Raw genomic sequence first — 43514 nt, forward strand, 5'->3', positions numbered from 1 at the left:
TCGGCTTCTTCTTCCCCATGCTCTCCATGATGGACATCATCCTTCCGGGGCCGAAGCCCCTGATCAGGAGTGTCCGTCAAAGCGGATCAAGCCCAAGCTGACGCTCATTGAGAGGAGTCCAGCGGTGCATACCGCCGTGGTACCGCCTCGCTTCCGTCCAGCACAAGCCAATTGATCAAACCCGCGGAGAAGAAGACCGCTCGGCGTCCGCGCTGCGGCTTGGGCTCAGCGGATCACCTGTGCTGTGTGGTGACGGCTGGACAACTGGTGGATGATGCACCGATCTGACAGGTGTAGCAGCCAATGCTTCGACTCCCTACTACCATCTGCCTGGGGTGCCTTGGGACGGGGGCGAGAGCGAGCGGCGCCGATGCTCCGTGCGCGCAGTCCCCGCAGCCTTCGCTCGTCCGGTTCCCCCGGATGGGCGCGCACCGAAGCGGTAGTCAGAACGGGAAGCGAGACCAGAACCGAGCATGATGTACGACATCGCCGCCCCCGAACCTGCGGGCATGGTCGCTTCCCTCAGCTCGCTCGGGTACTCGTTGCCGGCCGCCATCGCAGATCTCGTGGACAACAGCATCTCCGTCGGGGCATCCACAATCGACGTCGAGTTCACCTGGGCTGGACGGGACTCGTGGATCGCCGTGGTCGACGACGGCACCGGGATGACCGCAGACGGGCTCGTGACCGCCATGACCGTGGCAGCCCGGGGACCCGGGACACCCCGCAGTACGACGGACCTGGGACGCTTCGGTGTCGGTCTCAAGTCGGCCTCCTTCTCGCAGGCCCGCCAACTCACCGTCGCCACCGCGACCTCCGGTGTGTGGCACGTGCGGACGTGGGACCTCGACGTCGTCGAGGAGACCGGAGAGTGGCGGTTGCTGCACGGTGCGGATGAGGAGACCACTGAGCTACTCGAAACGATCCGGGGTACGGCAGAGCACGGCACCGTCGTGCTCTGGCGGCGTCTCAACGGCTACCACACCGACGCGGTGGCGGTGGAGGACGAGCGGACCCAGAAGCAGTTCTACGCGGAGGCCGCCCGAACGGAGTCGCATCTGGGCATGGTCTTCGCCCGCTTCCTCACCGGAGGTCGACGCCGCAACCTGCGAGTCTCCGGCAGCCTCGTCGAGCCCTGGGATCCGTTCCTGTCCCGCCATCCGTCCGTACAGCCGCTTCCCGTCGAGCGTCTGCCGCTGGGAACAGGTTCCGTGCGGGTGGAGGCGTTCGTCCTCCCCAGCGCACAGAGGCTCAGTCAGGACGAGTACGAGAAGGCTGGCGGCCCACGTGGCTGGCTCGACCAGCAGGGGTTCTACGTGTATCGCCGGGACCGTCTGATCCTGGCCGGCGACTGGCTTGGGCAGCGCGGGTTGCGTCGCGAGGAGAAGTACAACCTGGCGCGGATCGCTGTCGACATCCCTGTCGAGACGGATGTCGAGTGGGGGGTCGATGTCCGGAAGTCCAGCGTCGTCCCACCTGTCGCCCTGCGTTCTCATCTCCGCCGCATTGCCCTTCAGGCCAGGAGAAGGGCCGCTGACGTCCTTCGCCACCGTGGGCAGATCGCAGCTCGAACGCATGGGGACCCGTTGCTGTACGCGTGGAACGTCCGTCGTGCCGACGACCGGGTCACCTGCAGGATCAACCGCGGGCATCCGCTGGTGAAGGCGGCTCTGCGTCCTGGCAGTGCCAGCTCGGCCGACGTGCGTGCACTGATCCGTCTGCTCGAGGAGACCGTGCCGGTCACCGCCCTACGGGTGATGCACGAGACGGACACGAGCGACGACCCCGAACCCTTCGGTGGTCCCGGAGTCGCCGATGCAGAGGCAGCAGAGGTCGCACAGCGGATCTACGAGGCGCTGGTCTCCGACGGCCGCTCGCCGGCCGCCGCTCGCGAGCGTCTTCGGACGATGCCCCCCTTCGACCAGCTGGAGGGCTTCTGGACCGGGTGAACCAGATGATGTGTCAGTAGCAGCCGACCCTAGCCTGCCCCCAGCCGTTTCCGCCCAGTCGGAGGTCCACCGTGAGTTCCACCCCCGAGGACTCCCTTGAGTCCCTTGCCAAGGCCCGTCGCCTGGTTCTCGCACTTCTGTCCCAGGACCGTCAGCCGACACCAGCCGAGGTGCAGAACGCGGTCACCGTCATCTTCGGGATGCTGGCCGGTCAAGGCGAGGTGCTCGACCGTGACCAGCTGGCCAAGGAGATCGAGGTCCTGACCGCGGTGTTCCAGGAGGGTTCCTCCGGACTGGAGAGCAGCAGCGGACACGAGCCCTGGCTACCGGAGGCCAAGAACGACCGGTCCTGGGACTTCTGGGAGCGCTACCGCCGGTACCTGGAGGACGTCAGCAACCTTCCTCCGCTCGTCGTCCGTAGGTTGGACCAGAGCACGGACGACGTCCTGAGTCAGCTTGAGGACCCGCGCCGGGTCGGCTCCTGGCGCCGGACCGGCCTCGTGATCGGCCAGGTGCAGTCGGGCAAGACCGGGCAGTACATCGGACTCGCCGCGAAGGCCGTGGACGCGGGATACCAGTTCGTGGTGATCCTCGCCGGTATTCACAACGACCTCCGGAGCCAGACCCAGCTGCGCGTCGACGAGGGACTTCTCGGCTTCGACACCCAGCACCAGCAGCGGTCCAACCAGAACGGCAAGTCCCGCCTCATGGGCGCCGGCCGTATGCCAGGTGCCAAGAAGCTCGACATCGCGTCCCCCACCAACAGCTCGGAGAAGGGTGACTTCGGCCGACAGGCGGCAAACGCCGTCAACTTCCCGCTCGGTCGGTTCCCCGTGGTTCTCGTCGTCAAGAAGCACTGGAAGATCCTCGAGTACCTGCGTACGTGGGTGACCGAGGTCCAGGGAACGGAGGACGAGACGGGGAACAAGGTCGTACGCGACATCCCGCTGTTCGTCATCGACGACGAGGCGGACAACGCCTCCATCAACACCGAGCGCGATCCTGACGCGGATCCCACCAGGACCAACGGTGCGATCCGCGAACTCATGAGGAGCTTCGAGAAGTCGGCGTACGTCGGGTACACCGCCACCCCCTTCGCCAACATCTACATCGACCCTGACGTCGACCACGCCGAACTCGGTGCCGACCTCTTTCCCGACAGCTTCATCCGCACCCTGCCGTCGCCGACGAACTACCTCGGCCCAGAGCGGGTGTTCGGGCTCCAAGTCGACGCCGACGACGAGGAGGACGTGCCGCCACTTCCGCTCGTACGCCCCGTGGAAGACGCGGAGAGCTGGGTTCCCAGTAAGCACAAGTCCTCCCACACCCCCTCCGACGACCTTCCTCCGTCTCTCCGCGAAGCGATTGCCTCCTTCGTCCTCGCCAGTGCGGCTCGACGGGCACGGGGGCAGGTGAAGGTCCACAACTCGATGCTGGTGCACGTCACCCGCTTCACCGCGGTCCAGGGGATCGTCAAGGACCAGGTGGACGACCACCTGCGTCTCCTCGTGGACTCCCTTCGCGACCGGTACGGACAGGCTCCGCAGCGCATGGCAGAGCTTCAGGCCCTGTGGGAGCGGGACTTCGTCCCGACCACGGGTCATTTCACGGCGGACGAGGCTCAGCGCCTCACCTGGGCGGAGGTGTCCAGCCAGCTCCTTCCCGCACTACGCAAGATCGTGGTCAAGACGGTGAACGGCACCTCACGAGACGCGCTCGACTACTACGAGCACCGGAGGGCCGGCCTCTCCGTCATCGCGGTCGGCGGCCAGAAGCTCTCCCGAGGACTCACCCTGGATGGCCTCACCGTCAGCTACTACCTTCGTGCGTCCAGCACGTACGACGGCCTGCTACAGATGGGCCGCTGGTTCGGGTACCGGCCTGGGCACGAGGATCTCTGCCGCCTCTACACCACTCCCGACCTGCAGGCCAAGTACATCGAGGTGACCGCTGCGACGGACGAACTGCGGCGTGAGGTGGAGGAGATGGCTGCAGTGGGCCTCACCCCACGACTCTTCGGCCTGAAGGTACGTGCCTCCTCACTGGGCCTCGCGGTCACGGCGGCCAACAAGATGCGCCAAGGCACGAAGGTGATGCTCAGCTACTCCGGTGAAGGGCCGGAGACCGTGATCTTCAATGTGGCCGACGGAGTTGTAGAGAACAACCTCAAGGTCCTCGGAGACTTCGTACAGAGGCTCGACGGTCTCACGACCGCCGACCAGGAGGCACCGGGCGCCAGCGTGGTGTGGGGACGGGTGCCCTCCGACCCCATCGTCGAGTTCCTCTCCGGCTATGAGACCGATCGAATGGCACAGCGAGTCCGCCCCCGGTTCATCGCCAAGTACATCGAACAGTGCATGGCTGTGGGCGAGCTTCCGCAGTGGACAGTTCGCCTGGTTGGCAAGAGGACCACGAAGGACTGGCAGAACGTCGCTGGTTACAACGTGGGGCCCGTGGAGCGTACAGCCCTCAACGACGTCAAGGCCGAGGGCCGATACACGATTCGCCGTCTGCTCAGTCCGCCCGACGAATACCGTGATCTGGACGACCCGCAGGTGGAGGCCGCGAAGGAGAGGACACGGGAGGCTGCAGCGCGCAAGAAGCGCGAGAAGGTCCCCCAGTCCCCTTCGGGCGAGCAGATCCGCTGGCAGCGCCGACCCGACCAGGCACTGCTGCTCGTCTACCTGATCGAGCGGCCGGCGACCGAGGACGGTCCGGCCCAGTCACCGCTGGTGGGCTTCCAGTTGAGTTTCCCGGAGTCTGAGCACCAGTCCGACACCGAGTACGTCGTCAACAGCATCTGGCAGAAGGAGGGCCTTGATGCCCTCGACGACGACGAGGAGGACGGGGAGTGACAATCACCGAGGCCGAGTGGCACGACCTGGAGGCGCCCCAGGACGCTCCCGGTCGGTCCAGGATTCGCCTGCATCCTGACGCCCCGTTGGACGTCTTTCTCTCCGTCTCCCACCCTGCACGGCAGCGCATGCTCATTCTCAGGGCCGATGCCCGCTCAGCGGAGCACATCGTGCGATCCGTGGGCAGGCTACCCCGTGCGGCCGGTCTCGAGATGAGCCTGAGCGCTGTGTCGCGTCTCGAGTACGAGCTCCAGGTGGTCCTCACCGCCAACGAGCTGCGGGAGGTGTTCAACCCGCTCGTCACCGACGTCGCCGACACGGTCAGAGAGGCCCCGGGGGCCGCAGCAGCTCTGACGGCAGCGGTGGAGAGGTTCGAGCGGTGGCAGGACCTCCTGCGTGCTGTCGGCAGGGACGGTCTCGGTCCCGAGGCCCGCCGAGGGCTCTTCGGCGAGCTTCTGGTGCTGCACGACCGCATCCTGCCCGTCGTCGCCGCGGCTGCGGCCGTCGAGGCATGGACAGGGCCGAGTGGGGCCAACCAGGACTTCCAGCTGCCTGGGGTCACGGTGGAGGCGAAGGCAAGCACCGCCAGGCAACCCCGGAGCATCCGGATCGCCAGCGAGCGCCAGCTGGACGACACCGGAACGCCGTCGCTCCTGCTGTCGTTGGCCATGCTCGACGAACGCCGGGGCGGTTCGGGGGAGAGCCTCAACCGCCTGGTGGATCGGATTCGGGAGCGCCTCGCCAGCCCTGCCGTGCGTGCAGCCTTCGACGGCCGACTCGTGCAGGCCGGCTACCTCCCCGGACAACGCGACCTGTACGAAGAGCCTCGCTACACCATCCGTGACCTGCGCTTCTGGCACGTACGGGAGAACTTTCCGAGAATCGTGGAGGCGGATCTTCCCGATGGTGTCGGAGACTGCACCTACCACGTGAGCACCTCGGGGCTGGATCAGCACCGCGCCAGCACCGACGAGGTGACCGCACTGATCGGGGGAACCGATGTCTGAGCTCGACCTGTCCCAGTACGCCCGCGCCGTCGTCGCGGACGTCCAAGCGACCGCTGACGCCGAGGGGACCATGACCTCCGAGACGTTCACGCGGCGAGTGTTCGAGGACTTGGAGCAGGCTGGTATCGCGTCCAACACGTTCACCGCGTATCACGGTGCACATGGGCACCTGGTTCACGGATACGGAATTGGTGATTCCGGGGAGTGTCTCGACCTCTTCGTCACGGACTTCGAGCTGGACCCCCTCCGGTCGAAGCTGACGAAGGGGCAGACCGAGACCGCGTTCAAACGGCTCCTCACGTTCGTCCGGCGATGCCAGGATGGACTGCGCCAGCACATCGACGAGTCCTTCGACGTCTACGACATGTGTGCGGCGGTGGAGAAGGCACTCACCGAGGTGCAGCGGATACGGCTCTTCCTCCTCAGCAACCGTGTCGGCACAGGCACTGTGGTCCCGCCCACCGACTTCGACGGGCTCCCCGTGACCCACGAGGTCTGGGACTTGGCGCGACTGCACCGGCACGCGACGTCCGGCAGCATCAGCGAGCCCATCGTGGTCTCGTTCGACCCCCCTCTGTCCTGCGTCTCGGCGCCCAGCAGCGAGCCGGACCACTCGGTGACCCTGGCGGTTATCCCGGGTCAGAGGCTGGCCGCTCTGTACGGGGAGTACGGCACGAGGCTTCTCGAACTGAACGTCCGTTCCTTCCTGCAGGCCCGTGGGTCGGTCAACCGCGGTATCCGGGAGACTCTGCTGAACTCTCCAGGCAGGTTCCTGGCGTATAACAACGGCATCACTGCGACCGCCTCGCAGGTCGAGTTCGCCTGCGGTCCGGACGGCAGGCCGACGGGCATCTCCCGGGTGCACGGGCTCCAGGTGGTGAACGGTGGTCAGACGACGGCCTCGCTTCATTACGCGTCCAGCCGCGACAAGGCTGACCTGTCACACGTGATGGTGCAGATGAAGCTGACCGAGGTCTCTCCGGAGCGGCTCTCGGAGATCGTCCCGATGATCTCCGAGTACTCCAACACGCAGAACCGCGTGTCGCTGGTCGACTTCAGTTCGAACCACGAGTACCACGTGGCCCTTCAGCGGATCACCAGGTCCCTGTGGGCGCCAGCCGCGGACGGCAGTGGCCAGGAGACCCACTGGTTCTACGAGCGGGCACGCGGCCAGTACACCGACGAGGTGGCCAAGGCCCGGACGCCTGCGAAGCAGCGCACGTTCAAGAAGCTCAACCCGACGAAGCAGAAGTTCACCAAGGCGGACCTCGCGAAGTACGTGAACTCCTGGAACCACCTTCCGTTCCAGGTCAGCCGTGGTGCGCAGAAGAACTTCGCCGTGTTCATGGACCAGATCGGTGAGGCGCCACCTCGCGTCGACGTCCAGTACTGCCAGCGCGTGATCGCCATGGCCGTCCTCTTCAAGGCAGTCGACCGCATCGCCGCGAACCACGAGGCCGGCAGCTACAAGAGCATGATCACGACGTACACCGTGGCCCGCCTGTCGCTCGCGACGGAGCAACGCATCGACCTCGACAGGATCTGGCGGGAGCAGCGGATCTCCCCGGCCCTCGAGGCAGCGATCGACGATCTCTGCCCCAGGGTCATGAGGGCGGTGACCAGGCCGCGTGAGGGTAACCACGTTGGCGAGTGGGCCAAGAAGGCCGTCTGCTGGGACGCCGTCTCCCGTGTGGCCTGGTCCGTGCCTCGCGACCTGGAGGCGGAGCTGCGTGACCGTCCTCTGGACGAGCAGGCACTCGCGGGAGGCGCGGAGGGCACCACGGGAGCGAGCGACGAGTTGGCTTCGATCCCCGCGGACGAGTGGTTCGCCATCGAACACTGGGCGAAGGAGACGCACAACCTCGACCCCTCGCAGCGCCAGCTCGCCCAGTACGTCGGCAGGCGGCTCGAACTGGACCAGGCGATCCCCGAGGCACAGGCGGTACAGGCGCTGCACGCTCGGAACGAGGCACTGTCCCTCGGCTTCGTGCCAGGCCCGTAGGCCCGACTCCTTGTCGACCCTCAGAGCTCCCCGTGTTCGAGCAGATCCCTCATGGCGTCCTCGGCGCGGCGGAGCACGATCCGCCCATCTCCGTCGCTGAAGGCAAGGAGGTCCGCCCCCGGGGCGATACCCGCCTCCGCGAGCAGACCGATGGGAAGCTCGACCAGACCCTGGTCGTCGACACGGAGTTCTGCAGGTTCCCGAAGCATGGGACGAGTGTGGCACCCTCGCACTCGTAGGGCTGACGAATGGCTGGCCGGAGGCATGGCACCACGTGAGGACACGACCAAGGCGGAGTGGGTCAGCACCGAGCTGAGCAACCACCTGCGCGGCCGACGCACGAGCAACACCGCGCCGGAGGTGGCTCTCCGGCGGGCTGTCCACCGGCTCGGGCTCAGGTTCCGTCTACAGCGCAAGGTGGCTGCCCGTTGCACCGCGGACTTCGTCCTACCCAGGTACAGCGTGGCGGTGTTCGTCGACGGATGCTTCTGGCACGGTTGTCCTGTCCATGGCCCGAAGTCGTTCCGCGGCCCCAACGCCTCCCTGTGGGCATCGAAGATCGAGACCAACAAGGAGAGGGATCGCCGCAACACCGAGGCTGCCGAAGCGGCTGGCTGGACCGTCGTACGTGTCTGGGAGTGCGAGATCCGGAAGAGCGCGGAGCACGCTGCGCTCAGCGTGGCTCAGCAGTGCAACCGGCCTCACGAGCCTGAGCCAGCATGATCTCCCGACCGTGAGTCCCGCTCATCGCGTCCGTGAACAGGTCGCTCGAGACGCTGTCTCTGGCAACGCAGTACTTGCTCAGGGGGCATTCGTCACAGAGCGGCTCCTTAGCTCTGCAGAGACTGCTCCCGATGAGGCGAAGAGCTGCCATGCGCAGCGGCGCTTCCTCACCGGCCCCGACCAGCTTCACAAGGTCGACGCGGCCGTCGCTGAGCCTGTTCGTGCGGTCCGAATCGCTACCGTGCAGACGTGCGGCGACGCGCAGCGCTCCCTGCCCCACCCACAGGAGGTCCTCACCGACGAGCAACTGGTAGAGCCTCGCCTCAGCCGGCTTGAGCTCCAGGTGCTCGCGCACCTTCTCTTCGTCACCCCAGACAGCCGATTTACCGACCACCGCGGCAAGTCGGCCGACCCGCTTCCTCGCCGCCTCGGTGGGTGCCGCCGCGGCGAGGGCCGTGAGCGCGGTCTTGCTCAGGCTCGTCCGCCCCCTCACAACCTCGAGCATCCCGGCCAGCTGCGTGGGCTGCATCTTTGTCCCGGACAGTATGGCCACCACGGCCGCCTGCAACCCGGACATCTGCTCGCCCGGAAGCTGGTACCAGTGCTCCGACTCGCGCTGGCCCTCGGCCCAAGCCGTCAGGTCCATTCGCACCGTACGCCACCGCGGCTGGAGTCCGCCCTCGGGCGGCTGCTCGTCACTCACGGGCAGCAGTGCTTCGGCTGCGGCCTCACCGAGGAGTGGCGGCACCGCGTTACCGATCTGGCGGAAGGCGTCACTGCGCGTTCCGGCGAAACGGAACCGGTCCGGGAAGGTCTGCACCCGTGCTGCTTCCCGCACGGTGAGTGTGCGCGGCTGCTCCGGGTGGATGTACCAGTAGCCGTCCTTGGCGATGTGGGCGGTGATCGACCTGCTGAGGTCCGACCAGTCGAGCTTCTTGTACTTGTCCGTGAAGTGGTCGGCCTTGTAGCGCTGCAGGTCCGGGGCGATCTCCGAGTACAGGGTCTTGGAGTCCATGCTGGAGAAGATCTCCCAGTCATCCTTCCGGACCCGTCGGGTCATGTGGTCCCAGACCCGGTCCTTGCGGGCCCACTTGCGCATGTCCTGCGCGAACTTGGAGGGCTTGGACGGGCTGCTGTACGGCAGTACACGCTCCCCGACACGCTCCGTGGCTACAACAGGCAGGACAGGAAGATCACCGATGGCGTCCTGGAGGGTGGTCCGGTTCTCCTGCTCCAGTTCCTGGCGCCACTCGAACCGCTCGACGTCGTTCCTCGCCAGGAGGATCAGACGCTTCCTGTGCTGCGGGACGCCGTAACGCCACGCATCGACCAAGCGCACCTGCGTCGCGTAGCCGAGATCCTCCAACTGCTCCTCGATGGTGCGCACCACGAAGAAGTCGTCGCCGAGGCCCATGTCAGGCACGTTCTCCATGAGGACTGCACGCGGCCGGAGACGCTTCACCACGTCTAGATAGGCGCTCCACAGCTCCTTGCGGCGATCACGGGGATCACGCCCGTGATGCTCCACGAGACTGCGGATCTTGCTCCTGCCGGCCCTGCTGAACGGCTGGCAGGGAGGACCGCCGGCCACCAAGTCGATCTTGGCTGGCGCCAACAGCTCCACGAGGCGATCGCGCTCGTCAGGGTTGCCCAGATCCATCTTGAGGCTCATGCCCGGGAAGTTCGCGGCGTGCGTCTGCAGGGCTCGCTCGTCGAAGTCGACTGCGGCTGCGACCGTCCACTTTGCTCGCTCCAACCCCAGACTCAGTCCACCCGCGCCGGAGAACAGGTCGACGGCCAAGCGCTTGTCGCTTCCGTAACCGCTCAGCCACTTGCCGAAGTTCTCGGGCTTACAGCTGTTCCTGTGGCGCTTGAGTTCCAGGCAGTCGCTCCGCTCCAGAGGCACCCCGTAGTGCTGCTTGCGCACAGTGCGAACCTCCGTAAGACGAGATGAACGAGCACCAGGAGATCACACATCTTCCGGCGGGATCAAGTGATCTGCTCTCTACCTCGGAGAACAAGGTCGATCGCTGCCTCCAAGGGCCCGCGGATGTTGTGCGCTCGCCGTTGTCCGGCGCAACGTCCAAGGGGTGCCCAGCCGGACAGTGTACCGTGCCTCGCCGACAAGATCATCCACGGGGCCCGGCGTGAGGTGCCACGTTATTCAGTCGGAACGCCGAATTCCTGGCGGGCCGACGGACCAATTGCTGACGGCCGCAGGCCTGACCCTGACGTCGGTCGCACGCGGCCCGAGGCACGGCAGTTTCCGACCTCCGCACGGCGCCTTGAGTCTTCGGTGACAACCCCGCGGCGTATGCCTCCCGATCGTGTCCGTCATGCTCGGACCAACGAGCGCTGGACCGTCCCGTTCCGGGACGATGCCGACACGGCGCACGGAGACCTCGGAACACACCGCGCTGTTGTCCAAGATCAGCAGAGGACCTTCGCGACGCCCGTCCGCTTCGCAGAGCGACACCCATCCGCATCGGGTCGGCAGTGGGCGCCAGGAGACCAGGTATGGCAGCGACCCGATCGACGGCGCCGTGCGCGCTCGGGCCGACCAGCGTGAGAGTGATCATCCATGAATGAAGCTGCTTCACATGCGCTCAACGCGCCCTGTCCACTTGGCAGGTGTGGTCAACTATGGCCGCTGTCGCCTTCCCAGGATGTGATTGCTGATGAGCACTCAGGCCGATGGGCTCGAGCCGTGGAAGATCTACGGGTCGCGCGTGGTTTATGACAACCCATGGGTACAGCTGACGCTCGTGGACGTCGAGCCGCCTGGTGTGGCGCGCTACGAGCATCACGTCGTGCGGTTGAAGCACGTGGCCATCGCCGCGGTGCTGGATACCAACGACCGCGTGTTGATGCTCTGGCGGTACCGCTTCGTACCGCAGTCCTGGGGCTGGGAGCTTCCCGGCGGCATCGTCGATCCCGGGGAGGACGGCCTGGGGGCTGCGCTGCGCGAGGTCGAGGAGGAGACCGGCTGGCGGCCAGATCACCTCGATCACGTAGTTACGTTCCAGCCGATGGTCGGCATGGTGGACTCGCCGCACGAGGTGTTCGTCGGCCAGGGGGCGACCCTCGTAGGCGCACCCGAGGACGGTGAGGAGGCCGGCCACGTGGCGTGGGTGCCGATGTCCGAGATCCCGATGCTCATGGCGGAGGGGAAGCTCATGGGTTCGGGAACCCTGGTGGCGCTCCTGCATGTCCTGGCTTCCCGTAGGCAGTGACAGCTGGGGGGATCGCCACCCTCACCGCGATGCTTCGAGATTTCTGACCGATTGGTCGATTCTGGCGCGTTGGCGGGCTACCCCCGTGCGATGGGCCAGGAACCGCGCCCGACGGAGGTAGTTCATGGTCTCGCCCACCGGCGTCGCCGAGCCGCGACGAGAATATGGGTTCCCCCATCGCGGGCACCGAGGCTGGCGCAGGCAGCGGTCTCGTAGGCGAGGAATCGCTCCCAGAGCTGCGGGGACTCCTCGATACCTGCCAGGACGTCTGGGCCTTCGAGGCTCGCCCAGTTGCTCGCCGATCCCGCAAGGATCTCGCCGCCGCATTCGGTGACGAGCGTGGTGAGCTGCTCCCAGGTGAACATGCGGCAGACGTGGACCATGCCGGGGACGTGGCGCAGGTCGCCGGTTCGGATGACGGCGTCCGTGACGTCGGTGCCGTAGCGGATGGCGAGTTGGGTGGCGCCGGGGAAGCGGGCTCGCCAGCTTCCCCACAGGGACATCACCGAGGCGACCACGATGCCGTCGGGCTTCACGATGCGGAGGAGGCCGGCGAGGGCTTGGTGTTCCCGCTCAAAGGCGTACGAGAGCGGGCCTCCGTAGGCGAGGACCATGTCGAACGTGGCGTCAGGGAAGCGGCTCGTGTCGCAGACATCGAGTGTGTGGCGCGCTTCGACGGCGTGTTCGAAACCTGCGGCGGCGACGTTGACTTCGTTCAGGTGGAGTTGGACGGGCGAGATATCGGTGACCACTACGCGGGCGCTGTGTTCGGCGAGCACGGTCGTGAAGCGCCCTGGGCCAGCGCCAACCTCCAGCACTCGCTGATTTCTCGTCAGATACGGGACAAGGAAGCGGCGGTGGATCTCGAAGGACACCCGACCGGCGACATCCTTGGTGAGCCGGTCGTGCTCTCCCTCACCGAGGGTGTCGTAGTAGCGGCGGATGGCGTCGACGGATTTGTTGCCGCGAGGCGTCTCATCCGGTGTGTCGGCCATCGGCCTCCGTCCGTGTCATCAGGGATGCCGCTCTGCATGTGGCCTCTGACCTGGGCTTCTCAAAACGGAGCGATTCGGGCAGGGCTCCGCCACTAGAATGCGTTCCCCGTCGTGATGTCGGCGTGAGCGCCGCCGCGACACTCCGCAGTTTCACCGAGAGGACGGTCTCCGGTCCTATGCGTTGGTCCCAGCTGTACGTGCCCACTCTCCGGGAGGACCCGGCGGACGCGGATGCGGTGAGTCACCGCCTGCTGGTGAGAGGAGGGTTCGTCCGACAGCTCATGGCCGGTCACTACTCCCTGCTGCCGCTGGCCGTACGCGTCCGCGCCAAGATCGTGGACATCATCCGTGAGGAGATGACCGCGATCGGTGCCCAGGAGTTCATCCTGCCCGCTCTCCACCCGGCGGAGATCTGGCAGCGCAGTGGCCGCTGGGAGGTGATGGGCGAGGAGATGTTCCGACTCAAGGACCGCAAGGGCGCGGACCTGGCGCTCGGCATGACGCACGAGGAGATCTTCACCGTCCTGTCGCAGGAGCTGAAGTCGTACCGGGACCTGCCGCAGATGTGGTACCAGTTCCAGACCAAGTTCCGCGACGAGGCCCGCCCGAAGAGCGGCCTGCTGCGGGTACGCGAGTTCACCATGAAGGACTCGTACAGCTTCGACATCGAGGCCGGCGGCCTCGACCGCTCCTTCGACCTGCACAAGGCCGCCTACGAGCGGATCTTCGCCCGCCTGGGCCTGCCGGCGATCCCGGTGCAGGCGTCCAGCGGCAGCATGGGCGGCAGCGCGTCGGTCGAGTTCATGAGCCCGTCGAACGCCGGCGAGGACCTGGTGGTCCGCTGCCCCGGATGCGACTACGCGGCGAACACCGAGAAGGCCACATCCACGCTGCCCGCCGTGGTGGACGGCCCCGGCCTGGACGCCCCCGAGCGGTTCGACACCCCGAACGCGCGCACCATCGAGGAGCTGTCCGTCCAGCACGACGTGCCGGCCGAGGGACAGATCAAGACGCTGGTGTACGTGGTCGACGACCAGCTGACCCTGATCCTGGTCCGTGGCGACCACAACCTCGTCGAGCAGAAGCTCATCGACGACCTCGCCGCCACGGTGGTGCGGCCCGCGACCGCCGAGGAGATCCAAGCGGCGCTCGGCGCCTCCCCCGGCAGCCTGGGCGCGGTCGGCGTCGCCGCGCTGCCCATCCTCGCGGACGAAGCCCTGCGCGGCCGCACCGACATGACCACCGGCGCCAACGCCAACGGCGTCCACTTGCGCGGCGTGTCGGTCGAGCGGGACATCGCGGTGCAGCGGTGGGCGGACCTGCGCGAGGTGACCGCCAGTGAGCCCTGCCCCCAGTGCGGCACGCCGCTGGAGGTGGTGGTCACGATCGAGGTGGGCCACATCTTCAAGCTCGGTCGCAAGTACACCGAGACCCTCGGCGTGACCGTGCTCGGCCGGGACGGCGAGCGCGTCGTCCCGATCATGGGCAGCTACGGAATCGGCGTGGAACGCGCCTTGGCCTCCATCGTGGAGACGCACCACGACGACAAGGGCATCATTTGGCCCGTCGCCGTCGCCCCGTTCGAGGTGGCCGTCGTCATGCTCGGCACCGGCGCCGAGAAGGTGGTCGAGGCTGCCGAGGGTCTGTACCGCCAGTTGCAGGGCGAGCGGGTCGACGTCCTGCTGGACGACCGTGACGAGCGGCCCGGTGTGAAGTTCCGCGACGTCGAACTGGTCGGCATTCCTTACCGGATCACAGTCGGCGCCCGCGGCCTGGCCGACGGCACGGTCGAGGTCACCACCCGGGCCACCGGCGAGACCCAGTCCGTGCCGGTGGCCGAGGCGGTGGAACACGTCCGCAAGCTGCTGACCGCCGCCGTGTGAGCCGTCGGCTCGTCAGCCGGACACCCGGTGGAACGCCTCGGTGAGAAGCGTCTCCGGGTAGCAGCGAAGGATCTTCGCGACGCTGCGCGCCTGGGTCTCGTAGTGGCCCATGGCGCGCAGCTTCGTCTCCAGGGCATCGCCCAGCTGCATCCGCAGGGTCGGTGGCAGCCGCATCGCCTCGACCTGCCTGGGGTCCAGGAAGCCTGGTCTGGCCGGTTCGGTGTACTGGATCGTGCTGGTCACCAGGAGCACGTCCGGGCTGGCGTCGTAGTGGTCGAGCGCAGCGAGGGCGATCCGGTGTGCGGCACGGTGGTCCGGGTGGCCGTTCATCCCGTTCGGTGGGAAGGCCACCACTCGATGGGGCTTCCAGCGATGCAGCGCCTCCAGAACGAGAGCTGTCCCGGTCGCCTCGTGGTCGCTGAGGCTGCCGTCGGGAAGGTCGTGCACTTCGGCGCAGGTGACTCCGAGCGCCTCGGCGGCGCGACGCAACTCCTGTTCACGAATGGCGGGCAGGTCCTCTTCGGTGCACATGCCGAGGGTCCTCCCCGCGCCTCCGCGGGTCAGGGTGACGGTGACCGTTGTGCCGCGGCGAAGTGCGGTGCGGTGGAGGAGCCCGCCGCAGTGCAGGGTCTCGTCGTCGGGGTGGGCGACAACGACGAGCAGGTCGGCGGCCGTCATGCCGGGACCTCCGTGACAGCGTTCTCCAGCGCGGCGAGGCGGTCGAGGATGTCGGCATCGCTGACGTTGCCGATCAGGTGCCGGCGGTCATTGGCGTCCTCGCTGTGCCAAACGGTTTCCTGCGACTGTTCCGGTGTCCACACGAGGCCGGCGGAGTCGATCAGCAGGTAACGGTGCTTGCGTCCGCCCGCGCTCTTGGCCGCGATCCTGACGTGTCCGGGCGCGTTGTCACGGGCGATGGCAACGGCGCGCTGGAAGTCGCCCTCGCTGATCAGGTAGCGCTCGCGGTTCCGGTGACCCAAGGGCCCGATCGGCATGAACTGGAAGAGCTGCCACTCCACGATGCCGACGAACCCACTCAGCAGCCCGGCGATCGCCGCGATGTCACCCGTGTTGCCGGAGTGGACGACGGTGTTGACGCAGATCCGGGCTCCGGCCTTCTCCAGGAGGGATAAGACCGCTAGCTGCGAGGTGACGGTCGCGTGTCGGCGGAACTGCTGCTGCACGGCGTCGGTGCTTCCGTCGAGCGGGATGCCGATCAGGTCGCTGACGGCGGCCACATCGTCGGCGGCGACCTGCTCGACGGCGCCCGTGCCCATGAAGCGGATCCGGGCTGCGCCGAGGAAGGCGGTGCCGACGGTGTCCAGGTGGATTTGGAGGCCCAGATCGTGGAGGCCCTTGAGCAACATGACGATGTCCGGCCGGGTGAGCGGGTCGCCGCCTCCGACGGTGATCTTCTCGATGCCGAACCGGTCGCGTAAGCCGGCCGCGAACCTGAGCACTTGGGGCGTCTCGGTGATCGTGCGGCCGAAGTAGTTGTAGCAGCCGGGGCAGGCCACGAAACAGCTCTTGCCCGCGCTGAGGATGACACTGCGCATGATGCCTCACTGGCGCTAGTGGGAAGGTGAGTTGAGCAGTGCGAAGCCGAGCGGATCAGCCCTGCGTGGCCATCTGGTAGGCGGCTTGGTAGCCGTCCGCCATCCGGCGGATCGAGAACTCCGAGGCCACGTGGGCGCGACAGATGGCGCGGTCGATCGAGGGCAGGCGACGGATCGCGTCGGCCATCTGCTGGGCGTTGTCGGCGAGGAAGCCGGTGACGGCGTCTCGGACGAGTTCGGGGGCGGCCCCGGCGCGCAGAGACACAACCGGTGTGCCGCAGGCCATCGACTCGATCGGCACGAGCCCGAACGGCTCGGGGATGAGCGAGGTCATCAGGGTGGCAGCGGCGCCGGCGAGCAGGGCGACCTTCTGCCGGAAGTCGAGTTCACCCAGGAAGGACACCTGGTCGCCGTCCACGTGCGGCTGGACCTGCTGCTCGAAGTACGCCCGGTCACCAGGCTTGATCCGGCCGGCGATCTTCAGGCGCAGTCCTGCGCGGCGCGCCGCCTCGATGGCGACGTGGACGCCCTTCTCGGGTCGGATCCGGCCGAGGAACACCAGGTACGGCCACGAGTCGGCTGCCTCGGTGCCGAAGGGGAAGGCTGCCACGTCGATGCCGTGGTGGACCGTGCGGAGGTAGTTGAGTTCCGGCAGGTGAGAGCGCTGGTCTCTGCTGATCGCCACGTAACGCTCGGCGGCGAACCGGCGGAAGAGCGGCGTGTTGTCCTCGTTGAAGAAGCAGTGCACCGTGTGGACCACCGGGGTTCGCAATCCGTGGAGCGCCGGGATCGCCATACACCCGGTGTTGGAGTGGACGTGCGAGTGGATGACGTCGAACTCGGAGGCACGGTCGCGTACCTCCTGGAGCTGGAGCATGCGGTAGACCTCGGGCTCGCTGACACTCGGGTCCGCGTGCAGCGCCGTCGTACCGATGCTGTGGAGGTTGCCGGCCACCTTGGAGTCGCCAGAGGCGAAGACGGTGACGTCGTGCCCGTCGAGGACCTGGGTCGTGGTGAGGTCGGCGACCAGCGACTCGACCGCCCCGTAGCCCCGGGGAGGGACGCTCTCCCATAAGGGGGCGACATGTGCGATACGCATTCGTTCGATCTCCTTTCGATACGGCGGCCCGCCGTTGCGACGGGCCGCCTGCGGTAGTTGGGCGCGAGGGCTGTAGCCGGGAACGCCGACTGTTCGGCTGTGGGCGAGGTTCGCTCGGCTTCAGGCGCGCGTGTCAGCGCCAAGCTCGGGTACGCCGGTGAGGAAGCCGCGCACCTCGTCCGCGCAGCGGCGGATGTCCGCCTCGTGGGATTCGAGGGTGAACAGGGTGAGGTAGCGGGCGATGTTGGACTCGTAGATCCGCGGGTTGATGCGGTGGGCCGCCATGGTGTCCGGCCACAGCGGGAGCATCCACACGTGGAAATGCGGCCGGTCGAGCTTCTCCTCCTGGTACATCTGCACCGCCGCCAGGCCCAGCCGCTCGCGCATGGCCCGCCGGACGGAGTGCGTCACCCGCCCGAGCCGTTCCACCAGCGGCAGTTCCATCTGGTCGAGCGCACCGATGTGCGGACGGACACCGACGACCATGAAGCCGGGCACGGCCCACTCTGCGTCCTGCCTGACGGTGATGACGCCGTCGTCGTACACGGGGGCGAGGATGTCGGGCAGCTCTCGTTCGGCGAGGTTCATGAAGCAGCCCCGGCAGGTGTCCTCGCGGACAAGGTGGCTGGGGCCGCCCAAGAAGTCGAGGTATCGGTAGCCGGACGGCGGATCCGGCAGGCCGGGTTTCACCACGGACTCGGGCATGGGGTCTCCATTCGAATCAGCTGTTTGTAGGGCGTTAGGAGTTTTTCGGGCGCGCACAGGCACGTCGTTGACTCAGTGGTGAGGCGTGGAAGGCAGCGTCGAGCACGCGCAGGCGTCAGAACCAAGCTCTGCCGCACTCCGCGATACGCGGGGTGACCGGGTCAGCCAGCGCTGTCGCGACTGTCTGCCCAGAGCCGTCGCCCGCGCAGTGCGAGCGCCGGACAGCTGAAGTGACGTCTACTCAGCAGAGGCAGCAGGGTGATGCGATGAACGGCGAGCACCATGCGGACTCCGGTGCCGCACAGCTCAAGTTCGTAGCCACTGCCGCCGTCGACCGCCCTGGCCACGGACGGAAGGACGGTGTGGTCGCCCAGCCACCTTCGAAGCTCGGCGTCCGTGCTTCGGCTCAGTGCTTGGCTGATGCCGGCAGCGGCTCGCCGCAGGCGCTTGTACGCGGCCTCCGCATTCGGCAGTACCTCCCAGTCGAAGAGCTGGGCGAGTTCGGTGCCGTGCACGTCGAAGTACGAGGTGCACCGGTAGAGCACGCCGGGTTGGGCCATGCCGAGCCCTCCAGGCGGCGCGACAGGCAGAGTGGGTGCCGACGTCATGCGGCGCTCTCCTCCTGGTGGGACCTTGATGCCTCGAGGCTGAGTCGGAACCAGACCTGCTTGCCTGATCTGCACGGCTCGGTGCCGAACCCATCCGCCATGGCCGCGAGCAGGGACAGCCCTCGTCCTCCGACTTCGTAGTCGGACGGCTCCCGGATCACCGGAAGGGTCACGTCGGAGTCGCTGACCCCGACGAAGACGCCGGAGTCCGTCTCCGACAGAACGAGCTCGCAGTCACCGCGGGTGTGCTTGTAGACGTTGGTGAGCAACTCCGTGACGCCGAGCTCGGCGATGAAGCTCAACTCGGCTTTGCGCCAGAGCCGCAGGTGCGCGCGGATGATCTCGCGTACCGGTTCCATGTGCTCGGGCTGGACCAGGGGGAGGCCCATGCGGTACCACCTCCCCTCGGTCGACTTCGCGACCTCGGGCGGGTCGCTCGATTCCCCTGCGTTGAGGCAGGCATCCGGAGAACCGAGTGACGTTACGTCAGTTGCTGTGCTCTCGGTCCTCATGGCTGAGTACTCCTCAAGCGGTGCAGATCACTTCGGGCAACCAGGTAACCGCCGTTGAGTAATCGGGAGTAATGTCGGCGGGGGTGTCGAAGGGTGTTACTTCCGCTACCGATCGTGCTGGGGGCCTTGGCGATGAAACCGGTGAACACCAAACTCGAGCAGCTGCTGGAGCAGTCCGGCATCAGCCGGGGTGAGCTGAGCAGGCGAGTTCGTGCGAAGGCGAAGGAGTGGGGCCAGCCTCACATCGCGCCGGACACGACGAGCGTCCGTCGTTGGGTGGGAGGCGAGATTCCACGCCAGCCGGTGCCGGACATCCTGGCTGACGTGTTCTCCGCCGAACTCGGCTACCGGGTCACCACCTACGATCTCGGCCTCGCAGACGCCCCGTCCGCCGATCGCTCACTGGTGTACAACTCCTCGTACGCGGCTACCGTGGAAGCCGTCACCAACCTGGGGAGAGCTGACGTGGACCGTCGCAAGTTCCTGGCCATGGCACCGTTCGCCGCTGTCGCCGGCGTCGGGCCATCGCGTGACTGGCTGCTGAGCACGCTGGACCAGTCCCCTACTCCCGGACCACAGGTACGGCTGGAAGACGTGACGGCTGTCCGGAACATGTTCGGCGCGTTCCAGCAGATGGACATCTTCCAGGGCGGCGGCTCAGGCCGGCTCGCACTCGCCCAGTACATGAACGCTCACGTCTACCCGCTCCTCCGCCGCACCTACACCGAGCAAGTTCGGCAGGCGCTGTGTGAGGCCGCCGCCGAACAGACTTACCTCCTCGGCTGGATGGCCTACGACAACGGCGAACACGGCACCGCCCAGCGCTACCTGATCCAGTCCCTCCGTCTCGCCGAGGAATCGCACAACCCCGCGCTCGGCGCCCACGTGCTGGCCGGCATGGCCGACCAGGCCACCCTTCTCGGCCATCCCGAGGAGGGCCGCCGCCTCGCCCAAGCCGGACGGGCCGGACTCGCCGGAGTCTCCTCGCCCTCCTGCCTCGCCGATCTCTGGGCATTGGAGGCTCGCGCGCTCGCCAAGCTCGGCGACAAGGTCGGCGCCGCTCAGGCCATCGTCCGCTCCGAGGCCGCCTTCGAGCGGGTCCAGCCGGACGAGGACCCCGAGTGGGCGAAGTTCATCGACGCCGCCTACCTCCACGGCGAGCACGCCAACACCTTCCGCGACCTCGGCCAGCCAGACCATGCGGCCGAGCACGCCCGCCTCTCCATCGATCACGCCAGGCAGCAGAAGCGTGCCCGGCGCGGCGCGATGTCCCAGGCGGCACTGGCCGTATCGCACCTGCAGCGCAACGACCTTGAAGCAGCGCACGCAGCCGGTGTACGGACTCTCTCGCTCACCAAGCAGGTGCAGTCCTCCCGCGCCATCGAAGCCGTCCAGGACCTCCAGCGCCGTATGGAGCCGTTCGGCGGTCACCGCCTGGTGGTGGACTTCGCGGAGCGGGCACGGGAACTCACTGCTGTGGCGTGATCGCTCGCACCACCGCGGCATTTGCTGCTGGTGCGGGAACCCGCTGCGCGGGCGGGATCCCATGAGCGTTCGGTGGCGGTCATTGTGGTCAGCGGCGGCTCCGTTCACCTCTACGGGTCGGCGCCCCATCCGGTTCGTGAACCCGCAAGGTGGGCGCGTTCGATCGCCGTCGACGCCGCGGGCTCCTACCTGGCGGTGAGCTCGGGCACCGCGAAGATCCATGTCTGCGACGCCGAAACCGGCCAGTTCCGAACCCGCCGACAGCCCCGTTGAAGGACGAATCTGAGCATGCCCACCGCACCCGTGATCCTGAGCGGCACCCCCGGCTCGTTCGCTCGGGACGTCTTCCACGAACGGCACCCGAAGCTCATCCAGCAGGTGCTCGATGCACTGCCGTACGGGCCGAGCGAGCGAGCCGCGATCGAGGAGCTCCTCGCCGAGAGCACTGACGGTGTGCTGCAGCCGCTCAGCACCAGTGCCCACGATCACCAGCAGTGGCTGGAGTGGGGTGACGGCCTGTTCGGACGGCCGTGGGGCGAGGCGCCGTTCCTGTGGGCCGAGAGCTACTTCTACCGCAGGCTGCTCGAAGCCACCGGCTACTTCCGGCCTGGTGCGTGGCAGGGCATCGACCCGTTCGCGCCGTTCAAGGACGCCGAACTCGCCGGTCCGGCCGTCGACGCCGAGCTGGCGGCCCTCGGCGACCTGCCCTCGGACTTCACCGACAAGCGAGCCGCCGCGCTTCTCTCATCGGCGCTCTGGGGCAACCGCGCCGACCTGAGCTTCCAGATCACGGCGGAGGCCGGAGGGTCGATCGCGTCCGACCTGGTGGCCGACGACAGCGAGTCGCTCTGGGCCGAGCTGGAGCGGGCCGAAGGCGGGCGTGTCTGCATCATCGCGGACAACGCCAGCCGGGAGCTCCTGCCGGACCTGGTGCTGGTCGACCACCTCCTGGCTTCCGGCCTGGCAGCACAGGTGGTCGTGTACGTGAAGCCGCAGCCGTACTACGTGTCGGACGCGACGATGGCCGACGTCCTCGCCACCGTCCAGCGCCTGCGCACCGCCACCACTGCGGCTGCCGCGACGATCGGCGAACGGCTGTGGCGAGCGATGAACAGCGGCGCGCTCGTGGTCCGCACGCACCCGTTCTTCTGCGCGCCGCTGTCGTTCCACGACATGCCCGCCGACCTCCGGTCCGAGTTCGTCGGCGCAGCGATGACGATCCTCAAGGGCGACCTCAACTACCGTCGACTGGTGGGCGATCAGCTGTGGCCGCCCACCACTGCGTTCACCGAGGTGGCCGGCCACTTCCCCTCAGCCGTCACGGCGCTGCGGACGCTGAAGTCGGACGTGATCGTCGGCGTCGATGCTGCCGTCGTCGCTCAGCTCGACAGCGCCGGGACGCCGTGGCGTACCAACGGCCGCCATGCCGTCATCCAGGTCGACCTCCGCCGGTAGCCGAAGCGCCGTCCGTGTGCCCCGCTGTTCTCGCTTGTCCGGGCGTGACGCGGCAAGCGTCGGAGGTGAACAGTGGCGGGTGCGGCGTGGACGTCAGTCCAGGTTCCAGGTCGTTCCGGCGAGGAGGCCGTCGAAGGCGAGGGCTCTCATGGCGGTGTCGAAGTCGTCCCATTCGTGCTCGGGTTCGACGTAGTGCCGGTCGAAGTCGGCCCGGGTGAGGTCAGGCTCGCGCCATTCGTGGGCGCAGCGGCAGCGGACGAAGATCTGGTCGTGGACGGCGAGGAGGAGCCAGTCGCGGCGGGCGCCGCAGCCGGTGCAGGTGATGGTGATGCCGCGGGGGTTGAGCTCGGTGGGGTGCGGGACGGCGCGGATGACAGCACGCGCGGGTTCGGGGGCGGGCTTGTAGAAGTCGTGGTCGTAGTCGGTCATACGGTCCCTTCGGGTCGGCAGCGGGGCAGCAAGGGACCATACGACGTGCGCTGCCGGAATGGATCCCTCCCAGCGAGAAGGACATCGAATCGACACCGTCACCTTGCTGCAGGGTAGTTGTGGCGCTCCGGCCGCCGGGTTTCCTCGGGAAGTCCCGGCGGTCTGCTTCGTTGGCTGGGGCCTGCTTTCGGTGGCGGCTGACGGGTGATGTCCGTGCTGGGCGGGATTGGTGGGTGGGGGCTGGTGGGCGGGTGCGGAGGCTCCGTTCCCGCCCACCAGGGTTGGTCAGCGTGTCCGGCGCACCTGGTCGGGGGCGACCGGCGCCGGGGGTGTGATGACCGGGGTAGCCGGTGTGCCGGTGGTGCGGCTGGTCGTGCGGGCGCGGGCTGCCCTGGTGCGCAGTTCGTCGGGGGTGGCGGCCGGTGCGGGGGTGGGGAGGCCGGCGTCGCGGCGGATCCGCCAGGTGAGGACGGCGGCGGGTGAGTCGGCGGTAGCGAGTTCGCGCCGCCCGGCGGCGTTGGTGAGCAGGGTGGTCGGGTCGTGGCCGGTGGCTTCGGCCTGGGCGAGGGTGGCGGCGAGGGCCGCCCAGTTCTCCTCGGCGAGGAGCCGGGCGACCTGGTCGGCGGGCAGGGTGCGGCGGACGGCGTCGGCCTGCCGGTCGTGGTCCGGCTTCGGGAGGAGCCGGCCTTCGAGGGTGAGGTGGGCGATCGGCTTGGTCGCGTGCCGGGTGTAGGCGGCGCGCAGGTGGTCGGCCGCCGTGCGGGCGGCGTCGGCCTGGTGGCGGTGTCCTTGGGCGGCGTGCCACTTGGCGATCACGATGGCGAGCAGGACGAGGCTGGTCAGCATTGTGGCGGCGGCCGTGCCGTCCTCACCGCGGCCGGTGGCGGGTCCGGCGTGGAGGAGTTCGCGGGCGGCGGAGCGCATCGCGCGCAGGTCGGCGCCGGCTGCGCGGGTGTGGGCGGTGCGGGTGTACTCCAGGGCCCGTGCTGCCTGGTGGAGTTCCTTCCTGCTGAGGGTCGGGCTGGTGGCGGCGAGCGTGTCGAGGACTTCGAGGCCGCCTCGGATCACCGCTTCCGCGCGGGCGGCGTCCTGGTCGTCGAAGGCCGGGTAGGCGCGTTCGATGGTGGTGCTGGCCCGGTGGCGGCCGTCAGCGGGCCAGGTGCGGGGGTCGGGCGTGGGGTAGGCGGGTTCGTCGACGCCGAGGGCGAAACGTGCCTGGATCTTCGGCTGGGTGAGGTCGGAGGCGAGTTTGCTGCCGGAGAACCAGATCGGCCCGCTCTCGTCGCCGCTGGGGAGGGCGAACTTGTAGCCGGTCACGTCGCCGGAGGGCGCGCGGCGCACGGCGAGGAGAACGCCCTTCGCGGCAAGCCGGGCGGTGAACTCCTCCTCGTTCGCAGCCCCGGCCAGGGCCTGGCGTACGGCGGTGCGCAGGCGGTCTCGGTCGGTGCCCTCCTGGCCGAGGCGCTGGGCCTTGTGCAGCTCCTTGCCCTTGGCGCGCTTGGGGATCGCATTCCGGTACTCGCGGGTGCGGGTGTCGGAGAGGTCTTTGAGCTTGTACTCGCGTTCGATCTCGGTGAGTTCGGCTTCGACGCGGTACTGGTCACCGCGCAGGCGAGCCTGCGTACGGTCCGCCCGGACGACGGTGGCCAGGATGTGGATGTGATCGTCGGCATGGCGCACGGCGACCCACCGGCAGCCGTTCGGGTCGCCCTCGGGCGCGATGCCGGCGGCGGCCACAATCCGCCGAGCGATCACCGCCCACTCCTCGTCGCTGAGGATGCGATCGGTCGGGTCCGCGCGCACAGGTCGGTGGTAGACGTGCTGAGTGACCGGCTTGCCGTAGCGGACCACGTGCAGGTCGAGCGCGTCGCGCAGTTGGACGAGGGTGGCATCCGGTTCGCCTGGGTCGCGGCCGGGGTCGGGGGCGAAGCCGTCCCAGGAGGCGACGATGTGCGGGTCGGTGTGCTCGTTGTGCCGGCCGGGGCCGAACAGGTACTTGAGCGCGCCGTGCGTCTTGGATCCGCGTATGGGCTTGCTGATCATCGGCGCTTCGCCTTCGCCAGGCGCATGGCCGACGCGTCGACCTCCGCGACAGCTGTGCGGACCTCGGCGACCAGGGCCAGGGCCCTGTCGAGGACGGCCCCCGCCGGGCCCGGCTCGATGCTGGCGCCTAGGTTGAGCTGGTAGGCGATCTGATTGGCGTTGTTGCCAACTGGCGCCAGCTGGCCGCGTGCCGCGTCGAGTGCCGTGATGGCCCGCTCCAGCCGCTCGTCGCGGGTGGTGATGTCGGCGAGGTCCTCGGCCAGCGCCTTGCGCTCCAGGTAGTCGGCGACGTTCAGTTCGGCTGCGGCGGCCAGCTGCTCGATGCGCGTCTTCTGCTCTTCGGTGCAGCGGAAGCCGACCTTCGTCGTCAGGGGGTTCTCGCTGTCACGGCGGCGACGCTTCGGAGCGCGCTGCTTGCGACTGGGGGCGCTCGCGGAAGGGCTGACGACGGTGAGCGGCGGCAGGTCGGTGGTACGCGCGGACGGAGCGTTGGTGGGCTTCTCCTCCTTCGCCGCGCCCTCGCGGTGAAGCTCCGGTGCTGCCGCCCTCGGCAGCACTGGCTCGTCCACGCCCTCCTGGGCGGGGACGTCCGCGTACGTGGCCCCGTAGGGGCCCCGTACGCACTCGCTTGCTCCGCTGTTGGCGTGGGGGTGGTCAACTCCGTTGCGGTTCTGGGAGTTTACAGGCTTCCCGAGCAGGCTGTTCAGGGTTCGGCGGACGGCGTTCACGCGTGTTGTTCCTCGGTGGCGGCTGGCGATTCGGGCTGGTGGGTGTGTGGGTGGGCAGTGTCCGGGTGGTTGCCGGTTTGGTCCTGCCGGAGTTCACGGGTATGGGCGGCGCGTCGGGCAGAACCTTCCGGGCGTGGACTGGCGTGCGGGAAGGGCTGTCCGTGGCGAAGACGAGTTATGCAGGGTGTGGTGACCGGGGGCGGTGGACTTCTGCCGACCACGCCTGCGAGTCGGCAGAAGTCGGTGTCCGGCCGACCGATGCGGGCCGGTCAGCCGGACACGCGAACGGTCAGTCAGGTTCGGGCAGCTGACGGCCCTGCTCGCCGTCCCACTCGCGGCGGAGCTTCTTCATCAGCTCCGTGAAGCGGGTACTGCCGAGCGGAAGGCCGGCCTCCCGGACGGCCTGCTCGACGACCGCGCGGGTGAGCCGACCATGGGCGATGGCGGCCTGGAGGCCGACCTCCACCAGTTGCTCCATGGGCGCACCGGGCGGGCGGCCGATCAGCTTGTCCTGCGCGGTGGCGACGGGTTCCCCAGCGCGGGAGCCGTCCGGCGGGCCGACGGGTTCGGCCTGCCCGTCCGCCGGCACTTCCCGAGTGCCGACCGGCTGGTCGTCGGCTTCTGCCGACTGGGGACCGGGAAGTGCGCCGCTCCACTCCTCAGGCAGAAGGCCGGCGGCGGACAGCAGCGTCAGCAGCGCGTTCTCGTCGCTGCGGTCCTCCGCCTGCTGCGGCTGGACATCCGAGCCGTGGCCTGCCGGGACCGGGTCGGCCGAAGGCCCGTCGTGCGCAGGGGCGATCTGCTGACCGCCGGTGGCGGTGTGGCCGTGGCGAGCGATGAGGATGTAGAGGTGGACGGCTCCGGCGAGGGCGAGCGGGGCGAGGGTGGACAGGACGCCGACGACGGTGTTGCCGAGCTTCAGTCCGCTGCTGGCGGCGGGCAGTTGGTTGAGGCGGATGGCGTGCAGGGCGTTGGCCCACACGCTGGTGGCGGTGGCCCCGGCGAAGAGCATCCAGGCGTAGGCGCGGGCGGGCCAGCGGGCGTCGCGAAGGACGAGCAGAGCCCGCACGCCGTAGGCGATGAAGCCGTCGACGATGATCGGGAACAGGTAGGTGAGCGGGCTGCGGACGTGGGTCGCGGCGGCCATCTGCTGCAGGGCGTCGTAGGACAGGACGAAGCCGATGACGCCGAGCAACGCGACGGCGAGGCGGTCCCAGGCGGTGGCGCGGGCGGGTGCCGTGCGGGCACCGGGTATCGAGGCAGTGGTCATGTGGGGTGCTCCAGGTGGCCCGGCCGCGCGTGGGCAGCGCGAGGTGGCCGGGCGGTGGCGGGGAAAGGTATGGGTTGGCACGCCGAGGCCGGGCGCGACGTGGCGGTCGCGCGTCGGGCCTGGCGGTGCGGGCCGAGGACGTGGGCGAGGCGGCTCTGCGGGCCTACGCTGCGGTGCGTCGGCGGCGGTCGGTGCCGGTGAGGATGGCGCGCTCGCACATCTCGGCGAGGCGGGAGGCGGTGCGGTCGCCGAGCGCGCCCTTGATCTCGCCGAGCGGCAGGTTGGTGGTGAAGAGCGTCGGGAGCATGTACTCGTAGCGGTAGTTGACCAGCCGCAGGGTCAGCTCCTCGGTCCACTCGGACGCTTTCGCGGCGCCGAGGTCGTCCAGGAACAGCAGCGGGCAGGTCATCAGCTCGCGCATCTCCCGCTCGGTGTCGACGCCCTGGCGGGGCCGCTGGGCGGCGTACAGCTCCGTGGCGCTGATCTTCGCCCATCGCAGCCGTACCCCGGCCGCGAGCAGGCTGCGGATCGCGCCGTACGCCTGGTGGGTCTTGCCGGAGCCGGTGGGTCCGGCGACCAGGAGCGAGGGGCCCTGGGCGATGCCGGGCGTGCCGCCGGGGCCGGGGCGGCAGGCCAGGGTGACCTGCTGGACCCAGGTGGCCACGTCCGGGTGGTCGGCGACGGCGAGGCGGTAGCGCGGCGGGATGCGGCGGTCCGCGAGCTCCAGCGCGGTAGACGGCTCGTCGGCGTCGGCCAGGGGCCGGTCGGGGTCGATGCCCCGGTCGGCCATGAGCCGGTGGAGGCGCCGGACGGCGCCCGAGGCGGGCTGGGGGTCGCGGTCGGCGGCGCGGCGGGGTGCGGGCAGGCTGGTCACAGTTCCCCCTCGAAGTAGGCGCGGGCGTCGGCCGGGTTGGTGAAGGCCTGGTAGGGCGAGCGGGCGGCGGTGTGCCCGGAGCGTGCCGTGTGGGCGGGCCGGGCGTTGAGCGCCTGGTGGACCATGCTCGGCAGCAGGCTGGGGCTCAGCGCCTTCTCGCCCCACAGGGCCAGCCCGGCCCGGACGTGGTCGGGGTGCGTGCCCGTGTCGAGCAGTTCCTTGATGACCTTGGCGAGGTGGCCCTTCACCTTGGCGGGCACCGGCGCGGGGCAGCCGGCGATGTACTCGGCCAGCAGGGTGCCGGCGTTCACGAGCGGCTCGGCCGCCGATGTGCCGACGCGGACCGGCCCCTTCCCGTCAGCTGCTGCCGACGAGGGTGTGGGGGCGGGCGCGGCGAAGCCGCCCCCCTTAGGGGAAGGTCCATGGTCCAAGGTCCATGGTCCAGGCACGAGACTCTCCGGAGTCCTCACGAGAGCCTCCGGAGATGCGCTCTGACCTGCGACTTCTCCCGGCGGGAGTATCGCTGCCGCCGCGGCAGCACTTGTGGAGCCCGGCAGGAGGTCGCCGGCGACGGGCTCGCTGACGAGAGGCCCGGGGAGGGCTTCCGCACCGGTCACGATCGGCTCCGGAAGGCTCCAGAAGTTCTCCGGAGCGGGGCGCGTGCAGCCCTTGGCCTTGCACTTACCGCACCCGCGACCGGCTTCGTGGGCCGGGCAGGAGGGCAGGCGGGAGGCCGTCGGGTGGGAGATCTTCTGGTGCTCGCGCCACTTGGTGATGTGGAGGTACTGGCGGCCGTCGCAGCCGGTGTACCGGCAGATGAGGCCGGTCTCGGCGAGCTGGCGCAGCTCGTCCTCGGTGTCGAGCGGGGTGTGCTCGGGCCGCAGCGACCACAGAGCGCCGTTGAGGACCGCCGCGTTGTCGCGGTGGCGCCCCTCGTCATCGGCCTGGGTGATCAGGCACAGGAACGTACGCTCGGCGGTCAGGGACACCGAGGCCAAGTCCTCCGAGACGGGGTACTCGGGCTTGATGGTGCGGATGCGCGCCATGGCCTACCACCCCGCCTTCGGGGCGGAGCTGTACGAGACAGGTGCGCCGCACAGGGGCGACGCCGTACGCTGGAGCACGTTGGTCCTTCCTCGGTGCGCATGGGCTGCAACCCTGCACCGTGGTCGATCGTCGTGGATGGGCGGTTTTGGACCTTTCAGGCCCTCGGTGTTGATCGCACCGGGGGCCTTCGGCCTTTTCGGGGTGGCAGGCAGCAGGCCGAGCCGCGATGCGGTTTGGCTTGACAAGCCTTGCGCTATGCATCACCATGGCACCTCGGCGGCCGTTATGCAAGTCGCCTCGGAAATGGATGCGAGGTGAATCGAGTGCCTGGGCAGGACAAGGCAGCGGAGGGATCTTCCGGCGAGCCGGTGAAGGAGGAGTCTGGAGGCAGTGCGACCGGCGAGGCCCCTGTCGCCGGCTTGAGCGAGGAGAACGCCGCCGAACGGGTCCGGCTGGAGCGTGAGCTCCGCGGCTGGAGCACCGGCGAACTGGCCAAGCGCATGACGGAGGCCGGCTACCCGATCAACCAGTCCTCGGTATGGCGCATCGAGAGCGGCGAGCCGCGTCGGCGGATCAACCTCAACGAGGCGATCGGCTTCGCCAGGGTCTTCGACCTGAGCCTGGAGGACTTCCTCGGCCCGGCGACCTCTCCGGAGGAGAAGATCATGCAGCAGCTGGCCGACCATGTGATCTACGGCTACCGGACGACCGCGCAGGGCGCCGAGTTCACGGCCAAGGCCCTGGCCGCCGCCGAGAAGTACTGCAAGGACTTCCCCCACAACTGCAAGCGGCTGCGCGGGAAGATCGCGATCGGTCTCTCCTTCGAGTACCGCAAGCACTCGCCGACCGCCCTGGTCCAGGAGTTCCTCAAGGGCGGCAAGATGCCGTCCGAGCCGGTCCACACCGACGAGTGACCTGCCCGGACCTTCACCAAGATCTTTTTTGGTAAACGGCCGGGCAGCTTCTAGCGTGCTCACCACGCCCTGCCAGCCGTTTGGTGCGGCCGGAATCCAGAGCTACTGTCACACCCCACGCGGCCACCACCCGCGCAACTGCCCATCCACGACGATCGACCACGGTGCAGGGGTTGCAGCCCACCAGCCACCGAGGAGGAACTCGCATGCCGCCCAAGCAACACGCAGCCGCAGCCCGCAGCTCCTGCCAGGTCACCACCGCGCTATTCGTCTCGGCCCCGGCCGCGACCGCCCCCAGCGACTCCCCCAGACCCATCTGACGGGTCTGTTCCCAGCTGCCCGTCCGCACCCCGCTGGACGCGACGCAGCTTCTCCGCCGTGCCGCCGCGACAGACCGCGGCCAGTCCGGCTCCCGCGATCTCGATGCTGACGTCCGATCGCCGCCTTCTCGCTCCCAGTCGGGAGCCGCCCCTCCCCTCAACCGCCCATCCACGATGTCGCCATGCGGTAGCCCGGGTTGCAGCTCGTCGGCCACCGCAAGAGGAGCCGCATGCCCCAGCTCTCCCTCCGCACTGCCCAGCCGGACGCCCGCTCGGCGGCGGCCTACCTGAAGGCCCTTCAGGCCCCAGCGACGGCGGCTCGGTCAGCACTGGCCACTACCAGCTTCCCCTGCCCCAGCCGCGCAATCGACGGCTCGCTCGCAGCGCTCCGCGAGCGGGAGTCCGCCGGTGGCAAGGACACGCGCAAGAGGGTTGACCCCCACGTGGCGCTGGCGGTCTGCGCGCCCAACGACGCAGTCGTGGGCCGCTTCCACACCGGCCGCCGAATCGACAACCGCCCCGAGTCGCTACCCAACTGGCGGGTCTCCACCACCACCCCGGAGACTGCTGTAGCGGTCTCTCAACTCCTCGGCGGTGCAACGGCCGACGACTGGGCCCAGGGGGTAGTGACCGGCTCGCCTGCGGTTCGCATCGTCCTCGACGGCGCGGACTCCGTCACGACAGAGCTCCGACTCTGGGGGCCGCAGGGACTCGTCCACCACTGTGACGGCGTCCTGTTCCTCTCGCCGACCGAGGTCCAGGGGACTGCCTGTGGCTGCCCCGAGTCCTCCGAAGAACGGGCGGCGCTGGCGAAGAAGTTGCGGGCTCCGCAGCCCGCGACCACCGTGGTCTTCCGACTGGCGGGGCGCTACGACCTCGGACGGTTCGAGTTCAGTTCGCCCTCTCGGATCCTCGCCGATGCGGCAGTCAAGACCCGCGCCCAGCTCGCCGGTATCGCAGGGGAAGTGCTCTGTGAACTGGCACTTGAGCTCGTCACGGTCACGGTGGGCGGTGGCGTCGAGGTCTCGTACCGAAAGCCGACGCTGACGGTCCTCGGCCCCTGGAGCTAGGGCCCAAATCGCAGAGGCGGCCCCGGACATCCCTTGTCCGGGGCCGCCTTCACATGCCGGTATCCATCACAGCACGCGCTGTCCCTCGCCGTCGTCGGCCGCTTCCCGGCGCTTGGCGAACTCGATCTCCACCCGCTGGTGCACCGGCAGGCGGCCCCCGCGCTCCGGGGCCTTGGACACTGTGATCCGGTCCACGAACAGCTTGACGAACTTCCTGCGCTCGGCGATGGGCGCACTCTCCCACCACGAACCCGGGCCGATGGGGTCGGCCGCCGGGTCCTCGGGCAGCCACTCGGCGATGGGGATCACCGGTGTCGCCGCCTCCTCCAGTACGGCGATCCTCGCCTCGGCCGCCTCCAGAAGGTGCAGGAGCGCGGCCTCCTCCGTGACGAACCTCCGCCGGCCGATGTCTCCTCGGAAACCGCCCGCCTTGCGGTCGTCGTAGAGCTCCTCCAGTGCCCTCACCGCATCAGCGCGCTCCGCGACGAGCGTCGCGCGTTCCCGCGAACGTTCCGGCGACTCGGCGGCCACACCGAACCTGCGCGTCGCCTCAGCGAGAACCGCCAAGGCCTCGTGGTCGTGCTCGACCTCCCTCAGCAGCTCGAAGATGCTGCGTGCCACGTGGTCGTCCAGTGCCGCCTGGCTGACTGTGCACTCTCCGGCGTGCTGGCCGGGCAGCCTCTTGCGCCGACGGCAGCGGTACGAGCGCTTAACCACCTTGGCGCTGTCGGCGTGGGAGGTCTTCACGGATCCGCACTCGCAGTACAGGACCTCCATCGCGGACAGCAGCGACTCGCCCCGCGAGAGCCCCTTCCCGCGACCTCGTCCGTCAAGCCACTCCTGCAGCTCGTGCCACTCCACGGGTGGGATGATCGCCTCGTAGATCTGGAGCGGAAGCATCGTCTCGGGGTCGCGGAGGATGCGGTAACTCTCCACCGTGCTCGTGGCTTTGCCGTTCTCGCCGACCTTGTAGACGGGTACGGCGGCGAACCCGGCTATCCGTGGATCCCTGAGGATACGCTTGACGGTCTTGGTGTCCCAGGCGCTGTCCTTCGTCTTCTTGCCGTAGGTCGCACCGCGCGTCGGCACGACGACCTCGTTGTTCATGCTGTTGACGATCCCGCCCAGCGAACCGGGGTGGCGACGCCGTTTGGGGTCGTACACCTGGTCCTTGTGCTTCTTGATCGTCGCCCAGATGTCGCGGATAACCTCCGGTTCGTTCCTCGTGTGCACGAGGGTCTGGATGACGATCGGCCGGCCGTCCGCCGTGAGCCTGGTCTCGGCCTTCAACTCGAAGCCGTACGGCGCCTTGCCGCCGATGTACCCGCCCAGGCCGAGCGCCGTGGCCTTGGCGCCCCGGACGGCCACGCTCTTGTTCTTGCTCTCGTTGTGGGCCTGGTCCAACCGCATGAACATGTGGATCAGGTCCACCAGGTTGCCCTTGCGGAACTCACCCTCGGTGACGCTGACGATGGTCACACCGAGGTTCAGCAGCTCGACGACGACCGGGATCGCGTCCAGCGGGTCGAGCCGCGAGAGGCGGCTGACGTAGTAGACGACCAGCAGGTTGATCCGGCCCGCCCGGCAGTCCTGCAGCAGCTTCTCGAACTTCGGCCGCTCGACTCCGGTGAACGCGGAGATGCCGAGATCTTCGTAGTAGGCGACCGACTTGGCGTTGCGGCACTTGGCCTCCGCAGTGCCCAGTTCGCGCTGGGTCGTGGTGGACGCCTCACTGGCGTTCTCGCGCGCATCGGACTGGCGCGCGTAGACGGCCGCGTGGACGTCCATGCCGGTGATCACTGCTGGTGCGGACATGAAGACTGATGGTACTACTCCCCTAACTGACATAACCCAAGGGCACTCCCTGGCATCCGCACCGCGGCTTCGAGACGGTCACGTACATCATCGACGGGACCTTCATCCACCAGGACTCGCACGGCGGCGGTGGCACCATCACCGACGGTGACACCCAGTGGATGACGGCCGGCTCGGGTCTGCTGCACATCGAGACCCCGCCGGAGTCGCTGGTCATGTCCGGGGGCCTGTTCCACGGGCTGCAGCTCTGGGTGAACCTGCCCGCTGCGGACAAGATGATCGCGCCGAAGTACCAGGACATCCGCGGCGGCAGCGTCAAGCTGCTCGCCTCGCAGGACGGCGGCGCGCTCCTCCGGCTGATCGCCGGTGACATCGCGGGCCACCAGGGACCCGGTGCCACGCACACGCCCATCACGATGATCCACGTGTCGGTGAACCCCGGCGCCGAGGTCACCCTGCCCTGGCGGGCCGACTTCAACGGCCTGGCGTACGGCCTGGCCGGCAGCGGCTCGGCGGGCGAGGAGCGCCGCCCGTTCCACATGGGCCAGTCCGTCGTCTTCGGCGAGGGCGACTCCCTCACCATCCGGGCGGACGACGCCCAGGACTCCCGGAGCGCCAACTTCGAGGTCGTCCTGCTCGGCGGACTGCCGATCCGGGAGCCGGTCGCCCACTACGGCCCGTTCGTGATGAACAGCCACCGTGAACTCCAGCAGGCCATGGAGGACTTCCAGGCCGGCCGCCTGGGGACCGTCCCGGCCGACGCCAGCTGATCACACCGAGGGTGGGCGCCCCCGGACGCACCGACCACGACGGCCCTCCGGAATCCTCGGACAGAGGATTCCGGAGGGCCGTCCCGGTGTTCGCCTCCGCTGCCCCCGCAGCGAAGTGACCACCCGTCGGATTCCGACGGGGGGTCAGTCCCAGCCGTTGTTCATGGCGACCGCGACGGTGCCGCCCTGGGCGCCGGTCACCGAGTCGACGAGCGAGACGCTCCCCGCGAGCAGCAGGGCGACGGTCAGCACGACGGTGGCCGGAGCGAAGCGGCGCACGATGGCCATGGCGTTCATTCGAATTCCCCCAATTACCTGCCCGCGATATGGCGGGCCCTTGCCTGTTCAGTCGTGAGCGGACCTGAATAGGCCCGGCACATTCGGCGGTTTCTCCTTGTTTTCCGAGGAGTTCCCCCTGCCGACACCTCTACTCTCACACGGCCCACATGGCCTGACCATGGAATCAGTAGGCCAGGGTGCTGCCATGGCAAGTTGCTGCCGTGGTCACCCTTCCGTCTCGTCCAGCTCTCCGGACAGCAGGACCTCGCCGAACCGCGGGACGAGCGTCGCCCCGATCCGGAGCAGGCGCCCGCCCCGCAGGCCCGAGCAGTAGGCCAGGCAGAGCTCCCGGGCCGCATCCTCGGCCTCCCGCACCAGGTCCCGGGAGAGGAAGAGCACGGCGTGGACCGTCCCGTCCCGGGGCTCGACGAAGACGTGCTGCAGCCCGTGGCCGGGCCCGGCGGAGCGCAGCAGGCCGTCGCGGACCTCCTCGGCGGAGGCCCCGTCGACCGGGATGGCCAGTTCGGCCAGGACGATGTGCATGGCTACCAGGGGAGGGATGGCAGGAAGCGGCCGCGGCCGGGGGAACCACGACCGCTTCCCGCCGCGGCGGTTAGTACAGGACCAGGCCGTTGCCGGCCCGGTGGCCGCGGCTGCGGCGGTGGTCGAGGTGCACGAAGGTGCGGTGCAGCCAGCGGTCGTGACCGTCGTAGCGGGCCTCGAAGGAGGTGCGCCCGTGCACCGCCAGGCGGTTGTCCACGAAGGCCAGCTCGCCGGGCTGGAGCACCAGCATCGCCGAGACGTCGAGCAGGGCGCCGCGCAGGATCTCCAGGGCCGCCGTCGCGTCCTCGTCCAGACCGGTGGTGGCACTGAAGTCGACCCGGATGTTCGGATCCCCCGCGGCGCCCTCCAGCACCGGGTGGTACTCGGTCTCGGCGCCGGCGTGGAAGGACGGCGGCGGCTGCGTGACGAAGCGCGGCTGCATCAGGGCCTCGACCACGTTGTCCGGGATGATCATCAGCGCCCGGCGGATCGACGACACCAGCGTGCCGGCGGTGCCGCTGTGGTCGTTGCGCAGGCAGAACAGCCCGACGTAGTCCGGTCGGTGCGGGTGGAAGGCGTTCTCCACGTGCAGTTCGAGCAGCGTGCCGGAGCCGGCGTTGCTCTGCGACTCCTCGCGCCCCGGCACCGGGACGACGTTCTGCACCAGGGCGCCGGACTTCTCCTCCCGGTAGGCGATGACCTCGCCCAGGCTGAGGCTGACCAGCGCCGAGATCGCGGCGGGGACGGTGGCCGCGCGCTCCACCGATTCCGGCACGGTCGGGGTCACCGGCAGCGAGTCGACGTCGTTCGGCAGGTTGCGCAGGATCAGCAGGCCGTCCGGGCCCGGGTCGTGGCGGTAGCCGCGGACCTCCTCCCGGATGCGCAGCGGCAGCTGCGCGGAGAGCTTGCGCGCGGCATCCATCCACGCGAGCTCGTCGACCAGGCCGCGCTCGACCCCGACGAGCCGCAGGGCCAGGCGGTGCACCTCGGCGCGCTCGGAGTCGGTCAGGGTGATGGCGGTGGTGGTGCGGATGGACGGCGACAACACGGTGGTCATCGGACAGCCCCTTTCAGGCTTCTTCGCCGGCTCTCGACCGGATGTCAGTCGGACATGGCAACGAGGACCCGGCGCGCCCCCGTGAACGGACGGCGGCCGTGGCCGACCAGCAGGTTGTCGATCAGCAGCAGGTCGCCCTGGCGCCAGTCCACGTCCACGGCCGCCGCCAGCCCGCGGTCACGGACCTGCAGGACGTGCTCGGCCGGGATCGGCGACCCGTCGGCGAAGGCCACCGACTGGGGCAGCTCCTCCTGGGGCATGACCTTGGCCAGGGCGGCCGCGGTCTCGTCACCGAGCGCGGCCGGGTGCCACTGGTCGGACTGGTTGAACCAGACCTCGGCACCGGTCCTCGGGTGGCGGACGGTCGCCGGCCGGTTCTGGACGATCCGCAGACTGCCGTCCCGCCGCCACTCGCTGACGGCGTGCGAAGCGGCCAGGAACGCGTCCACCTCGTCCCGGTCGGCCGTCTCGAAGGTGTCCTGCCAGCTCTTGCCGAGGCCGAGGCCGCCGTGCAGGTTCTGGGTGTACCGGACACCGTCGGCGAACCGCTCGCGCACCTCGTCGTCCAGCAGCTCCAGCCAGAGCGCCGCGTCGACCACGGGGGTGGCGCCCCCGGTCTCGGCGGCCGTGACGCAGCAGAACAGCAGCCGCGCGGGCCACTGGTGCGCGTACGAGAGCTCGTTGTGCATCGAGATGGTGAACTCGGCCGGGTACTCCGTCGAGGTGTAGACGTTGTCACCGACCTTGGTGCGCGGCGAGTTGCCGTGCACGTAGGCGAGGCGGTTCGGCAGCAGCCGGTCCATGACCGGTGCGAGCCGCTCCTCGGTGGCCCCGAAGCCCCGGAACACGAGGGCCTTCTCCCGGTCCAGCAACGACTCGAGACCAGGCGTGGAATCGAGCCATTCGAGCAGCCCGTCCAGGCCAGAGTCTTCGGACACGGACAGTGATTCCGGGCTGATCTCGAACGGCTTCCAGGCGGGACGAGCGTCCAATGCCGCGACCCCCTTCCAGATCGACATGCGACCACGCGGAATTCGTGGCAGTAGGACGCTCCCGAAGACCCCTATATTCCAGCGATATTCGCTCCGGCGGGGTCTGCGCGACGGCACCCGGCCAGCGGTATAGGGAATCGATAGAGGACGACCCAAGGCTGGCGAGCCAATGCCGGAAACGGTCCGACGGCTGCGAGAGGGCCCCTCATGACCATACCGACAGCAACCGACGCACGCGGGCGCTCCGACCGGACCGGGCCGACGGCCGAGACGGGGGAACCGCGGGCGCAGGGCGAGGAGGCGCGCGGCGGCGTGGCCAAGGCCGCGGGCGACGGGACGGCGTCCGGCGCCGACGGTGCGTCACCCGCCGTACCGCTGCGGCGGAACGCGGACTTCCTGCGGCTCTGGGTCGGCGCCGGACTGTCGAAGTTCGGCTCCACCGTCTCGATGGTCGCCTACCCGATGCTGGTGCTCTGGCAGACCGGCTCCGCCACCGCCTGCGGCTACGTCGCGTTCGCGGCGGCACTGCCCAACCTGCTGGTCCAACTGCCCGCCGGGGCACTGGTCGACCGCTGGGACCGGCGCAAGGTCATGCTGGTCTGCGACGCCGTCCGGATGCTGGCCTTCGCCACCGTCGCGCTGGCCGCCTACCAGCACTGGGTCTGGGTGCCGCTCATCATGGCCGCCGCCTTCGTGGAGGGCACGCTCGGGATCTTCTACGCGACCGCCGAGCAGGTGACCGTCCGCAACGTCGTCCCCACCGAGCAGTTGCCGGCCGCGCTCGCACAGAACCAGGCCCGCGGCGCGGCCATCGGACTGCTCGGCCAGCCGCTCAGCGGGCTGCTCTTCACCGTGGTCCGCTGGCTGCCGTTCGCCGTCACCGCCGTGGCCGACCTGGTCGCACTGATCTGCCTGGTCTTCATCCGCCGCGACCTGCGGGCGGCCCGGTCCGGTCCGCCCCAGCGGCTGCACCACGAGATCAAGGACGGCGTCGTCTGGCTCTGGCGCCAGAAGTTCCTGCGGATCATGACCGCGGTGTTCGCCGGGAGCAACCTGCTCTTCCAGATGCTGAGCATCACCGTCATGGTGGTGATCAAGGAGCACGGCGGCAGCCCCGCGGTGCTGGGCCTGGTCTCCGGAGTGGCCGGAATCGGCGGCCTGCTGGGGGCCTTGGCGGCCGGCTGGTGGTCGAAGCGGGTCGGCCTGTACGCCACCGCCGTGCTGGGCCACCTGGTCTGGCTGGCGCTGATGCCGCTGGTCGCCCTGCTGCACCAGCCGGTGGCGATCGGCGCGGTCGCCGCCGGGATCATGTTCGTCGCGGGGCTGTTCAACGTCTGCGGCGGGGTCTACATGGCCAGGAACACCCCGAACGAGCTGCAGGGCCGGGTGACGGCCACCTCCGCCTTCCTGACCTCCGGCGCCAACGCGCTGGGTTCGCTGGCCGGCGGCTATCTGCTCGCCCGCGCCGGGACCACCTGGACCGCCGTCACCATGGCCGCCGTCCTGTTGCTGCTGACCGCCGGCGTCACGCTCAGCCCGGCCGTCCGGGCGGCCAGCCGGGAGGCGGCGGCGTAGGGCGGGTCCGTCCGAAACAGCGGAGCCGCCCCGACGGGATCCGTCGGGGCGGCTCTACCGGGCCCGCGGTGCCGGGGCCTCGGGGTTGGGGCCTGCGGTGTTGGGGCCTCGCTGTCGAGGCCTGCGGTGCTGGGGCCCGCGGGGGTGCGGTGCTGCCGTCGTCAGCCGGCCAGCAGCTGCGGGACCCGGGTCCGCAAGGCCCCGCGCTGGCTGGGCACGCCTCCCGCGCCCGGGGCGGACACCAGCAGCACCACCAGCTCGTGCAGCCGGTAGCCGCCCCGATCGGAGCCGCCGGCGCCGGCCGTCTCCAGCAGCCGGATGTCCACCAGCTCCTCCAGCAGCTGCTCCGCCGTCGCCTGCGGCAGCCCCAGCGCCCAGGCGGCCGCCTCGGCGGGGAAGACGCCCGTCCCGAAGTTCGCCAGCCCGCTCAGTACCTGCCGCCCCCGCAGACTGACCTCGCGCAGCGAGCGCCGGATGGTCTCGCGCACCCGCAGCTCTCCGAAACTCAGCTCGTCCAGCCGCGTGCTCTGGTCGGCCAGCCGCCCGGCCAGCCGGGCCAGCGGCCAGTGCGGCCGGGCCGCCAGCCGCACCCCGGCGATCCGCACCGCCAGCGGCAGACCGGCGCAGCTGTCCACGATCGCTCGTGCCGACGGCACGTCCGCGGCGACCCGCTCCGGTCCGACCAGCGCGGCCAGCAGCTCCATCGACTCCAGGTCGTCGAAGACCGGCAGTGCCAGGGTGTCCCGGCCGGAGGCGGCCAGCAGGTGCCGGCGGCTGGTGACGATCACCGCCGACTCGGGACCGTTCGGCAGCAGCGGGGCGATCTGCGCGTTGCTCACCGCGTTGTCCAGCACCACCAGCAGGCGCGCTCCGGCACAGTGCGTGCGGTACAGCCGGATCAGCTCCAGCAGGTCCTGCTTCGGGGTCGCGAACTCGACGCCGAGGGCGTGCAGGAAGGACGTCAGGACGGTCTCCGGGGAGCGGCTGGAGCCGTCATGGTCGGTCAGGTCGGCGTAGAGCTGGCCGTCCGGGAAGCGGTCCCGCAGGCCGTGCGCCCGGTGGACGGCGAGCGCCGACTTGCCCACCCCGGCCATGCCGGTGATCAGCGCGCGCCGGGGGCCGGCGCCCACCCCGTCCGAGTCCACCAGGCGCTCCAGCTGCGCCAGTTCGGCCCGGCGGCCGGTGAAGTCCGCGACGTCCGGCGGCAGCATGGCCGGTACCGGACGGGCGGCGGTCGAGCCGAGCCGCACCGGACCGGCCGGTGTCGGGCCGGCGTCCGGTAGCCCCAGGGTGCCCTCCAGCACCGCCTGGTGGACGCCGGTCAGGGTGGCCCCCGGATCGATCCCCAGTTCCTCGGCCAGGATGCGGCGCCCGGCGTGGAAGACCGAGAGCGCGTCCGACTGCCGGTCGCACCGGTACAGCGCGGTCATCAGATGGGCTCGCAGCCGCTCCCGGGTCGGGTGCTCGGTGGTCAGCGCGGTCAGCTCCGGCACCAGGCGCTGGTGGCGGCCGAGCGCGAGCTCCACCTCGACCAGGTCCTCCTGGGCGGCCAGCCGCAGCTCCTCCAGCCGGGGCCGCTCGGCGTCCGCCAGGAACTCCGTCACGTTGCCGAGCACCGTGCCGCGGTACCGGGAGACGCCCGCCCGCAGGTCCTCGGCGGCCTGCGTCAGGTTCCCCCGGGTCAGCGCGTCGCGACCGCGGCGGGCCAGCCGCTCGAAGGTCGTCAGGTCCAACTCGGCGCCGTGCGAGATCAGCTGGTAGCCGCGCGGACGGCGGATCAGCTCGATGTGCGGGCCCAGCCGCTTACGCAGCCGGGAGACGTAGGTGTAGATCTGCGCGGTCATCGTGGTCGGCGGGTCCCAGGCCCACAGCATGTCGCTCAGGTGCGTGTCGGAGACGGTCTGGCCGTTCGCCAGCAGCAGGCTGGCGAGCACCGTCTGCGCCTTCACTCCCGGTAGCTCGATGTGGATGCCCCGGTCGTCTAGGACCTCGACCGGGCCCAGGACGCGCAGTTCCATGATTCCCCCTGTGCTGTGCCGAATGCGTGCGGACGGATGCGTCCGCGCGGACCCCGCGGTCTGGCGCGCCGGCGCCGACCACAGCGGTCGCCTCTGGATTCTGGGCCGGTGGAAGGGCCCAGTCAGCGCTCCGGCGACGTCAGGACGCTGCACTGGCACGATGTGGTCATGCCCAGGGGGTGGCCCGGGGGCGGCCCGGGACTTCGGAAATCGGCTTCCGGACCGGGCTGCCGGCGGGGCCTCGGGGTGCTTGTGGAGGCTTCGGGTGGCTTCGGGGTGCTTCGGGTGGGGCTTCGGGCGGGGGGCGGGGCTTCGGGTGGGGCTTCGGCCCAAGCGGGCCGGCCCCCGGTCCCGCCCGCCGTGCGGCGGGCGGGACCGGGGGCCGGCGGCCGGAGCGGAACCACCCGCCCCGGAGCGGCTCAGCTCAGCCGCGACTCGGCCTCGGTGGCCTCGTTGATCGCCTGCTGCCAGAGGTGGGCCAGCCGGTTCTGGCCGGTCCACACCGTGGCCAGCAGGTGCTTGACCAGCTCCCGCCCGGTGACCGCGTTGGACAGCAGCACCACGCCGGTGCCGGAGTGCACCCGCAGACCGGTCATCGCCTGGAAGCCGACGGCCTGACCCCCGTGCCCGAACTCCAGATCGCCGCCGGTGTCGTCCACGATGGTGCTCCAGCCGTAGGAGCGGCCGGACTGCGGCGCGAGCATCCGCCCGACCAGCTCGGCGCCCACCAGGCCGCCGGGGTGCCCCAGGTGGCAGCGCCGCACCTCGACCGCCAGCCTGGCCAGATCGGTCGCGGTGGTCCACAGACCGCCGGCAGCCAGCTCGGGGTTGAGCACGTACCCCCCGGAGACCGGAGTGCCGTCGGCGTGGTGGCCGCGGGCGTACGGCCGGCCCAGCTCGTCCGGGAAGGCCACCCCGAAGCCGCTGCTGGTCATCCCCAGCGGCGCCAGCACCAACCGGTGCACCAGGGCCGGGAACTCCTCGCCGGTGGCATCCGCCATGGCCTGCTGGAGCACCGAGTAGTTCAGGGGGATCTGCCGGAAGGTGGCACCGGGCTCATCCAGCAACCGGGCCGGCGGGGTGATCGCCGGCGGGCGCCCGTTCAAGACGTCGAGCACCGTGGGCACCGGGTCGTGCCGGTGGTAGTTCCCGTCGATGGCCGGGTGCGGGGCGATGCCGGACAGGTTGGCGATCAGCAGCCGGGGCGTCACCGGAGTCGACACCCCGGGCAGGGAGGGGACCCGCCAGGAGGTGAGGTACTCGTTGACGTCCCGGTCCAGCTCGATCACGCCCGCCTCGACGAGGCGGAGCAGGGCGAACGTGGTCACGTGCTTGGAGATCGAACCGGCCGGGAACAGCGTCTCGGCCGTCACCGGGGCGGGCTCCTCCACACCGAGCACCCCGAAGTGCTCGATCGCCGCCAGCTCGCCGTTGCGGATCAGCGCCAGCGAGGCGCCCGGGATGCCGTGCCGCGCCATCACCTCGGCCACCCCGGCGACAGCCGCCGGGGCCCCCGCGGACCGGCCCCGCGAGGAGGCTGCCGGCCGGTCGCCGGCCTGGCCCACCAGCTCGTCCACGCCGCGCAGTTGCTCGTCGGCGAGGCGCTGGACGGTAGCCGGCTCGTGGACGGCGGTGTTGTACGTCCAGTGCAGGTACAGCCGGCCGTCGTAGACCTCGGCCGCGACGTCGAGCAGGTGGGTCGACGGCACGTCCGGGGCCGCCCGCAGCTCGATCCGGCCCGGGACGAACACGAGCGGCGGTTCGCCGTCCAGCTCCGCAGCGGCGGACGGCTTCGAAGCAGTGGACGGCTTCGAGGCGGCGGGATCGGCGACGACGGCCGGAGGCTCCGGGGTGAAGCTGAACCGGACCTCACCGGCGGGCAGCTCCGCCAGCTCCTCCGCCAGGTCGGCGTCCGGCGCCAGGTAGCGGAGCAGGCCGTAGCCGTGCGCGGGCGCCGGCACCGATCGCAGCTGGCGCGCGACCGCCGTGTGGACGGCGGACAGCTCGCGCCCCTTGGGGATCCGCAGCACCACCGGATGGAGGTCGGCCAACGGCCCGACGGTGTCCGCCAACTCGGCTGCCAGCGGCTGCCGGTGACGCGGATCGGTGAGGACGTCGAGTGCGATCCGGTCGCCGCCGGCCCACTGCGCCAGGGTGTGGCCGAGAGCGGTCAGCAGTGCCTGCTCGGGGCGCGGATCGGCCAGCAGCACCGCGGTCCGCTCGGCGGGCAGGACGACCGTGACGGTCTCCTCGGTGGCCCGGCACGGCGCCTGGCCGAACCGGTCCACCGGCAGCGGCACGGCCGCGACCCGGTTGAGCCAGTGCTCCGCCTGGTCCGCCACCCGCTCGGACAGCGCCTGCTCGCCCAACTCCTGCGCCCAGGCCCGCCACGGCACCTCCACCGGAGCCGGTAGCGCCGGGGCGCCCGCCGCCGACCGCTCGTAGGCGGCGTTCAGATCGGCGAGCACGATCGACCAGGAGGCGGCGTCCGCCGCAAGTTGATGGATCGTCAGCCAGAGTTCGTGGCGCTTCTCGTCGTCGAAGCGGACCAGCGTGGCCCGGAGCATCGCGCCCTCGGACGGAGCCAGCGCGGCCCGGTCCCGTGCCACCGCACTCTCGATCTCCCCGGCGCGGTCGACGGGCGCCACGGCGCCGAGGTCCAGCACCGAGAGCAGGGCCGTCCCGGCGGGCGCCGGGACCGGCTCGGCCGTCCGGCCGTCGGCGGAGAGCCGCAGCCGGAGGGCCTCGTGGCGCTCCACGACCGCGCCGAGCGCGGCGGCGAGCAGCGCGTCGTCGGGCAGCCGCCCGAGGGCCAGCCGGACCGTCCGGGCGCCCCCGTCGGCCGAGCCCAGCAGACGGTGCTGGCTGGGCGTCAAGGGGATCCCCGCCCCGCCGGCCGGGGCGGCCGACTCGGCGTCGATCATGCCCGCCACCTCGGCGAGGCTCTTGGCCTGGAGCATCATCCACAGCGCCAGCGGCACGCCCGCCTCCCGGCACTTCGCCAGGACCTGGACGGCGCGGATGGAGTCGCCGCCGAGGTCGAAGAAGCTGTCCTCGATACCGATCTGTGGCAGGTCGAGGACGTCGGCCCAGATGGCGGCGAGGCGTTCTTCGAGGGGGGTGCGGGGGGCGGTGTAGTCGCTCGTGGTGAAGGCGTCGAGGTCGGGTGCGGGGAGGGCGCGGGTGTCGACCTTGCCGTTGGCGGTGAGGGGGATGGCGTCGATGGTGAGGTAGGCGGCGGGGACCATGTAGTCGGGCAGGACGGTGCCGAGGTGGGTGCGCAGGGCGGCGGTGTCCAGGGTGGTGGTGGTGACGAGGTAGGCGGTGAGGCGCTTGTTGCCGGGGCTGGGTTCGCGGACGGTGACGACGGTGTCGGTGATGTGGGGGTGTTCGCGCAGGCGGGCTTCGATTTCGCCGAGTTCGATGCGGTAGCCGCGGATCTTGACCTGGTTGTCGATGCGGCCGAGGGTTTCGAGGGTGCCGTCGGGCAGGCGGCGGGCGAGGTCGCCGGTGGCGTAGAGGCGGGAGCCGGCGGGGCCGTGGGGGTTGGGGAGGTACTTCTCGGCGGTGAGGTCGGGGCGGTTGTGGTAGCCGCGGGTGAGGCCGGTGCCGTCGATGTAGACCTCGCCGGGGACGCCGACGGGGGCGGGGGTGAGGTCGTCGGTGAGGACGTACATGCCGGTGTTGGGGAAGGGTGCGCCGA

At 69.6% G+C, this 43514-nt stretch carries 34 protein-coding genes and 1 pseudogene; 13 read left to right on the top strand and 22 right to left on the bottom strand.

The features are described 5' to 3' along the window. The first annotated feature begins 473 nt into the window (after positions 1–473). From AB0J08_RS32495 to AB0J08_RS32510, 4 genes are all read left to right on the top strand, one after another. Positions 474–1949 (top strand): ATP-binding protein, encoded by a 1476-nt coding sequence (locus tag AB0J08_RS32495; RefSeq protein WP_360641448.1) that lies wholly within the window; start codon positions 474–476, stop codon positions 1947–1949. Positions 1950–2020: 71 nt separating this feature from the next. Further along, entirely contained in the window at positions 2021–4804 is a 2784-nt protein-coding gene (locus AB0J08_RS32500; protein ID WP_360641449.1) for a Z1 domain-containing protein, read from the top strand. After that, positions 4801–5811 carry a PD-(D/E)XK motif protein gene (locus tag AB0J08_RS32505; RefSeq protein WP_360641450.1) on the top strand — a complete coding sequence of 337 codons (1011 nt, stop codon included), beginning with the start codon at positions 4801–4803 and terminating at the stop codon, positions 5809–5811. Before AB0J08_RS32500 ends, AB0J08_RS32505 begins: the two co-directional genes overlap by 4 nt. Further along, entirely contained in the window at positions 5804–7813 is a 2010-nt protein-coding gene (locus AB0J08_RS32510) for an AIPR family protein (RefSeq protein WP_360641451.1), read from the top strand. Before AB0J08_RS32505 ends, AB0J08_RS32510 begins: the two co-directional genes overlap by 8 nt. A 20-nt stretch (positions 7814–7833) precedes the next feature. Here AB0J08_RS32510 and AB0J08_RS32515 read toward each other — a convergent pair whose 3' ends face one another. Then, on the bottom strand, positions 7834–8022 hold the full coding sequence (locus tag AB0J08_RS32515) for a hypothetical protein (RefSeq protein WP_360641452.1): 189 nt from the start codon (positions 8020–8022) through the stop codon (positions 7834–7836). A gap of 55 nt (positions 8023–8077) precedes the next feature. Here AB0J08_RS32515 and AB0J08_RS32520 point away from each other — a divergent pair, with 55 nt between their 5' ends. Beyond that, positions 8078–8536, top strand: a complete 459-nt coding sequence (locus tag AB0J08_RS32520) for a very short patch repair endonuclease (RefSeq protein ID WP_360641453.1) — start codon at positions 8078–8080, stop codon at positions 8534–8536. On the opposite strand, the gene dcm is transcribed toward AB0J08_RS32520, so the two are convergent. Continuing rightward, a complete protein-coding gene (dcm, locus tag AB0J08_RS32525) occupies positions 8487–10463 on the bottom strand; it encodes a DNA (cytosine-5-)-methyltransferase (protein ID WP_360641454.1) in 1977 nt (658 codons plus the stop codon). The two genes, AB0J08_RS32520 and dcm, sit on opposite strands and share 50 nt — an antisense overlap. Before the next feature lie 751 nt (positions 10464–11214). Here dcm and AB0J08_RS32530 point away from each other — a divergent pair. Next, entirely contained in the window at positions 11215–11769 is a 555-nt protein-coding gene (locus AB0J08_RS32530; protein ID WP_360641455.1) for an NUDIX hydrolase, read from the top strand. Between the two features lie 122 nt (positions 11770–11891). On the opposite strand, the gene AB0J08_RS32535 is transcribed toward AB0J08_RS32530, so the two are convergent. Further along, positions 11892–12764: a class I SAM-dependent methyltransferase gene (locus tag AB0J08_RS32535; protein ID WP_360641456.1), complete on the bottom strand. Its 873-nt coding sequence runs from the start codon at positions 12762–12764 to the stop codon at positions 11892–11894. A gap of 176 nt (positions 12765–12940) precedes the next feature. On the opposite strand from AB0J08_RS32535, the gene AB0J08_RS32540 reads away from it, so the two are divergent. Next, a complete protein-coding gene (locus AB0J08_RS32540; protein WP_360641457.1) occupies positions 12941–14647 on the top strand; it encodes a proline--tRNA ligase in 1707 nt (568 codons plus the stop codon). 12 nt (positions 14648–14659) lie between these two features. Here the strand turns inward: AB0J08_RS32540 and AB0J08_RS32545 are convergent, their stop codons facing one another. From AB0J08_RS32545 to AB0J08_RS32570, 6 genes are all read right to left on the bottom strand, one after another. After that, on the bottom strand, positions 14660–15325 hold the full coding sequence (locus AB0J08_RS32545) for a PIG-L family deacetylase (protein ID WP_360641458.1): 666 nt from the start codon (positions 15323–15325) through the stop codon (positions 14660–14662). Next, positions 15322–16203, bottom strand: a complete 882-nt coding sequence (locus AB0J08_RS32550) for a radical SAM protein (protein WP_360641459.1) — start codon at positions 16201–16203, stop codon at positions 15322–15324. Before AB0J08_RS32550 ends, AB0J08_RS32545 begins: the two co-directional genes overlap by 4 nt. Before the next feature lie 55 nt (positions 16204–16258). Continuing rightward, on the bottom strand, positions 16259–17302 hold the full coding sequence (locus AB0J08_RS32555; RefSeq protein ID WP_360641460.1) for a glycosyltransferase family 4 protein: 1044 nt from the start codon (positions 17300–17302) through the stop codon (positions 16259–16261). A 120-nt stretch (positions 17303–17422) separates the two neighbouring features. Further along, positions 17423–18007: a hypothetical protein gene (locus tag AB0J08_RS32560; protein ID WP_360641461.1), complete on the bottom strand. Its 585-nt coding sequence runs from the start codon at positions 18005–18007 to the stop codon at positions 17423–17425. A 161-nt stretch (positions 18008–18168) separates the two neighbouring features. Beyond that, on the bottom strand, positions 18169–18567 hold the full coding sequence (locus tag AB0J08_RS32565; protein ID WP_360641462.1) for a hypothetical protein: 399 nt from the start codon (positions 18565–18567) through the stop codon (positions 18169–18171). A gap of 44 nt (positions 18568–18611) precedes the next feature. Next, the gene (locus AB0J08_RS32570; RefSeq protein WP_360641463.1) at positions 18612–19004 is read right to left on the bottom strand and encodes an ATP-binding protein; all 393 of its coding nucleotides are present in this window, start codon (positions 19002–19004) and stop codon (positions 18612–18614) included. 255 nt (positions 19005–19259) lie between these two features. Between AB0J08_RS32570 and AB0J08_RS32575 the strand changes: the two genes are divergently transcribed. Together AB0J08_RS32575 and AB0J08_RS32580 are read left to right on the top strand one after the other, a co-directional pair. Then, positions 19260–20612 carry a transcriptional regulator gene (locus tag AB0J08_RS32575; protein ID WP_360641480.1) on the top strand — a complete coding sequence of 451 codons (1353 nt, stop codon included), beginning with the start codon at positions 19260–19262 and terminating at the stop codon, positions 20610–20612. 288 nt (positions 20613–20900) lie between these two features. After that, entirely contained in the window at positions 20901–22067 is a 1167-nt protein-coding gene (locus tag AB0J08_RS32580) for a damage-control phosphatase ARMT1 family protein (protein ID WP_360641464.1), read from the top strand. A gap of 93 nt (positions 22068–22160) precedes the next feature. On the opposite strand, the gene AB0J08_RS32585 is transcribed toward AB0J08_RS32580, so the two are convergent. The 6 genes from AB0J08_RS32585 to AB0J08_RS32610 all read right to left on the bottom strand — a co-directional run bounded on the left by AB0J08_RS32585 (position 22161) and on the right by AB0J08_RS32610 (position 28457). Further along, a complete protein-coding gene (locus tag AB0J08_RS32585; RefSeq protein WP_360641465.1) occupies positions 22161–22496 on the bottom strand; it encodes a hypothetical protein in 336 nt (111 codons plus the stop codon). A 285-nt stretch (positions 22497–22781) separates the two neighbouring features. Continuing rightward, the gene (locus AB0J08_RS32590) at positions 22782–24539 is read right to left on the bottom strand and encodes a relaxase/mobilization nuclease domain-containing protein (protein WP_360641466.1); all 1758 of its coding nucleotides are present in this window, start codon (positions 24537–24539) and stop codon (positions 22782–22784) included. Next, positions 24536–25108: a hypothetical protein gene (locus AB0J08_RS32595; protein ID WP_360641467.1), complete on the bottom strand. Its 573-nt coding sequence runs from the start codon at positions 25106–25108 to the stop codon at positions 24536–24538. The genes AB0J08_RS32590 and AB0J08_RS32595 overlap by 4 nt, the downstream gene beginning before the upstream one ends. Before the next feature lie 448 nt (positions 25109–25556). After that, on the bottom strand, positions 25557–26537 hold the full coding sequence (locus AB0J08_RS32600) for a DUF2637 domain-containing protein (protein WP_360641468.1): 981 nt from the start codon (positions 26535–26537) through the stop codon (positions 25557–25559). A gap of 163 nt (positions 26538–26700) precedes the next feature. Beyond that, positions 26701–27327, bottom strand: a complete 627-nt coding sequence (locus AB0J08_RS32605) for an ATP-binding protein (RefSeq protein ID WP_360641481.1) — start codon at positions 27325–27327, stop codon at positions 26701–26703. Positions 27328–27407: 80 nt separating this feature from the next. Then, on the bottom strand, positions 27408–28457 hold the full coding sequence (locus tag AB0J08_RS32610) for a hypothetical protein (protein ID WP_360641469.1): 1050 nt from the start codon (positions 28455–28457) through the stop codon (positions 27408–27410). A 420-nt stretch (positions 28458–28877) separates the two neighbouring features. Here AB0J08_RS32610 and AB0J08_RS32615 point away from each other — a divergent pair, with 420 nt between their 5' ends. Beyond that, a complete protein-coding gene (locus AB0J08_RS32615; RefSeq protein WP_360641470.1) occupies positions 28878–29372 on the top strand; it encodes a helix-turn-helix transcriptional regulator in 495 nt (164 codons plus the stop codon). Between the two features lie 550 nt (positions 29373–29922). Continuing rightward, on the top strand, positions 29923–30762 hold the full coding sequence (locus tag AB0J08_RS32620; RefSeq protein WP_360641471.1) for a hypothetical protein: 840 nt from the start codon (positions 29923–29925) through the stop codon (positions 30760–30762). Between the two features lie 66 nt (positions 30763–30828). Here AB0J08_RS32620 and AB0J08_RS32625 read toward each other — a convergent pair whose 3' ends face one another. Next, entirely contained in the window at positions 30829–32577 is a 1749-nt protein-coding gene (locus tag AB0J08_RS32625) for a recombinase family protein (RefSeq protein ID WP_360641472.1), read from the bottom strand. Between the two features lie 35 nt (positions 32578–32612). Here AB0J08_RS32625 and AB0J08_RS32630 point away from each other — a divergent pair. Further along, positions 32613–33347 (top strand): annotated as a pseudogene (locus tag AB0J08_RS32630) (pirin-like C-terminal cupin domain-containing protein); the annotation flags it as partial. A 144-nt stretch (positions 33348–33491) separates the two neighbouring features. On the opposite strand, the gene AB0J08_RS32635 reads toward AB0J08_RS32630, so the two are convergent. The 4 genes from AB0J08_RS32635 to AB0J08_RS32650 all read right to left on the bottom strand — a co-directional run bounded on the left by AB0J08_RS32635 (position 33492) and on the right by AB0J08_RS32650 (position 36245). Further along, positions 33492–33644, bottom strand: coding sequence for a hypothetical protein (locus AB0J08_RS32635; RefSeq protein ID WP_360641473.1), 153 nt, complete (start codon positions 33642–33644; stop codon positions 33492–33494). A 207-nt stretch (positions 33645–33851) separates the two neighbouring features. Further along, entirely contained in the window at positions 33852–34169 is a 318-nt protein-coding gene (locus AB0J08_RS32640; RefSeq protein WP_360641474.1) for a hypothetical protein, read from the bottom strand. Positions 34170–34239: 70 nt separating this feature from the next. Next, positions 34240–35226 (bottom strand): TauD/TfdA family dioxygenase, encoded by a 987-nt coding sequence (locus AB0J08_RS32645; RefSeq protein WP_360641475.1) that lies wholly within the window; start codon positions 35224–35226, stop codon positions 34240–34242. A 44-nt stretch (positions 35227–35270) separates the two neighbouring features. Further along, positions 35271–36245, bottom strand: coding sequence for a TauD/TfdA family dioxygenase (locus AB0J08_RS32650; RefSeq protein WP_360641476.1), 975 nt, complete (start codon positions 36243–36245; stop codon positions 35271–35273). 180 nt (positions 36246–36425) lie between these two features. Between AB0J08_RS32650 and AB0J08_RS32655 the strand changes: the two genes are divergently transcribed. Next, complete coding sequence (locus AB0J08_RS32655) at positions 36426–37793, top strand: MFS transporter (protein WP_360641477.1); 1368 nt, start codon at positions 36426–36428, stop codon at positions 37791–37793. A 161-nt stretch (positions 37794–37954) separates the two neighbouring features. On the opposite strand, the gene AB0J08_RS32660 is transcribed toward AB0J08_RS32655, so the two are convergent. Then, a complete protein-coding gene (locus AB0J08_RS32660; protein ID WP_360641478.1) occupies positions 37955–39811 on the bottom strand; it encodes a BTAD domain-containing putative transcriptional regulator in 1857 nt (618 codons plus the stop codon). A gap of 419 nt (positions 39812–40230) precedes the next feature. Then, on the bottom strand, positions 40231–43514 hold a 3284-nt coding region (locus AB0J08_RS32665), incomplete at its 5' end, for a serine hydrolase (protein WP_360641479.1).

The organism is Kitasatospora sp. NPDC050463 (assembly GCF_040655255.1).
Classification (GTDB): domain Bacteria; phylum Actinomycetota; class Actinomycetes; order Streptomycetales; family Streptomycetaceae; genus Kitasatospora.

What these genes read in the sequence shown, in the direction of transcription:
- AB0J08_RS32495 (WP_360641448.1), top strand. Translation starts at nt 474, where the DNA reads ATGATGTACGACATCGCCGCCCCCGAACCTGCGGGCATGGTCGCTTCC.
- AB0J08_RS32510 (WP_360641451.1), top strand. Translation starts at nt 5,804, where the DNA reads ATGTCTGAGCTCGACCTGTCCCAGTACGCCCGCGCCGTCGTCGCGGAC.
- AB0J08_RS32515 (WP_360641452.1), bottom strand. Translation starts at nt 8,022, where the DNA reads ATGCTTCGGGAACCTGCAGAACTCCGTGTCGACGACCAGGGTCTGGTC.
- AB0J08_RS32520 (WP_360641453.1), top strand. Translation starts at nt 8,078, where the DNA reads ATGGCACCACGTGAGGACACGACCAAGGCGGAGTGGGTCAGCACCGAG.
- AB0J08_RS32530 (WP_360641455.1), top strand. Translation starts at nt 11,215, where the DNA reads ATGAGCACTCAGGCCGATGGGCTCGAGCCGTGGAAGATCTACGGGTCG.
- AB0J08_RS32535 (WP_360641456.1), bottom strand. Translation starts at nt 12,764, where the DNA reads ATGGCCGACACACCGGATGAGACGCCTCGCGGCAACAAATCCGTCGAC.
- AB0J08_RS32540 (WP_360641457.1), top strand. Translation starts at nt 12,941, where the DNA reads ATGCGTTGGTCCCAGCTGTACGTGCCCACTCTCCGGGAGGACCCGGCG.
- AB0J08_RS32545 (WP_360641458.1), bottom strand. Translation starts at nt 15,325, where the DNA reads ATGACGGCCGCCGACCTGCTCGTCGTTGTCGCCCACCCCGACGACGAG.
- AB0J08_RS32550 (WP_360641459.1), bottom strand. Translation starts at nt 16,203, where the DNA reads ATGCGCAGTGTCATCCTCAGCGCGGGCAAGAGCTGTTTCGTGGCCTGC.
- AB0J08_RS32555 (WP_360641460.1), bottom strand. Translation starts at nt 17,302, where the DNA reads ATGCGTATCGCACATGTCGCCCCCTTATGGGAGAGCGTCCCTCCCCGG.
- AB0J08_RS32560 (WP_360641461.1), bottom strand. Translation starts at nt 18,007, where the DNA reads ATGCCCGAGTCCGTGGTGAAACCCGGCCTGCCGGATCCGCCGTCCGGC.
- AB0J08_RS32565 (WP_360641462.1), bottom strand. Translation starts at nt 18,567, where the DNA reads ATGGCCCAACCCGGCGTGCTCTACCGGTGCACCTCGTACTTCGACGTG.
- AB0J08_RS32570 (WP_360641463.1), bottom strand. Translation starts at nt 19,004, where the DNA reads ATGGGCCTCCCCCTGGTCCAGCCCGAGCACATGGAACCGGTACGCGAG.
- AB0J08_RS32575 (WP_360641480.1), top strand. Translation starts at nt 19,260, where the DNA reads ATGAAACCGGTGAACACCAAACTCGAGCAGCTGCTGGAGCAGTCCGGC.
- AB0J08_RS32580 (WP_360641464.1), top strand. Translation starts at nt 20,901, where the DNA reads ATGCCCACCGCACCCGTGATCCTGAGCGGCACCCCCGGCTCGTTCGCT.
- AB0J08_RS32585 (WP_360641465.1), bottom strand. Translation starts at nt 22,496, where the DNA reads ATGACCGACTACGACCACGACTTCTACAAGCCCGCCCCCGAACCCGCG.
- AB0J08_RS32590 (WP_360641466.1), bottom strand. Translation starts at nt 24,539, where the DNA reads ATGATCAGCAAGCCCATACGCGGATCCAAGACGCACGGCGCGCTCAAG.
- AB0J08_RS32600 (WP_360641468.1), bottom strand. Translation starts at nt 26,537, where the DNA reads ATGACCACTGCCTCGATACCCGGTGCCCGCACGGCACCCGCCCGCGCC.
- AB0J08_RS32605 (WP_360641481.1), bottom strand. Translation starts at nt 27,327, where the DNA reads ATGGCCGACCGGGGCATCGACCCCGACCGGCCCCTGGCCGACGCCGAC.
- AB0J08_RS32610 (WP_360641469.1), bottom strand. Translation starts at nt 28,457, where the DNA reads ATGGCGCGCATCCGCACCATCAAGCCCGAGTACCCCGTCTCGGAGGAC.
- AB0J08_RS32620 (WP_360641471.1), top strand. Translation starts at nt 29,923, where the DNA reads ATGCCCCAGCTCTCCCTCCGCACTGCCCAGCCGGACGCCCGCTCGGCG.
- AB0J08_RS32625 (WP_360641472.1), bottom strand. Translation starts at nt 32,577, where the DNA reads ATGTCCGCACCAGCAGTGATCACCGGCATGGACGTCCACGCGGCCGTC.
- AB0J08_RS32635 (WP_360641473.1), bottom strand. Translation starts at nt 33,644, where the DNA reads ATGAACGCCATGGCCATCGTGCGCCGCTTCGCTCCGGCCACCGTCGTG.
- AB0J08_RS32640 (WP_360641474.1), bottom strand. Translation starts at nt 34,169, where the DNA reads ATGCACATCGTCCTGGCCGAACTGGCCATCCCGGTCGACGGGGCCTCC.
- AB0J08_RS32645 (WP_360641475.1), bottom strand. Translation starts at nt 35,226, where the DNA reads ATGACCACCGTGTTGTCGCCGTCCATCCGCACCACCACCGCCATCACC.
- AB0J08_RS32650 (WP_360641476.1), bottom strand. Translation starts at nt 36,245, where the DNA reads ATGTCGATCTGGAAGGGGGTCGCGGCATTGGACGCTCGTCCCGCCTGG.
- AB0J08_RS32655 (WP_360641477.1), top strand. Translation starts at nt 36,426, where the DNA reads ATGACCATACCGACAGCAACCGACGCACGCGGGCGCTCCGACCGGACC.
- AB0J08_RS32660 (WP_360641478.1), bottom strand. Translation starts at nt 39,811, where the DNA reads ATGGAACTGCGCGTCCTGGGCCCGGTCGAGGTCCTAGACGACCGGGGC.